This is a genomic window from Verrucosispora sp. FIM060022 (assembly GCF_003977705.1).
In the GTDB taxonomy this organism is placed as follows: Bacteria; Actinomycetota; Actinomycetes; order Mycobacteriales; family Micromonosporaceae; genus Micromonospora; species Micromonospora gifhornensis.
In genome coordinates this window covers 1-52,031 of the sequence record NZ_RQIV01000019.1, presented here as the reverse complement: position 1 = coordinate 52,031, position 52,031 = coordinate 1, and the positions used below count along the sequence as shown (strand labels likewise).

The following is a 52,031-nucleotide window of genomic DNA, read 5'->3' as shown; positions in this document are numbered from 1 at the left end:
ACCCGTTCGCCGCTCGAGTACCCCGAAGGGCCTTTCCGCTCGACTTGCATGTGTTAAGCACGCCGCCAGCGTTCGTCCTGAGCCAGGATCAAACTCTCCAACAAAAACCTGTTGAACAATCCATCCCAGCAACAAAAATGTTGCCAAAGGAATCCCAAACCAAACCAGAAACATCAAAGCCTCTAGCCGGCACGGGGCATAAACTACTTGGCACTGGCTTATCAAGCACCCTGTTGAGTTCTCAAAGAACAACCACACACCAAACTCCGGCCTCAATCAGAAACCGTGTCTGGGGCAACCGCTCCAAACTATCCGAATCACGCTCAGCAGATCAACCTGATGATCAGGAAGGATCCTTGAGGATCATTCGGGGCCCACGTTGGCGCACGCCTTTCGGCGGTCGCTTCTTCCGTGGAGAACCGCAGACCGGCCAGTCACTCTCAGAGGACTCGCCCGGCTCCTGCCGGCTCCAGAACTCTACCCGGTCGGCTTCGCGATCGCAACTCCAACTTTCGGAGCCAACTCGCACCGCCCAGTCTCGGCCTCGCGACCACCTTCATCGCAGGACCGGCGCCCGTTCTCGGCCGGTTTGCCCGGCCTCCCTCGTGCAGAGAGAAAGTTACGCGTACGCACCGCAGAAGGCAAATCAGCGACTGTCGATGATGCTCGTCCGAGCCGGAACTCCGTCATCGGGGTAGGGGCGAGGTGAGCGGTAGCGAGTGGCGGCGCACCACGTAACCGACAACTCGGGTCGGCATCTTGGCGGCTTCGTACTCGCGCCGACATCCGAGGAGGGCATCGGCGTGCCAGAGTGTCTGGCATGGATGACGTGTCCCGGCCAACCAGCCCGGTCCTCGCCGAGGACGCGCTGCTCGGCCTCTTACTCCCGTTCTGGCAACTGATCATCGGAGCGTTCGTGCTCTTCGCCGTAGTGGTGTCGATCGGACGGCTGGTCCGGCGCGGCCCCTCACGGATGAGCACCGCGCTCCTCGTGACCGCCGCTGCCATCGCCGGCTTCGCGGTAGTGGGCGTACTGCTTCAGGGGTAGTGGCGCTCAGAGTCGGCGGTTGGCCAGGCTGGGCAGTTCCGCACGGATACGGGTCAGCCGGTCCAGGTCGACGTCGGCGATCGCGAACCCGGGGCCGTCCGCCACCTGGGAAAGCACCGTCCCCCACGGGTCGACGACCATGCTGCGGCCGTAGCAGGTCCGGCCCGGTTCGTGGTCACCGGTCTGTCCGGCGGCCGCGACGAAGCACTGGTTCTCGATCGCCCGGGCGCGCAGCAGGACCTCCCAGTGGTCACGCCCGGTGTGCATCATGAACGCCGCAGGCACCACGAGCAGGTGGGCGCCGCCGTCGGTGGCAAGTCGGCGGTACAGCTCGGGGAAGCGCAGGTCGTAACAGATCGACAAGCCCACCCGCAGCACTTCGATCTCCACCACCACCGGCTGGTCGCCCGGGGCCACCGTGGCGGACTCCTGGTACGAGACCCGGCCCGGGATCTCCACGTCGTACAGATGGATCTTGCGGTAGCTGGCGGCGAGCGCGCCGGCGCGGTCGAAGACCAGCATGGTGTTCCAGGTGTGCTCGGGGTCGGGGCCGGCCTCGTGGAACGAACCGGCGATCACCCAGATCCCCCGTCGACGCGCGACCGCCGCGAAGAACTGCCCGACCTCACCATCGACCGGCTCCGGCGCGGGCATCCCGGCACCGGGCCCCAGATAGTCGACGTACTCGGGCAGGAGCACCAGGTCCGCGCCGGCGTCGGCCGCGCGGTCGATCAGGGCCTCCGCGGCGACGAGGTTCGCCTTCCGGTCGTCGCGGGAGTTCAGCTGGCAGACGGCGACGCGCATGATCTCAGGGTACGGGCGAACGACCGCAAGCGGCAGGGCCAGGCGCTCGCCCCCGGTGGATCAGGCGGACTTCTCCTCGCGCTCACGCCGGGCCCGGCGGCCGGTGAACTCGCGCGGAACGATTGTCGGGTTGACGTTCTCCAGGACCACCTCACGGGTGATGAGCACCCGGGCGGCGTCGGGGTTGCTGGGCACCTCGTACATCACGGAGAGCAGAACCTCTTCCATGATGGCGCGAAGACCACGGGCACCGGTGCCCCGCAGCATGGCCTGGTCGGCGATGGCCTCCAGGGCCGGCCGCTCGAACTCCAGCTCCACGCCGTCGAGTTCGAAGAGGCGCTGGTACTGCCGGACCAGGGCGTTGCGCGGCTCGGTGAGGATGCGCACCAGAGCCGACCGGTCGAGGCTGCGGACGCTGGTGATCACCGGCAGCCGGCCGATGAACTCCGGGATCAGCCCGAACTTGAGCATGTCCTCCGGCATCACCTGGCTGAAGATGTCGTCGGTGGAACGCTCGGAGACGGCCCGCAGCCGGGCACCGAAGCCGGTGCCGCCGTGGCCAGTACGCGCCTCGATGATCTGGTCCAGACCTGCGAAGGCACCACCGCAGATGAACAGCACGTTTGTGGTGTCGATCTGGATGAACTCCTGGTGCGGGTGTTTGCGGCCGCCCTGCGGTGGCACGTTCGCCACGGTGCCTTCGAGCATCTTCAGCAGGGCCTGCTGGACGCCCTCACCGGAGACGTCACGGGTGATCGACGGGTTCTCCGACTTGCGGGCGATCTTGTCGACCTCGTCGATGTAGATGATGCCGGTCTCGGCGCGCTTGATGTCGTAGTCAGCGGCCTGGATCAGCTTGAGGAGGATGTTCTCCACGTCCTCGCCGACGTAGCCGGCCTCCGTGAGGGCGGTGGCGTCGGCGATGGCGAACGGCACGTTGAGCATCCGCGCCAGGGTCTGCGCCAGGTGGGTCTTGCCACACCCGGTCGGGCCCAGCAGCAGGATGTTCGACTTGGCCAGCTCGACGCCGTCGTTACCGGCGCCCGGCGCGTTGGCCGCCTCGGCCTGGATCCGCTTGTAGTGGTTGTAGACCGCGACGGCGAGCGCCTTCTTGGCCTGCTCCTGCCCCACCACGTAGGTGTCGAGGAACTGGCAGATCTCCATCGGCTTGGGAAGCTCTTCCCACTTCACCTCGCCGGTCTCGGCCAGCTCCTCTTCGATGATCTCGTTACAGAGATCGATGCACTCGTCGCAGATGTAGACCCCGGGGCCCGCGATGAGCTTCTTGACCTGCTTCTGCGACTTGCCGCAGAAGGAGCATTTGAGTAGGTCGCCGCCGTCACCGATCCGTGCCACCTACGTTCTCCCTGCACTCATCGGCCGGAGCCCCGGCCACGACCTGCGGACGCTACGCTCCGCCCGTCTCTACCCCCACCGCGCCGGTCGCCCGACGAAGCGGTACGGACCCGACGTTACCCGCTGCGGGAGCATTCTCCGACCCCCAAAACGGGTGTGTCAGAGGCCGGCGGACAACAGGCCCGTCCGGCCTCTGACTCCGTGCCGGTCAGCTGGCCGCGTTGGCGGCCAGCAGTCCCTTCTTGCGGCTGCTGAGGATCGTGTCGACCAACCCGTACTCGCGGGACTCCTCGGCCGTCATGATCTTGTCCCGGTCGATGTCCTTGCGAACCTTCTCGATCGGCCGGTTGCAGTGCCGGGAGAGCATCTCCTCCAGCTGGGTCCGCATCCGCAGGATCTCCCGGGCCTGGATCTCGATGTCCGAGCCCTGCCCGTAACCGCCCTCGGTGGCCGGCTGGTGGATGATGATCCGCGAGTTCGGCAGCGCCATCCGCTTGCCCGGCGTGCCCGCCGCCAGCAGCACCGCCGCAGCGGAGGCCGCCTGGCCCAGGCAGACGGTCTGGATGTCCGGCCGGACGTACTGCATGGTGTCGTAGATCGCCGTCATGGCGGTGAACGAACCACCCGGCGAGTTGATGTACATGATGATGTCCCGGTCGGGGTCCGTCCCCTCCAGGGTGAGCAGCTGGGCCATCACGTCGTTGGCCGAGGCGTCGTCGACCTGGACACCGAGGAAGATGATCCGGTCCTCGAAGAGCTTGTTGTACGGGTTGGATTCCTTGACCCCGTACGACGTGCGCTCGACGAACGACGGCAGGACGTAGCGGTTGTGCACGGCCGCGAACTGGGGCGGCAGGCTGAGGTCGGTCATCGTCTGCTCCTCGATCAGCTCAGGGTCCCGGCGCCCTCGGGAACCTGAGCGGCCCCGATGATCACCTTGTCGATGAAGCCGTAGTCCATGGCCTCCTGGGCGGTGAACCAGCGGTCGCGGTCCGAGTCCGCCTCGATCTGCGCCTGGGACTGACCGGTGTGGTGCGCGACCCGCTCCTGGAACATCCGCTTGGTGTAGAGCATCTGCTCGGCCTGGATCGCGATGTCCGACGCGGTGCCGCCGAGGCCACCCGAGGGCTGGTGCATCATGATCCGCGCGTGCGGCAGGGCGTACCGCTTGCCCTTGGTGCCCGCGCAGAGCAGCAGCTGGCCCATCGAGGCCGCCATGCCCATCGCCACGGTCGACACGTCGTTGTCGATGTACTGCATGGTGTCGTAGATCGCCATGCCGGAGTAGACCGAGCCACCCGGCGAGTTGATCCAGAGGAAGATGTCCCGGTCCGGGTCCTCCGCCGCGAGCAGCAGCAGCTGCGCGCAGATGCGGTTGGCCACCTGGTCGTTGACCTCGCTGCCGAGGAAGATGATGCGTTCCTTGAGCAACCGGTTGTAGACCGAGTCGTCGAGGTTGCCAATTGAGTCGCCACCTCGGGCGTCGAGCGCCCGCGGCTTTGCTGGGATGTGCATGTCGGTCATGGCAGCCCTTCGCTCTCCGTACCGTCCTGTCCGACACTAACCGCTCAGCCGGGCGGCAGAGTCCCGCTCCGGGCACTGTTCGCTCTCAGCGCAGGGGCCCCGGGACTCGTACCCGGAAAGGGGTCGGGCCACCACCCACCGCAACCGGCGGACGGTGGCCCCACCCGACGATCAGTGCTCGTGCCCGTGCTCCGCCTCGCTGGCCTCGCGCAGCGCGTCCAGGCTGATCTCGTTGCCGGCGGTGTCCTTGATCGTGATGCGCTCCATGACCGAGGCGAGCGCCTTGCCCCGGCGGACGTCGCCGAAGACCGCGCCGGCCGCGCCGGAACGAACCAGCTGGTCGTAGTACTGCTGCGGGGCCATGCCGGCCCGCTGGGCGCGGTGGACGATCTCGTGGCCGAACTCGTCGTCGGAGACCTGCACGTCCTCGGCGTCGGCGAGGGTGTCGAGCAGCAGCTGGACCTTGACGCCCTGGGTGGCGGCCTCGGTCAGCTCGGCGTCGATCTGCTCCTCGGTCTTCTCCTCGGCGGCGAGGTAATCCTCCATCGAGGCGCCGATGCGCTCCAGCTGGTCGACCATCGCCTGCTTGCGGCTCTCCACCTCGTCGCGGATGACGCCCTCCGGCGCCGGCACCTCGGCGGCCTCGACGAGCTGCTCCAGGGCCTTGTCCCGGGCGGCGTAGATCTGCTCGACCCGCTTGCCCCGGGTGACCCGCTCACGCAGGTCGTTGCGCAGCTCCTCGATGGTGTCGAACTCGCTGGCCAGCTGCGCGAACTCGTCGTTCAGCTCGGGCAGCTCCTTCTCCTTGACCGTACGCACGGTCACCAGCACCTCGGCGTCGCGGCCGGCGAAGTCGCCGCCGACGAGCTGGGTGGTGAAGGTGACGTCCTCACCGGCGGCGAGGCCGACCACGGCCTCGTCCAGGCCCGGCAGCAGCTGCTTGCTGCCCACCTCGTGGGAGATGTTACTGGCCGAGCCGCCCGGCACCTCCTCGCCGTCGACGGTGGCCCGCAGGTCGATCTGGACGTAGTCGCCCTCGGCCGCGGCCCGCTCGACCGTCTTGAGGGTGGCGAACCGCTCGCGCAGGTTCTTCACCTGCTCGTCGATCTCGCTGTCGTCGACCTGCAGCTCGTCGACGACGACCTCGAGGGAGGCCAGGTCGGGCACGGTGATCTCCGGCCGGACGTCCACCTCGGCGGTGAAGCTCAGCGAGTCACCGTCGTTGAACTCGGTGATGTCGACCTCGGGACGACCGAGGGTCTTCAGATCGTGCTCGCGGACCGCAGCGAGGATGTTCTGCGGGATGGCCTCCTGCACCGCCTCGTTGAGCACGGTGCCGCGGCCCACCCGCTGGTCGATGATCGCCGGCGGGACCTTCCCCTTACGGAAGCCGGGGATCTGGATCTGCTGGCCGATCTCCCGGTACGCCTTCTTGAGGCTCGGCTCGAGCTCGACGAACGGCACCTCGATGGCGAGCCGCACGCGCGTCGGGCTCAGAGTCTCGACGGTGCTCTTCACAGGCGTACTCCTTGACGGATCTCGGTTGATTCTGGGCGCACTTCGGCCCATCGAGTGTAGGCGAACCGGCGTGGCCGACCGGCAGCGCCCAGGGACCCCGGCGGCGAAGCATCCCGCTCGCCCACCGTCCCGGGTGCACCGGCCCCACGCTGGAGGCAGTCGGGGTGGCGGGATTTGAACCCACGGCCCCTCGCTCCCAAAGCGAGTGCGCTACCAAGCTGCGCCACACCCCGTGGCGACGAGCAGTCTATGCCTTCCATACGACAACCGGATGCCGGGGCGTCCCCCAACGCGCCGAACATGCAGCTTCCCCAGCCGGGCCGCGCCGCAGTCGCAGCGATGTCGCAGCATCCGCCCGCTGGGGTGGCTGCGGTTTCGCGGATGTTGCGGCATCGGTGGAGGACGGATACCCCCAGATCCCCGAAACGGCGGGATACGGCCGCGCGCTCGCCGCGGGCATTGGGTAGGCTGTCGGGCGCATCCGGTTTTCCGGGCGTACGCGGGCGTAGCTCAATGGCAGAGCTTCAGTCTTCCAAACTGACGGTGCGGGTTCGATTCCCGTCGCCCGCTCCACCGCACTCCGGCCTGGGCCAGAGGCTTCATCCCCTGATCCTGGGCCGGCCGCACGCTCCCCTGACGCTGATCTTGCGGGTCGACCGCGGGCCACTACTCGCCGGGCAGGTGCCGATTCGGGTAGGTGTCCGGATGGATCCAGGCGCCGCGCACGCGCGGTGCAGGCCCGCCCACTCGGCTGCCAGCGGCCCGCGGCCGGCAGTGCGGGCGCTACGGCTTACCCGCGTTGCTCTGATGCTCGACGGCGATCCGCATCCTCAATGGCGTGGCGCACAGCCATCCGGATCACGATGTACAGGACAACCTGCCCCACCAGCCACATGACCAGCGCGAAGAACATCTGCGAAAGCGGGATCCCATCGAGCAGCATGGGCGGCACGATAGTTCGGAGCGGCCTTCCCTGCTGTCCTCCTGCTGCCGCTGTCCGGTGCTCACGTGCACCCCTTGAGCCGCCGAGGCTGTCAATGCCGGGCCAGGGACAACCGCCGCTGTGCCGACCGGTCGCTACCTAGCCCTGGAGGCGCTGCGCCCAGTACACCTGGCCGTCCTCACCCATGTAGACCAGGGCCAGCAGCAGGTCGGACATCGCCACCGGCGCGGTTGCCCTGGGAAGCTCCGGATCCGGCTCCTCGACGTACGGAAAGAGCGCGACGAAGGTGAGCGGTGCAGCCTTCTCGTCTGCCACATGGAGTCTGTTGCCGTTGCTCCGATACTCGTCCCCGAAGGTGGCATCACCCGCGCCGCGGAGCCAGGAGTAGCGCTCGGCAATCCGGTTCTCGATGCCCGCGCTCCCGATACCGACGGCGGACTGTGGCGCGGCCACGCCGAAAACCTCCGGCTTGTGGTTGGTCCGCTTGTCGATGAGGAAAACCGCGAAGTAGCCGCCGTCCAGAGGCTTGGGCGGGGTCTGCCAGGAGACCCGGCCGAGCACCAGTTGGTCGCGTCCGTAGGTGACCGGGGCATGCGCCGCCTCGCCGAGCGCAGCCTCAGCCTCGTCGTAGCTCACGAAACGGAGCGATGACGTGACGGCCAGCGCTTCCGGACCGTACGGCGGATGGTTGTGCCACCACCGCCAGCCGACCACGGAGACTGCTGCCAGGATGACGGCCGAGATGGTTGCCATCAGCCGGGTCCTCCGCGACGTCATGCTCCACAGTGAAGCACGCAAGCACCAGATCCCGGAGTGGCCGAACCGACAGTCGGAGGCTCGGCCCTGACTTACCGGGGCCGCTTGTCCTCGATGTGCACGACGTCGAGCTCATGGCCGTCCCGGTCCCGCTTGTGGCGTCCGTACAGACCGACGGCCAGGTCGCTGCCGTCCGAGATCTCGTCGGGTCCCACGTAGGTCAGCACGTCGTCGTGGTGGCCGTAGACCACCCATCCGGGACCGGGATCGAGGGTGACGGTGGGGGGATCATTCCGGAGTCGATGGATCGGCGCTACCCGCGACGGGGGCCCGGGGTGTGCGCCGGCGGACCGTGTCCCGGGCCTCCTCGGGCAGGGCGTCGGCGGCCAGCAGTTGCGGCAGCAGGTCCGGTTCGAGGGTCAGGGCACGGAAGGCGAGTTCGACGGTCACCTGGTGCTCGGGCCGGTGCACGATCTCGATCGGGTCGCCGCCGCGAAGCTCGCCCGGTTCGATCACCCGCAGGTACGCCCCGGGCACGGCGGCCTGGGTGAACCGCTTGATCCAGCCCTGCTGTTGCAGCCAGTGCTGGAACGTCGAGCAGGGGATCCGTGGGGACGACACCTCCAGTACGACGTCCGGACCGATCCGCCAGCGTTCCCCGATCAGGGCGGCGTTGACGTCGAGGCCGGCGGTGGTCAGGTTCTCCCCGAATCCGCCGTTGTCGAGCGGGACGTCCAACTCGGCCGCCCAGCGGTCCAGGTCCTCCCGGGCGTAGGCGTACACGGCCTGGTCGGTGCCGCCGTGGTGCTTGACGTCGTAGACGCGGTCGCCCGCCAGACCGACCTCGCCGGTGCCCTTGGGGCCGGGCGCTGCGACGGCGACCGGGCCCTCGATCGGCCGCTTGTCGATGCCGGTCAGCCCACCCTTGGCCGGGTTGGGTCGGGGCCGGCCCACGTTGACGGAAAGCACTCGCATCCGCTGACAGTACGACGGGTCAGCCGCGCGCGACGATTCGTTTCCACCTCGGTGAGGCCGGTGGGCATGTCGTGTCGACGCTGACCGCCGAGCGTCCGGTCCGCTGGCCTATCACCATGGCACGGCGCCAGGACAGCCACTCGGAGCCAAGTATATTCATCATGGTGAATCTGTCGGTACCATCCGGGCATCCATCGAGGTCCTGCCGAGGGCTACCGCCCAATCAGGGCCGCCAGGAGGAGGAACCGATGCCACTGCCCCGTCTGTACCGGCGAGGGCCGGCCGCCACCCGCGGGCCGCTCGCCGCACTGCTCACCGCCGCCGTCCTGGTCGCCCTGACCGGCGGCCCGGCCGCCGCCGCGCCGGCCACCGGCGAGATCCGGTATGCCGACGCACCGACCGCGCTCGCCGGCAGCTACGTCGTGGTGCTCCGCGACGACGCCACCGGCAGCCGGGCCACGGCCGACCGGCTCGCCACCCGGTACGGCGGCCACGTCGACCAGGTGTTCACCGACGCGCTGCGCGGATTCGAGGTACGCCTGACCGAGCGCGCCGCCCGACGGATGGCCGCCGACCCGGCGGTCGCCTACGTCGAGCAGAACCGGACCGTGACGCTGACGGTGCCCGGGGTGCAGTTCAACCCGCCGTCGTGGGGGCTGGACCGGATCGACCAGCGCCACCTGCCCCTCGACGGCCGGTACGCGTACCCGAACACCGCGCCGAACGTCAATGCGTACGTGATCGACACGGGTGTGCGGGGCAGCCACGGTGACTTCGGCGGCCGGGTCGGCACCGGTGTGGACCTGGTCGACGCCCTGCCGGCGGCCGACTGCAACGGGCACGGCACCCACCTGGCCGGCACCGTCGGCGGTGCCCTGCACGGGGTGGCCAAGCGGGTACGGCTGCACCCGGTACGGGTGCTCAACTGCGCCGGCAGCGGCAGCGTCGCCCAGGTGATCGCCGGAGTGGACTGGGTGCGGGCCAACGCGGTCCGCCCGGCGGTGGCGCTGATGGCCCTCGGCGGCACCGCGAGCGCCGCACTGGACGCGGCGGTGACCAACTCGATCAACGCGGGCGTCAGCTACGTGGTGGTCGCCGGCAGCTCGAACGGCGACGCCTGCAGCGGCTCCCCCGCCCGGGTTCCGGCCGCGCTCACCGTCGCCGGCACCACGCAGACCGACGCCCGGATGCCCTCCGGGAACTACGGATCCTGCCTGGACCTGTACGCGCCGGGTGCGAACATCACCTCGACCTGGCACACCACCGACACGGCGACAACGACCCTGAGCGGCGGCTCGATGGCCGCCGCGCACGTCGCCGGCTGTGTCGCGCTCGCCCTGCAGACCAACCCCAGCTGGACCCCGGCCCAGGTCGCCGCGTACCTGATCGGTCGGGCCACCGTCGGGGTGGTCTCCGGAGTGCCCAGCACCACCGCCAACCGTCTGCTCTACTGCGGCCCCTGACCGCCGGGTCAGGTCGCGGGTTGCGGATCCTGGTAGCCGGCGGCCTGACGGCGGAACAGTCGGGCGTACGTACCGTCCAGGTCGATCAGCTCCTGGTGGCGGCCGCGTTCGGTGATCGTGCCGTCGGAGAGGACGACGATCAGGTCGGCGTCGCGGACGGTGTTCATCCGGTGTGAGATCAGCAGGCTGGTCCGGCCGGCGCGGTGTGCGGCGAGGCGTCGGCTGATCTCGTATTCGGCCTCGGCGTCGAGGCCGGCGCTGGGTTCGTCGAGCACGAGCAGGTCGGCGTCCTCGCGCATCAGTGCCCGGGCCAGCGCGACCCGCTGCCACTGCCCGCCGGAGAGCACCACTCCGGTGGTGGGGTCGTCGCGGTCCTCGGCGTTCATGTAGACCCGGGTGAGCAGGGTGTCGTAGCCGCGGGGCAGCGTCGACAGGATGTCGTCGACGCCGGCCAGTTGGGCCGCCGCCCGGATCCGGGCCGGCTCGTCGAGGGCGGCCACCTCGCCGAGGCCGATGTTGTCGGCGGCACTGAGGTCGTACGCCATGAAGTCCTGGAACAGCACGCCGATCCGCGCCCGCAGCTCGGCCGGGGGCAGGTCACGCAGGTCGACGCCGTCCCAGCGGATGCTGCCGCGGGTCGGGTCGTAGAACCGGCACAGCAGTTTGACCAGGGAACTCTTGCCGGCGCCGTTGCGCCCGACCAGGGCGACCGACGAGCCGGCGGGGATGCGCAGGCTCACCCCGCGCAGCACCCACGGCAGGTCGTCGCCGTAGCGGAACCACACGTCGTCGAGCTCGATGCCGTGCCGCAGCGGTGGCACCGCCGGTAGCGCGGTGGCGCGGGCGGGCAGGTCGGGTGGGGCCTCCACGACGAAGCGGTAGTGCCCGAACAGCAGCATCGCCTCGTGCAGTCGGCCGGCGTTGACGAAGGCGGTGCTCAGCCCGCCCTGCACGCCGGCGACGGCGGCCACGAAGACGGACACGTCGCCGATGGTGAGCGCGCCGGACCGGGCGGCGGCGACCGCCCAGATCAGACCGAGCCCGGCCACCACCGCGCCGAGCAGACCCTGCACGGACTGCACGAGCAGCTCGCGCCGGTCCATCCGGCGTTGGCCGGCCTGGATGCCGCGCAGTTCGGTGAGCATCCGGGCGCCGAACAGCCCGCCCAGGCCGTACAGGCGGACCTCCTTCGCGGCGGTGACGCTTGTCATCAGCTGGGCGTAGAAGAACTCCCGCCGGGCGGCGTGCCCGTACTCCCAGAGCAGCGCGGCGCGCTGCCGGCCGAGCCGCAGCTCCGCCCGCAGGGTGGGTACGGCGGCCACCGCCACCACCAGCACCATCCACGGGTTGATCGCGGCCAGGGTGGTGAGGAAGGCGAGCATGGTGATGAGCCCCTGAGCGGCGCCGAGGAAGCCGCTGACCACCTCCGGCGGCCCGGCGGGGCCGGTCTCCGCGGCGATGCTGAGCCGGTCGTGGAAGGCCGGATCCTCGAACCGGCGCAGCCCGAGCATCCGGCCGACGGCAGCGAACAACCGATGCCGCGCGGCCAGCCCGACCGATCGTTGCAGCTCGGCGTCGACGTAGCGGCCCAGTTCGGGCAGGAGCACGGCGGCGGCGCCCGCGCCGGCCAGCAGCAGCACCGGCCCGGTGAGCCGGTCGTCGCCGGCGGCCAGCCGGTCCAGTACGACCTTCATCAGCCAGGCGACGGCGATGGGCACCATGCCCCCGACGACGGTGAGCAGCACCCGGGCGATGAGCCAGCGGCGGGACGCGGCCCACGCCATCCGGGTCGCCTCGATCAGCGACCCGCCTGCTTGTCTGATCACGGGGCGTTGGTGGCGGGCACCCGGTCGAGCACGAAGTGGCTGGCGACCACGGTGTCGCCGGATAGCAGACCGAAAGCGGGGTAGCCGTCCACTCCGAAGGCGCGGGCCACGGGACCGCGTTCGGGCTCGTTGACCACCCGGGCCACCGGCGTGAGCCGTTCGCAGAGTTGGGTGGCGGCTTCGCCGGCGCCCAGCACGACGGCCAGCGCCTGTTCCCGCCCGCCGGGGATCGCCTCGGCCCGGGCGACGAATCCGGGCAGGCTCTCCGCACACGCCGGGCAGCTCGGCGAGAGGAACGCCACAAGGGTTTCGCCCCGCAGCCCGGCCCGGGACACCGGCGTGCCGTCGACCGTGGTGGCGGTGAAGTCGCCGATCGTGGCACCGGCGGTCAGCATGATCGGCTCGGGGTTCTCCACCCCCTCGATGCTGACCTTCAGCAGGGTGGACTGCCGCCGCAACTGCGCGAGCACGACCAGCAGGACTGTGGTGTTGACCAGACACAGCACCGTGACCACCAGCAGCAGGACGGTCGTGAGGGCCATGTCACCTCCGGTCGGGTCAGCGGTGAGGGTGGGCGGCGACGGTGGCCGGACGCCGCCGAAGGCCAGCGCCGCCCCGCCGAGGGCGACCGCCGTCAGCAGCAGGTTACGGATGACGTGGGCGGGGCCGGGTGGGCGTTCGGTGACGCCGAAGCAGCGGCAGGGCTCGCGGACGCCCCGGCGGACCATCCCGGCCACGGCCACCGTGAAGGCGGCGAACAGGCCGGTGGCCAGCGCGAAGGCCGTAGGCGCGAGGGCCGGGACGGCGACGGCGGCGAGCAGCGTCGCGGCGGTCAGCGCCTCGGCCGCCAGCACCCCCACGGCGAGCGCGCCCGCCCGTGCCGCCGGCACCCCGACGGTACGGGGCAGCGAGGCGCGGAAGGTCGCGAAGGCGGCCCGGTTGCGCACCTTGCCGGCCAGCGCCCAGCCGAGCGTGCCGCCCAGGGCCAACTGGGCGGCAAGCAGCAGCGCCCCGGTCATCTCAGTAGCCGACCTGGGTGACCTCGCCCCGCCGGAAGGGGCCGCCGGCCAGCAGCAGGTCGGCGATGGTCTCGTCCATCGGCAGACCCAGATCGTGCTGCAGCCACATGAACTGCCCGCCCGGGTTCACCTCCAGGAAGACGTACTCCCCGTCGGGGGTGACGATGAAATCGATGGCCGCGTAGACGAGGCCGAGGTGGTCGAGCAGGCGTTGGGTCTTCGCCACCACCTCGTCGGGCAGCGGCTTGTACGGCCCGTACGGCAGGTGGTTCTCGCCACGCCAGTCCACCGAGGTGGTGGGCAACGCCTGCGAGTCGATGACCACCGGGAACCAGGTGTTCCCGACGACGGTCAGCCGGACCTCGTACGCCTTCTCGATGTACTCCTGGAACATGCAGATCGTGTGCTGGACCCGGTCGGCGTTGGTCAGCACCTCATCGCCCACGACTGTGGTGTAGAGGCCGCTCGGGAAGGCGCCCGGGTAGTGGATGACCCCACCGGTGAGTGCCTTGTAGACGACGGGCTTGTCGGCGGCGCTGACCAGGGCGCGTACCTCGTCGGGGTCGTTGGTGAGCAGGGTGCGGGGCACCCGCATGCCGACCTGCTTGGCCAACTGGAGTTGGTAGGGCTTGAGTTCGGCGACGGCGTCGACGTCGGGGCGGTTGACCCAGAGGCAGTCGGTGCTGCGCAGGATGCCGCCGATGCCGTGCAGCGCCTCGTTGCGGGCGAACTGCTGCTCGGCCTCGCTCATCTGTTCGTGGAAGCGGAAGGCTGTGGGGCGGCGGTACCACACCCCGGAGAGCCGATCGAGATCGACCTCCCGCCCGCGGTGCAGCAGCCGCCGCCGCTCGCCATCGAAATCCGAGGTGGTGAACGTCAGCGTCTGCGGGAAGTAGCTCAGGTCGACGCGGACGATGTCGGCGCCCCGCGCGGTGAGGGTCCGCACGACGGGGTCGACCGTGGGATCGAAGTCCTGGGTGAAGATCAGGATCCCGCGATCAGATGGCGAGGTGGTCATGCGTCGTCCTTACGCGCAGGCGTCGTCGGTCACGCAGTCTCCGCAGTTGGAGCCGGAGGTGCGGGTCTTGGTGTAGACACCGGCGGTGATGGCGCCGTCCGGGGTGACCCAGACCTGCTGGTCGGCGTCGTAGTAGCCGAGCTCGGTCTCGGTCTCCGCCGGAGTGCCCGGCTCCCAGTTGGCGAAGAGGTAGCCGAAGGGCTGGCGGTCGTGGTCGGCGGGCAGCGGCTGGCTGAAGTCGTGCCCACTGGTCATCGACAGCGAGGTGCGCAGGGGGTTGCGCGTCAGGGTGGCCGTCACGTCTGGTCTCCTTCTTTTCCGACTCTTTCGGCTGGCGGGTTGTCAGCCGACGACAGCGGCTCGGTAAGGCCGATAATCCCGGGCACCTCAGCGGAAAATGACCAGGTCTGGTCACCCGCGTCGTAGTGCCCGGCGTCAAGGATGAGATCGGATTCCAATTCGTCGTGGTCGGCGCGGTCGTAGAGGTATCCCAGTGGTGCAAGGTGGTGCCCGCGACGACGTTCACGCAGCTCGACATCGACGGCCCGCACGACGAGACGGGTGCCATCGAGCTCGGGACGGTCCAGCCGGAGGACGGTGACCGGGATGCTCGCGCCCCCCGGAAATCCGTCGCCCGTGACCTGTGCCCCGTTACTCACAGAGCCCATCCTATAGACGCATTCACGTTTAGGAAGACCTGCGTACATGGAAATTTCACGAGCCGGGGGAGCTTGCGGTTGCAATATTCCGTCCGCCAGCAGGCCCTTTTCCCCTTACCGGAAAATATGTCCGCGCACCCGAAATGCGGTGACGGTCATAAATTTGCCACCAATTCGGACAGGTGCCATCATGTCCGTAGTGTGGCGGGTCGCGCACGTACCGTACCCGACCCGGGGGATGAACCGGCTCCGTCCGGGTATGCAGCGGCCGTCCTGGTGGAGTGACGACCTTCCGGTCGCGATGCCCGCGACCGGTTCCGTCGGGCGGGTCGGCATGACGCGCCGACCCGCCCGACGACGCGACCTCAGGTGGTCAGCCAGTTCCAGGCGTCCATGACCCACTGGGTCTGTTGCAGGTAGGCGATGCCCAGTCCGGTCAGGAAGAGCGCGGTGACCAGGTGCGCGCCACGGGCGCTGCGCCGTACCCGACCCAACTGCCGTTCCAGCACCAACCGGCCCAGCAGCCGGGTCAGCGCGAAGAGCCCCGCCGCCACCAGCAGGCTCAGCACGAAGATCAGGAACGGTCCGGCGAGATCACCCCCGCCGGAGATCGCCCAGATTCCCCAGCACACGAAGGCGAACAGCGCGCCTGCGGCGCTCCACTCGCCACCCTTGCGCAACTGCGCCATGTGCCAACTCAACGGCCGGCGCGGCGCGGGCTCGCCCGGCCAGCCGGTGCCGGTCGGCACCTGGTCCACCGCCGTGAACGGCTCGGTACGCGCCGCGTTGGCCCCCACCGAGGCCACGCCACGCCGGTACGGATCACGCTGCGGCGGAATGCCGCCACCGGGCTGCGGCGGCACCTCCACGGTCCGCTCCGCCCACGGCTGCGTCTGGTCGGCCATGTCGTTCCCTCCCCCTCGGCTGGCGGTGAACTTGATCACCGCCGGGCCCTGCTTCGAGGGTAGCCAGCCGACAAATAGGTCGCCGCACCCGCACCGATCCGATACACACGACCAGTGACCAGCACTTCCCTGCCGATCAGCAGCGCCCGCGCCGAAGACTTCGACGAGATGGGCCGTTTCCTCAACTTCCTGTTCCACCACGGCCTCGAACCCGAAGCCCACGAGACCGAGCGTGTGATTTTCGAACCGCAACGCGCCCTGCTGGTACGCGACGGTCCCGAGGTGGTCGGCACCACGGCCGCGTTCACCCGCGCACTGGGGGTGCCCGGCGGTGAGGTGGCGGCCGCACACGTCAGCATGGTCGGGGTGGCGCCCACCCATCGGCGGCGAGGTCTGCTCACCGCGCTGATGCGCCGACAACTACGCGAGGTCCACGCGGCCCGCCGGGAACCGGTCACGGTGCTCTGGGCCAGCGAGGGGCGGATCTACCCCCGCTTCGGCTACGGGCTGGCGGCGCAGCGCCTGCAGCTGACCGGCGACACCAACGAGCTGCGGCTACCGCCGCCGACCGCCGACGAGGGCCGGCTACGCCTGGACCGTCCGGCCGATCGCCTGGCCGACCTCTCCCGGGTGTACGACACCGTACGCGCGGGCCGGCCGGGCTGGTCCGCCCGCGACGACCGGTGGTGGCGCTACGTCCTGCTCGATCCGGAGGCCCACCGGGGCGGTGCCACCGAACGACGGGTGGTGCTGCACGAAGGAGCTGACGGCGTCGACGGGTACGGCCTGTTCCGCACCAAGTCCGACTGGGACGGCACCGGCCCGAAGTGCCAGACCAGCGTCGACGAGGTGGTGGCGACAAGTGTCGCCGGATACCGGGCGATCTGGCGGATGCTGCTCTCGATCGACCTGACCCGCCAGGTGAGCTTCCTCCGGGCCGCCGTGGACGAGCCCCTGCTGCGGCTGGTCGACGAACCACGCCGGCTCAACCCGCGCCTGGTCGACGCCCTGTGGGTACGCGTGGTGGACGTACCGGCCGCGATGGCCGCCCGCCGCTACGCCACCGACGTCGACGTGGTCATCGAGGTGACCGACGACCTGCTGCCGGAGAACACCGGTCGGTGGCGGCTACAGGGTGGCCCGAAGACGGCCAGTTGCGTACCGGCGAATGGTCCGGCCGACCTGGCCTGCGACATCAGCTGCCTGGGCGAACTCTTCCTCGGGGGTAGCACCCTGACCGCGCTGGCCGACGCCGGCCGGGTACGCGAACTGCGGCCCGGTGCGCTGGCCGCTGCCGACCCCGCGTTCATCTGGCACCGCGCTCCCTCGGCCCTGGAAGTCTTCTGACCCCCTGTCCCCCGAGGTCCGCCGCCCCTTCTCACGAGGTCTTGCTGATCCTGATCAGCAAGACCCCGATCACACCGACCGCCGGTCGGGAGCAGGACCAGTTCCTGACCGGCGGCACAGTGCCGCGTCCGACCCCACGTCGCACCGCTGACAGCGACGATTGCCGTGCCCGTGTGTGCTTTCAGTGTCAAATATCGGGGGTGCGGAAGGCCCCGAGACCGTGATCGACAACCGTCAGCCCAGGTAGGGTCGGGGGGTGGCGGACGAGGCACGACGGCGACGACGACACCGGCACCAGGGCGGAGCACAGGGGACCGCTGATTCCAGCGCCGCAGCGACCACAGCGGGGGTGCACGACAGCGCGGAGCCGCCTCGCGGACGACGCGCCGGCGGGGGCGAGGAGAACGAGCGCGGGCTACGCGGCCTGGTCGGCTCGGGCTCGTCGCAGGTGAGCGTGACAGCGGCCATGCGGGCCCGAGACGCCGCCCGCCCCACCGACGAGGACCTCGCCGCAGCCGAAGCCGAGATCGTCATCGTGCGCCGGAACTGGACCCCCCGCGACGAACTCCCCCGCCGCTGACCCCGGCCGACGGCCTGACCGACCGGCCCCGCCTGTCCAGGCACCGGGCACCGGGCACCGGGCACCGGGCACCGGGCACCGGGCACCGGGCGGTTCTAGATCGTGCTCGATTCGGGATCGAGTGGTGTCCCGACGACGGGGAGACCACTCGATCCCAGATCGAGGCGCGATGCCGGCGCGCCCCCGAGCGGATCCCGACGGATGGGGTTGCCCAGGGCGGGTGCGGAGGGGTCAGGGCAGGTCGGGCAGTTTGCGGGTCTGCTCGTAGTCGGCGACCTGGGTGATGCGGCGGGCGTGCCGCTCGCTGCCGGAGAAGGCGGTGGTCAGGAACGCCTCGACGATGGCGGTCGCCTCGTCCAGGGTGTGCTGGCGAGCACCGACCGCGACCACGTTGGCGTCGTTGTGCTGCCGGCCGAGTTGGGCCGTCTCGACGCTCCAGGCCAGCGCCGCACGGACCCCGGCGACCTTGTTGGCGGCGATCTGCTCGCCGTTGCCGGAGCCACCGATGACCACACCCAGGCTGCCCGGGTCGGCCACCACGCGGGTGCCGGCGTGCAGGCAGAAGGCCGGGTAGTCGTCGTCCGGGTCGAAGACGTGCGGGCCGACGTCGACCACCTCGTACCCCTGCTTGGCGAGGTGGTTGGCCAGGTGCACCTTCAACTCGAAACCGGCGTGATCGGATCCCAGGTAGACGCGCATACCGGGCAGTCTGTCAGGCCCGCCGGACCGGGCACCGCCGGGGCGGGGCCGGGCGCGACGGACGCCACCTTTCGCAGGGTCGGCAGCATCACGTCACACCCGGCCCACCCGGCATCCGTACCGAGCGGGATCGGCGTCCCGACCGGGGTGGCTCGGGGTCCTACGCGGGGTCCGGCAACTCGGCGACCACCAGTCCGCCGCGTGCCTTCGGGGTGAACCAGGTGCTCTTGCGCGGCATCTTCTCCCGGGCCAGGTTCACCGCGACGAAGTCGTCCACGGTCACCGGCGCGATGAGGATGGCCAGCTCGGCCCGGCCGGCCTCGACCTCACCGGTCAGCCAGCTCGCCGGGTAGTCGCCACCGACGTAGGTGATCCGCTTGTCGCCCGGGTCCAGTCCGAGGGCCTCACGCAGCAGCAGCCGCTCGACCAGGGCGTGGTCGAGGTTCTCCAACCGGCCCGCGCCGGTGTGCGGCAGCGTCACGTCGTACGCCTGGCCGGGAAGCTGGAGCACGACGCTGCCGCCGGTCGCCGGGACCTGCACCGGGCCGTCGACGGCGGTGATCTGCGCGCCGGCGGCGCGCAGCCGGTCGAGCAGTTCGTCCGGCGTGGTCGGCAGCTCGCTGACCAGGCGGTTGTACGGCTGGATGGCCACCGAGGCGGGCGTGGTGACCACCGCGAGGAAGCGGCGGAACCCGCCGGTCTGGGCGGCGAGGCTGCGGTGGTTGCCGTCGGCGACGACCAGTTCGCCACCGGAGGCGAGCGCGGTCAGCTCGTCCTGCTCCGGGCCCGGCCCGAGCAGCCAGATGGCGTGCGTACGCCCGGCCTGGTCGGTGTCGGTGGCGGCGGGGGCGCCGGCCGCGTCGGTGGCCGTGGCGAGCGCGGCGTGCAGTTCGTCACCGCGCCCGGTCTGCAGCAGCAGTACGGGCGAGAGCAGGTGACCCAGCGCCTCGGCCAGGGCGACCCGCTCGCGCACCTTGGCGATGAAGACGTCCTCGTTGCGGATGACCAGGCCCGGCTCGTCGGCCCGGGTGGAGATCTGATCGGTGTCGACCATGGCGAAGATGCCGTACGCCGGCTCCTCGCCGGGTGCGGTGATCCGGTACAGCACCACCACCTGCTCGGCGGGGGTGTAGCTGCCGTCGGCCTTCGCCTCGGCGAGCCGGGTCGCGGCGTCCGGCAGGGCGTCGCCGAAGGTCTTGCCGAGGCTCTCCGGAGCCCGGTGCGGCATCTCGATGCCGAGGGCGCTGTGCGGATTCGCCTCGATGATCGCGGTGATCTCCGCGTCGTCGGCGAACTCGTCATAGTTCTGCGCTCCGGTGCCGCCAGTGGTGATCCAAGCCCGCGTGATCGGGTGCACGACCGTCATGACCCATGACGCTACCGTCGCCACTTCCCGCTCCGTCGCCGGACCCACACCCCGCCCACCAGGTGAAAGGAAGGGCCCCGGCTTAACGCCTCAGGTAGAGCAGGGGTCCCTTGTTAACACTCCGACTCGCCCGCGCGACGATGCCGGCCGACGGGGGCCGGCAGCACCGCCGGCCGCCGCACCGGCCGCGGGCCCTGGTTGCGGATCTCCCGACCGGGCGGCGTCAATCGTGAGGTGGCTGGAACGCGGGCAACGCCCACCACCGGGGTACGACCCAGCACTCCCGCGGCGTTCAGCGGGTGCTCCTGCTGCGGCACCGGCCAGCCGTCGGGACGGTGTGGAGGTGGACTCGGCCACATCTCGCCGCGCTCCTGCCGCAGCTTCGACCAGCCCTCCGCACGGTCCTGCCGAGGTGCCGACCGGTCCTCAGCGCACTCCTGCCGGGGCGCCGGCCAGCTCTCGACGACATCCTGCCGGGGCATCGGCCAGCGCAGGTTCGCCGTGGGAGAGGGCGCGGCGCTGCCAATCCCCTCCCTACGGCTCCGACGGTCATCGACCGGGGCACGGTGTTTGGCCATCTGACGCCTCCACGAGCGGCGGCCGACGGGCACAGGTACGGCCCGCCAGCACTCTGCGGACACCCGGTCAAACGAGTCCGCGAAGGCAGCGGTGACGCCGCACCCGGCACGCGAGGCGGCTTCGGAGGCGACGTAGGTGTGGTGTTAACAAGGGGCCCGGGCTATGCACGAGGCGTTAATAAGGTGCCCTTCCTTACACCTCAGTCGAAGGTGGGTTCGAGGTCGCGGCTGCGCTTGAGTTCGAAGAAGCCGGGCGTGCCGGAGACCAGCAGCACACCGTCCCAGAGCCGGCCGGCGGCCTCGCCCTTCGGCGCCGGGGTGACCACCGGGCCGAAGAAGGCGACCTGTCGTCCGTTCGGGCCGGGTGCGTGGATGACCGGGGTGCCCACCTCGGTGCCGACCGGCCGCATGCCCTGCTCGTGGCTCTCCCGCAGGGCCGTGTCGAGCCGGCTGTCCTCGGCGGCGGCGGCGAGTTGCGGGTCCAGGCCGGCGTCGGTGAGGGCGGCGGCGAACAACTCCGGACCGACGCGCTCCTTGCCCAGATGGATGCGGGTGCCCAGGGCGGTGTAGAGGGCACCGAGCACCGCCGGCCCGTACCGCTGCTGGGCGGCGATGCAGACCCGCACCGGCCCCCACCCGGTACGCATCGCCTCCTGGTACTGCTCGGGCAGTTCGCGGCCCTCGTTGAGCACCGACAGGCTCATCACGTGGAAGCGGACCTCGATGTCGCGGACCTGCTCCACCTCCAGCAGCCAGCGGGAAGTGATCCACGCCCAGGGGCAGATCGGATCGAACCACATGTCGACGCTGCTGCGCTCGTTCATGGTGAGGTCCCTTCGCATCGATGGCACCGTGCCTGCGGTGCACTTCCGATCCTTACTCCCTGCCCGCCCTGTCGGGCCGGAAACGGCTGCGTGACCTCGCCCACCACCGGGTGCCCGCGCATGGAAGACTCGGCATCGGACGGGCCGTCACGGGCGGTCCACGACGATGTGGCCGTGGCGTACGGCGAGAACGGGATGGAGACGAACGTGCCGGGAGTGCGCAACCTGACGCAGGTCGAGGCGACCGAGCGGGCTCGCCTGCTCGACGTGACGGGGTACGACATCAATCTGGACCTGTCCAGCGCCGTCCACGCGGCGGGGGGTCGTACCTTCCGGTCGATCACAGAGGTGCACTTCCGCTGCACCGAACCGGGTGCCAGCACCTTCATCGAGGTGGCGGCGGACTCGGTGCGTTCGGCGACGCTGAACGGCACGTCGATCGACCTGGCCGGCTTCTCCGCCGAGAAGGGACTGACGCTTACCGGGCTGGCCGGCGAGAACGTCCTGGTCGTCGACGCGGACTTCGCGTACTCGAACTCGGGGCAGGGGCTGCACCGCAGCGTCGACCCGGTGGACGGGGAGACCTATCTCTACAGCCAGTTCGAGACGGCCGACGCCCAGCGGGTCTTCGCCTGCTTCGACCAGCCGGATCTCAAGAGCGTCTACACCTGGCACGCCACCGTCCCGGAGCACTGGAAGGTGATCTCCAACGCACCGGTGGAGCGCGTCGAACCGGCCGGCGACGACCTCAAGACCGTCCACTTCGCCACCTCGGCGCGGATGAGCACCTACATCACCGCGCTGTGCGCCGGGCCGTACCACGAGGTGCGGGACAGCCACGACGGCATCGACCTGGGCCTGTTCTGCCGGACCTCGATGGCACAGTACCTGGACAGCGACGACCTGTTCCTGATCACCAAGCAGGGCTTCGACTTCTTCCACGAGCAGTTCGGCGTGCGCTACCCGCTGCCGAAGTACGACCAGTTGTGGGTACCGGACTTCAACGCCGGCGCGATGGAGAACTTCGGCTGTGTCACGCACGCCGAGTCGCACTACCTGTTCCGCTCGCAGGTCACCGACTTCGAGTACGAGCAGCGGGCCAACACGATCCTGCATGAGATGGCCCACATGTGGTTCGGTGACCTGGTCACCATGCGCTGGTGGAACGACCTGTGGCTCAACGAGTCCTTCGCCGAGTGGGCCAGCCACTGGTGCAACACGCACGCCACCCGGTTCACCGAGGCGTGGACGACGTTCCTGTCGATCCGGAAGAACTGGGGCTACCGGCAGGACCAGCTCTCCTCCACCCACCCGGTCTACTGTGAGATGCCCGACCTGGAGGCGGTCGAGGTCAACTTCGACGGCATCACGTACGCCAAGGGCGCCAGCGTGCTCAAGCAGCTGGTCGCGTACGTGGGCCTGGAGTCCTTCCTGGCCGGTCTGCGGGCCTACTTCGCCAAGTACGCCTGGGGTAACGCCACCTTCGACGACCTGCTCTCCGAACTGGAGGCCGCCTCCGGTCGCAAACTGCGCACCTTCGCCAGCCAGTGGCTGGAGACGGCGCAGGTGAACACGCTGCGGCCCGAGTTGACCATCGGCCCGGACGGCACGTACCAGCAGGTGGTGGTGCGGCAGGAGGCGTCGGAGGGGTACCCGACCCTGCGTACCCACCGCATCGGCGTCGGGCTCTACGACCTGACCGAGGGCCGGTTGGTCCGCCGGGAGCGTCTGGAGGTCGACATCGACGGTGAGCTGACTGAGCTGCCTCAGCTCGTCGGCGTGCCCGCGGCCGACGTGCTGCTGCTCAACGACGACGACCTCACCTACACCAAGCTGCGGTTGGACGAGCGGTCGATGGCCACTGTGGTGCAGCACATCGCCGGTTTCGACTCGTCGCTGGCGCGGGCGCTGTGCTGGACGGCGGCGTGGGACATGACCCGCGACGCCGAACTGGCCACCCGCGACTACATCGCGCTGGTGCTGGCCGGGCTGCCCGCCGAGACGGACATCAACCTGGTCACCGCCACTTTGCGCCAGGCGAGCAGCGCCCTGACCTTCTACGCCGACCCGGCCTGGGCGCCCACCGGCTGGGCCGACCTGGCCCGTACCGCGCGGACCGCCCTCGCCTCGGCCGAGCCGGGCAGCGGGTTCCAGCTTGCCTGGGCCCGGGCGTACGTCTCGGCGGCCCGCGACCCGGAGGACCTGGCCGTGCTGCGCGGCTGGCTGGACGGCACGCAGGTGACGCAAGGGCTGACCATCGACACCGAGCTGCGGTGGAGCGTGCTGCAGGCGTTGGTGGCCAACGGGGTGGCCGGTGCGCCGGAGATCGACGCCGAGCTGGCCCGGGACCGGACCTCCAGCGGTGAGCGGGAGGCCGCGTACGCGCACGCGCTGGTGCCGACCGCGGAGAACAAGGCTGCCGTCTGGGCGCAGCTGACCGGTGCCGAGGCGCTGCCGAACTGGCGCAACCGGGCGCTGTTGCAGGGCTTCAGCCACCCGGCGCAGGTCGAGCTGATCACGCCGTACCGGCCGCGGTACTTCGAGGTCGTGGGGCAGGTGTGGGCCAGCCGGGACAGCGAGCCGGCGCAGGAGTTCGCGATGCTGGCCTACCCGGCGTACCTGGTCGAGGAGGACACCGTCGAGGCGACCGACGCCTGGCTGGCGCAGCAGGGCAGCCCGGCGCCGCTGCGCCGGCTGGTGGCCGAGGGCCGCGATGGGGTGGTCCGGGCCGTGGCGGCGCGGGCCCGGGACGCGCGCAGCGCCTGAGACAGACCTGAGCCCGGCCTCCGCGTACGTCGCGGGGGCCGGGCTCAGTGGTGTCGGAAGCGGTCAGCCCTTGCCGGCGTAGCGGGAGAGCTGGTCGAGGCCCTGGATGATGCCGCCGGCCAGGTCGCCACCGCCGAACGAAGCCACCATCGACAGCGCAGCGATCTTGGCGTACGTGTCGGGGACCCGCTTGCGGGCGTACCGGCCGGTGACGATCTCCAGCTGCCGCTGGTTGGGCGAGACGGCGATCAGCACGGAGCGGTCCGGGTTGGCCAGCTGCCGGTGCAGCCGCTCGGCGTGCTCCCGGATCGGCTCGTCGAGACCGCCGACGAAGACCGAGAAGACCAGTCCGGTCGTCCGGTCGGCCAGCCGCAGCGCCTCGTCGATGCGCAGCAGCTGACGGGTCGAGAACGGCCCGTCGAGCACGTCGGGCCGGGGCTCCGTCCCGGTCTCGGGCTGCATCTCACCAACGGTCACTTGCGCCTCCGGTTCCACCGGCCGGCGTCTCGACGCCGGCCTGCTCCTGCTTGCGGCTGGTCAACGCCGGTGCCTGTGCACCGGCGGCCAGCACCGCGCCGGCCGAGTCGGCCAGCTCGCCCGGCTGACTGAGGAACCAGACCGGCGTGAAGTTGAACGGACGGCCCGGCCGGTAGCGCTTCGCGCCGCCACCGCCGTCGCGGCTGCTGCCCGCGTACACGAGGCCGGCGATCACCAGCACGACGGCTGCCGGGATGCCGACGAAGACCAGCAACGTGTCGGTTACAGACAATCCCAACGCCCCCAGGCGGAAAGAGAGACCTTCGACCGGATCGGGTGACGGATCACCGCGGTGACCTCCCGACTCCGCTGCCACTCACGTTAGCGGAGTCGACGCCCCGCCAGAGCACGGGGTGGCGATCCCAACCGCCACAGGAGCCCTCAAGCTGCGCAGCTGTGGCGATCAGTGTCGCGTCGGCACCGTACCGTCCGGTGAGGAGCACCCCCACCGGCAACCCTTCGGCGGTCGTTCCGACCGGCAACGAGACGGACGGATCACCCGTGACGTTGAACACCGCACAGTACGGCGAGAAGCGGCGTTGCCGGTCGAAGTCCTCTTCCGGGGTACGCCCCTGCGTGAACCAGCCGACCGGAGCCTGCGGCGCGGACAACGTCGGGCAGAGCAGCAGGTCACAGCCGGCGGTGCGGCGGACACCGGCGCGTACCTGCACCTGAAGTTCGCCCAGGGTGGTGGTCAGGGTGCCGGCGGAGACGTCGGCACCTCGGGACCGCATGAAGCGGGTCAACGGCAGCAGCAGGTGCTCCCCTTCGGGCGGCACCGGGGTGAGCGCGAGGACGTACCAGAGGGTCTCGAACAGCGGCCAGACCTGCGGCCCGAGCGGCGGTGGCACCTCGACCACCTCGTGGCCGGCGGCGGTGAGCAGCGCGGTCGCCCGGTCCACCGCGGCGACGCAGTCCGGGTGCACGGGCTCGTCGACGAGCATCGCGGCGGTGAACCGGCCGACCCGCAGCCGACCCGGCGCGGCGGCCCGGGCCGCACCCAGGTAGCCCTCGGCCGGCGGGGCCGGCGGCAGGTACGGCTCGCCCGGCACCGCGACGGCCATCACGTCGAGCAACGCGGCCACGTCGGCGACTGTCCGCCCGATCGGGCCGTTGCTCGGCAGGCCGTAGGCGCCGAAGCCGAGCGGACCGCTGGAGACCAGGCCACGGCTGGGTTTGTAGCCGATCAGGCCACACAGGGAGGCCGGGATGCGCAGCGAGCCGCCACCGTCGGAACCCTGCGCCACCGGCACCAGGCCCGCGGCCACCGCCGCCGCCGCACCCCCGCTGGACCCACCCGCGGTGTACGACAGGTCCCACGGGTTACGGGCCGGCGGAGCCACCAACCCCTCCGAGTAGAGCGAGCAGCCCAGCTCGGAGGTGGTGGTCTTGCCGAGGCTGACCAGTCCGGCCGCCTTGATGAACCGCACCACGTCAGCGTCGACCGGCGGGACGAAGTCGGCGAAGGCGGCCGAGCCGAAGGTGGTGCGTACCCCGGCGGTCAACGTCAGGTCCTTGATCGCGGTCGGTACGCCGTGCAACGGCCCGCGTTCACCGGGCGGTGTCGCGTCGGCGGCGCGGGCGGCCTCGCGGGCCCGGCCGGCGGTGACCGTGACGAACGCGCCGACGGTGTCGCCGAGCGCGTCGACGCGGCGCAGGTGGTGCTCGACCACCTCCAGGCTGGACAACTCACCACGGGCGATCGCCTCGGCCTGCTCCAACGCGGTCAGGTCGTGCGGCTCGGCCATACCGCCATCCTGCCCTGCCCGTCAGCACGATGCGGTTGCCACGCGCTGATCAAGATGACCGATTTCAGCCACTTCGCACCGCACGCGAGGGACCAGGCGGGCGGGCCCGGTCAGCCGTACAGGAAGCGTCGGGCGTTGCCGCCCAGCAACCGTGCGCGCTGGTCCTCGGTGAGGAAGTCGGCGTCGTGGATCACCTGTCCGACCGGGCGTTCCCCCAGCGGGTACGGGTAGTCGCTGCCGAGCAGCACCTGGTCGACGCCCATGGTGTCCACCAGCAGGCGCAGCGCCGGTGGCGCGAAGACCACCGAGTCGACGAAGAACCGGTCGACGTACGAGCTGGGCGGGGCGGCGGAGGCACCGCGTACCAGGTCGCCACGGCGGTGCCAGGCGTTGTCGGCCCGCCCCAGCCAGAACGGGAAGCTGCCGCCGCCGTGCGCGAAGCAGATCCGCAGGCTGGGCGGCACCTTGTCGAAGACCCCGCCGAGGATCATCGACAGCACCGACAGGTGGGTCTCGGCCGGCATCCCGGTGAGCCAGCGGGCCATCCAGCGGTCGAGGCGGGGGCCGCCCGGCATGTCCCAGGGGTGGACGAAGACCGGGGCGCCGACCTCGGCGCAGTGGGTCAGGAACGTCACGATCCCGGCGTCGTCCAGGTCCCGGTCGCCGACGTGGTTACCGATCTCCACGCCGACGTGGCCGGCCGCCAGGCAGCGGTCCACCTCGGCGCAGGCCGCGTCCGGGTCCTGCAACGGCACCTGGCAGAAGGGCAGCAGGCGGTCGCCACCGGCCGCGGTGACCTCCAGGGTCAGGTCGTTGAAGATGCGGGCCACCTTCACCGCCTGATCGGCCGGGCGCTCGTAGCTGAAGAAGACCGGGGTGGGCGAGACGACCTGCACGTCGACCCCGTCTTCGGTCATGTCGGCCAGCCGGGTCGGCGCGTCCCAGCACTGTGCACCGATCGGGCGGAACTCGGTCTCCCCGACCATGATCATGGCGGCGCGTTCCGAGTCGATCCGCAGCCAGGGCCAGCCGGACCCGCCGCAGGCCGCGGCGAGGTCCGGCCACCCCTTCGGTACGACGTGCGAGTGCACGTCCACCACCGGGTGGGTCAGCGACTGGGCCATCAGCCCTTGCCCGGGTGCAGGGTGCCGCAGTGGTCGCAGGTGCGCGCCGTCTCGTCGGCGTAGAACGCGCCGAACACCGGGGGCAGGTCGGCGGCGATGTCGCGGACCTGCAACTCGACCTCGTGCACCTTGTGCCCGCACTCGGGGCAGTACCACTGGAACTTCTCCAGCGTGCCCTCCGGGCGGACCCGCTCCACCACCACGCCGATCGAGCCGGGCTCCGGGCGCTGCGGCGAGTGCGGGACGTTGCGCGGCAGCATCCACATCTGACCCTCGCGCACGTGCACCGTACGCGGCCCCTGCGGGGTCATCAGGTTGATGTGCATGTTGCCCTTGACCTGGTAGAAGAACTCCTCGTACGGGTCGACGTGGAAGTCGGTGCGCTGGTTGGGCCCACCCACCACCATCACGATGAAGTCGTCGGACCCGGGGAACATCTCCTTGTTGCCCACCGGCGGCTTGAGCAGGTGCTGGTTCTCGGCGATCCAGCCCGGAAAGCTGAACGGCTCGGCGATCTCACTCACGACTGACCTCCCTGGGGCAGCACGGCCACGGCTTGCATCTCGATCAGCAGGTGCGGATGCGGCAACTGGTGCACGGCCACGGTCGTCCGGGTCGGTCCGGTGGCGTCGAAGAACTCCGCCCACACCTCGTTGTACCCGCCGAAATCGTTCATGTTGACCAGGTACGACGTCACCTGCACCAGGTCGGACAGCTCGGCGCCGACCGAGCGCAGCAGGTCACCGATGTTCTCGATGACCGCGCGGGTCTGCACCCGGATGTCCAGGTCCGTCGTACCGAACTCGTCGACCGACACTCCGGCGAAGCTGTTGTCCGGCCGCCGCGACGACGTACCCGACACGAAGACGAACCCGTTCGCCACCTTGACGTGCGGGAACGCACCACGGGGTACGGCCTTCCCGGCGACGACCCGCGCCCCGTCCGCGCTCATGACGCGGCCTTCAGGGTGGCGGTGCCGAGCTTCTCGACGACTGCCCGGACCTGAGCGCCGGGCCGCAGCGGGACAGCGGCGGTGGCCGCGCCGGCCAGGAACACCCAGCCCTCGCGCAGCCGCACCCCGTGCCGTCCGGCCAGGCGGACGCCCTCGTCGAGGGCCCGGCGCGGGTCGCCGAGGATCGCCGCGGTCGAGCCGACCTGCGTTACCCGGCCGTCGATCTCCAGCAGTACCCCGAGGTTGTCCAGCCCGTCCGGCACCGGCGACCAGGGACCGACCACGAAGGCGGCGGCCGAGGTGTTGTCGGCGATCACGTCCGGCAGGGAGAAGGTGAAGTTCGCGTACCGGGAGTCGATCAGCTCGATCGCCGGGGCGACCGCGCGGACGGCGTCGGTGAACGCGCCGAGCGGCTCGCCCGGCTCGGGCAGGCGGTCCAGCAGGAACGCCACCTCCGGCTCGACCCGGGGGTGGATGTAGGTCGACACGTCGACGCTGCCGCCGTCGGGCACCCACATCGCGTCGGTGAGCCGCCCCCAGATCACCTCGTCGACGCCGACCTGGGCCATCTTCGCCTTGCTGGTCAGCCCCATCTTCAGGCCGACCAGCCGCTCGCCCCGGTCGAGGCGGCGCTGCACGAGGGCGGTCTGCACCCCGTACGCGGCGTCGACGTCGAGGCCGACCTCGGCGGCCAGTTGCGGGATCGCGGTGGCGGTGGTGGCGGCCTTGTCCAACTGCTCGGCGATGCCGGCCGGGTCCAGCCCGCTCATGCCTGCTCCTCGGTTCGTGCTTGCGTGACCGCCGGATCCCCGGCGCCGTCGCGGGCCGGCTCAGCGGCACCGTCGCGGGCCAGGTCCAGCGCCACGTCGACGATCATGTCCTCCTGGCCGCCGACCATCCGACGCCGCCCCAACTCGACCAGGATCGAGCGGACGTCGACGCCGTACCGGTCGGAGGCGCGTTCGGCGTGCCGCAGGAAGCTGGAGTAGACCCCGGCGTACCCGAGGGAGAGGGTCTCGCGGTCGACCTGGACCGGGCGGTCCTGCAACGGACGGACGATGTCGTCGGCGGCGTCCATCAGCGCGAACACGTCACAACCGTGCTTCCAGCCGTGCAGTTCGGCGACCGCGACGAAGACCTCCAGCGGGGCGTTGCCCGCCCCGGCACCCATCCCGGCCAGTGAGGCGTCCACCCGGACGGTACGCCCGGACGGCGACCCGAGCGGCCCGTCACCGACGATGCGGCCGTGTTCCACGGCGACCACGCTGTTGGCCACACCGAGCGAGAGGTTGTGGTGGGCGTGGATGCCGATCTGCGTGGTCGGTTCCAACACCTGCCGGTACGCGTCGACCCGCTGCGCCACGTCGGACATCAGCAGCCTGCCACCTGAGTCGGTGACGTAGACGCAGTGCGCCCCGTACGACTCCATCAGTTTGGCCTGCGCGGCCAGTCCGGCCGGATCGTTCATGTGGGACATCATCAGGAACCCGGCGACGTCCATGCCGTTGTCCCGCGCCCAGGAGATGTGCTGCGCGGAGATGTCCGCCTCGGTGCAGTGCGTGGCGATCCGCACACTCGTCACCCCGAGGGCCTTGGCCGCCTTCAGATCGGCGATGGTGCCGATACCGGGCAGCAGCAGGGTGGTCAGCTTCGCGTTCGTCATCACCTCGGCCGCCGCCGCGATCCACTCGGCGTCACTTGCCGCACCGTGGCCGTAGTTGACACTCGACCCGGCCAACCCGTCACCGTGCGCCACCTCGATCGCGGCCACCCCGGCGGCGTCCAACGCCGCAGCGATGGTCCGCACCTGGTCCACGGTGTAGCGGTGCCCGATGGCGTGCATGCCATCGCGCAGCGTCACGTCCTGGATGTACAACTCGGTCATGCGGTCACCGTCCTGCCCAGTGCGACCAGCCGCTCGGCGGTACGCAGCGCGGCCGAGGTCATGATGTCCAGGTTCCCGGCGTACGCGGGCAGGTAGTGCCCGGCACCGGAGACCTCCAGGAAGACCGAGACCTGAAGGCCGGTCAGCTGCCGCCCGAGCGACGGCACGTAGGTGTCCACCCGGTCGAACTGCACGTCCTGCTTGAGCCGGTAACCGGGCACGTACTGCTGCACGCCGGCGACCATGTCGGCGACCGAGGCGGCGATGGCGGACCGGTCGGCGTCCGGATCCGGGCAGAGGCAGTAGACGGTGTCGCGCATCAGCAGCGGCGGCTCCGCCGGGTTGAGCACGATGATCGCCTTGCCCCGGTCGGCGCCGCCGACCACCTCGATGGCCCGCGCGGTGGTCTCGGTGAACTCGTCGATGTTGGCGCGGGTGCCCGGACCGGCCGAACGGGAGGAGATCGACGCGACGATCTCGCCGTACGCCACCGGCGTGACCCGGCGTACCGCGGCGACGATCGGCACGGTCGCCTGCCCGCCGCAGGTGACCATGTTGACGTTGCGCTCGCCCAGGTGCTCGTCCAAATTGACCGGCGGCACCACGTACGGGCCGATGGCGGCCGGGGTCAGGTCGACGACCCGGCGGCCGTGGGCGCGCAGCACCGCGTCGTTGTGCCGGTGCGCACCGGCGGAGGTGGCGTCGAAGACCAGTTCGACGTCGGCGAACTCGGGCATCTTCACCAGGCCGTCCACGCCTTCGGCGGTGGTCGCCACGCCGAGGCGGCGGGCCCGGGCCAGACCGTCGGAGTCCGGGTCGATGCCGACCATCGCCACCATCCGCAGGCTCTCACTGAGCCGCAGTACCTTGATCATCAGGTCGGTGCCGATGTTGCCCGACCCGATCACCGCCACACCGGCGCTCATGACGAGCCACCTTTCGCCTCCCGGGAGAAACAGGTCCGCACCGAGCCGAGGCCGGAGATCCGGGCCTCGTACGCCGCGCCGGGGGTGACCGCCACCATCGGGCCGAGGGCGCCGGAGAGCACCACGTCACCGGCGCGCAGCGGCTCACCGGCGCGGGCCATCGTGGTGGCCAACCAGGCCACCGCGTGCAGCGGGTTGCCGAGGCAGGCCGCGCCGGCACCGACCGACACCGGTTCCCCGGCGTGCTCCAGCACCATCCCGCACAGCCGCAGGTCCACGTCGGCGAGTCGGCGGGGCGCGGTGCCGAGCACGAACAGCCCACTGGAGGCGTTGTCCGCCACCGTGTCCACGATGGAGATGTCCCAGCCGGCCACCCGCGAGTCGACGATCTCGATGGCCGGCAGCAGGTGGTCGACGGCGCGGATCACGTCGACGCTTGTGACCCGTTCGTCGGGCAGGTCGGCGCCGAGCACGAAGGCGATCTCCGCCTCCACCCGGGGTTGGAGCAGCCGATCGATCGGCACCTCGGCGCCGTCCGGCACGGCCATGACGTCGGTGAGGACGCCGAAGTCCGGCTCGTACACGCCGAGGTTCTCCTGCACCGCCCGGGAGGTCAGACCGATCTTCGCGCCCACCCGACGCTGCCCGGCGGCCAGCCACTGGCGTACCTGGTGCTGCTGCACCTCGTACGCCGCGGCCACGTCGCCCTCGGGCAGCAGCCGCCCACGCAGGGGTGGGCAGGGCTTGCCACTGGTCCGGGCCTCGGTCAGTTCCTCGGCCACTCGCTGAAGGTCGCTCATGACAGGTCCACGCAGACGTTTGTGAGTTCGGAGTAGAAGTCGAGCGAGTGCACGCCGCCCTCGCGGCCGATGCCGGAGGCCTTCACCCCACCGAAGGGGGTGCGCAGGTCCCGCAGGAACCAGGTGTTGACCCAGACGATGCCGGCGTCCAGCCGCTGCCCGGCCCGGTGCGCCCGACCCACGTCCCGGGTCCAGACCGCCGCCGCCAGGCCGTACTCGGTGCCGTTGGCCAGCGCGTACGCCTCGTCCTCGTCGTCGAAGGGTGCCACGTGCACCACCGGGCCGAAGATCTCCTCGGTGTTGGTACGGGCCTGCGGGCCGAGCCCGGTCAGCACCGTCGGCTGCACGTACGCGCCGCCGTCGCGGGCGTCACCGAAGCGCGGCACTGCCCCACCGGCCAGCACCTGCGCGCCCTCGGACCGGGCCAGGTCGTAGTAGCCGAGCACCTTGTCGCGGTGTCCGTGCGAGATCAGCGGCATGTTCACCGTCGCCTCGTCGGCCGGCCAGCCGTACGCCAACTCCTCGGCGCGCTTGGCGAGTCGGGCGGTGAACTCCTCGAACACCGGCCGCTGCACGTAGATCCGTTCGGTGCACAGGCAGACCTGACCACCGTTGGTGAAGCTGGACCGCACCGAGCCTTCGACGGCCGCGTCCAGGTCGGCGTCGGCGAAGACCAGCCCGGCGTTCTTGCCGCCCAACTCGAAGCTGACCGCCTTCACCCCGTCGGCGGCGGCCCGCATGATGGCCCCGCCGGTGGACGATTCGCCGGTGAAGGTGATCGCGTCGACGCCGGGGTGCCGGGTGAGGAACTCACCTGCGGAATCCGGGCCGAAGCCGTGCACCAGGTTGAACACCCCGTCGGGTACGCCGGCGGTGGCCATCACCTCGGCCAGCAGGGTGGCGGAGGCGGGGGTCTCCTCGCTGGGCTTGACCACCACGGCGTTGCCGCAGGCCAGTGCGGGGGCGACCTTCCAGGTGAGCAGCAGCAGCGGCAGGTTCCACGGCACGATGACGGCCACCACGCCTACCGGTTTGCGGACCGCGTAGTTCAGCGCCCGGCCGCCGGTCGGGGTGACCGTGGTGAACGACTCCGTGGGCGCGGTCGCCACGATCTCGGCGAAGGCGCGGAAGTTGGCCGCACCGCGCGGGATGTCCAGCGTCCGGGCCTGGGAGATGGCCTTGCCGGTGTCGGCGACCTCGGCGGCGACCAGGTCGTCGAAGCGGCGCTCCAGCTCGTCGGCGACCCGGCGCAGCACCTCGGCGCGTTCGCGCTCCCCCATCCGGCCCCACGGTCCACGCAGCGCCGCCCGGGCCGCGGTGACCGCGTCGTCCACTGTGGAGCGGCTGGCCTCGACCACCTCGAAGACCGGCTCGCCGGTCACCGGGGAGCGCTTGGTGAACCGCTCACCGGCCGAGACGAACTCGCCGCCGACGAAGTTGCGCAGCAGCCCGGGGCCGTCCGGCGCGTGGCCGGTCATCCGCCGAGGATCCCAGAGCGTCATCCGCGCCTCCGGCGTCCGAGAGCGAGCACCGCACCGGCCAGCACCGCCGCCGCACCGGCCGCCACCGCGCCGAGCACCTGGTACTGCCGGCGGACCCGGCGACGCACCTGGGCGTACGGGACGGTGGTGAAGGAGACCAGTTCGTACTGGGAGACGTAGCGGCCCGGCAGCGCCCGCTCCAGGGCGTGCTCGACCTTCTTGCGGGTCTGGTACACCGGCGAGGCGACCTTGTCGCGCATCTCCACGAAGTTGGCAAGCGCCATCTGCGCGATCGCCTCGGCGTTGTCCTGCCGGCGTTGCTGGTACAGCGGCAGGGCCGCGGCCCAGTCGTCGCCGCACTCGTCGAGGCAGGTGTCGAGCTCCACCACGTCCTCGAAGGCGCAGTTCGCGCCCTGGCCGTAGAACGGCACGATGGCGTGCGCGGCGTCACCGAGCAGGCCCACCCGCCCGTCGAACTGCCACGGGTCGCACCGCACGGTGCCGAGCACGCCGACCGGGTTGTGCTGGTAGTCGTCGACCAGGTTCGGGGCCAGCGGCGGCAGGTCCGGGTAGTGCTGGGCGAAGTACCGCTCGATCGCCGCCTTGCTGCCCAACGAGGAGAAGCTGGCGGTGCCGTGGTTGGGCCAGAACAGGGTACAGGTGAAGGAGCGGTCCGGGTTCGGCAGGGCGATCATCATCGACGTGCCGCGCGGCCAGATGTGCAGCGCACCCGGGTCGAGGGCGAAGTCGCCACCCAGCGGCGGGATGGTGAGTTCCTTGTAGCCGTAGTCGAGGAAGTCGACGCTCTCGGTGAGCAGGCCGTGTTCGAGCAGCTGTCCGCGTACGGCCGAACCGGCGCCGTCGGCGCCGAGCACGACCGTGGCGTTCGCGGTGACCGTGCCCTGCGGGGTTTCGAAGGTCATCTGCGCGGTGGCCGGGTCGAGCCCGACCAGCCGGTGGTCGAAGGCGACCCGCACCTGCGGCAGCTTGGCGGCGGCGTCCAGCAGCGCGTTGTTCAACGCACCCCGGCTGATCGAGTTGATCGCCCGGTCACCCTCGGCGCTGTACGACTGGAAGTCGGGCTCGCCCACCACCGGGTGCACCATCCGGCCGCGCATCGGCAACGCGTCGGCCATCACCTGCTCGTCGAGGCCGATGCGGCGCAGCGCGTCCAGACCCCGCTCGGAGAGCGCCAGGTTGATCGAGCGGCCCCGCTCGGGCGTACCGACCCGGGGATCAGGTCGCCGCTCGTAGAGCGTGACCGAGTGACCTCGCCGGGCCAGGTAGCAGGCCAACAGGCAGCCGGCCAGACCGGCACCCACCACCGCGATCTCGTCCTGCCGGGTGTTCACGCGTTGGCCTCCACCGTCGCGGCCAGCGCGTCGGCGACCCGCCAGCAGTCGTGGTACGTCGAGTAGAGCGGCACCGGGGCGAACCGCACCACGTCCGGCTGCCGGGCGTCGGCGATCACCCCGTGCTCGTGGCGCAGCCGCTTGGTCAGTTCGTTTGCGGTGCCCACGCCGATACGGACCGACAGCTGGCAGCCGCGCCGGCTCGGGTCACGCGGGGTGACCACGGTCAACGGCCGGTCGGCGACCACCTCGTCGAGCAGCCGCTCCAGGTAGCCGGTGAGCCGCAGGCTGCGCTCGCGCAGCGCCGGCATGCCGACCGAGTCGAACAACTCCAACGAGGTACGCACCGGGCCCATCGCGAAGATCGGCGGGTTGGAGATCTGCCACGCCTCGACGGTGGCCGGTGGCCGGCTCACCGGGGTCATCTCGAACCGGGTCGCCGCCGCCGTGCTCCACCAGCCCTCGAACCGGTGCAGCGCGGGGTCGCCGTGGTGGCGCTCGTGCACGAAGACGCCGCCCAGCGCGCCCGGACCGGAGTTGAGGTACTTGTACGAACACCAGGCCGCGAAGTCGACGTCCCAGTCGTGCAGCGACAGCGGCACGTTGCCCGCCGCGTGCGCCAGGTCCCAGCCCACCACGGCACCGGCGGCCCGGCCGGCGGCGGTGATGGTGGGGATGTCCATCAGCTCGCCGGTGAGGTAGTTGACCCCGCCGAGCAGCACCAGTGCGACGGTGTGCCCCTCCGCCGCCAGGAACGCGGTCACGTCCTCGGTACGCAGGTTCTCCTCACCGGGGCGCGGGGTGAGCCGGACCACCGTGGTGTCCGGGTCCAGCCCGTGGAACCGGGCCTGGCTGCGCACCGCGTAGCTGTCCGAGGGGAAGGCGCTGTCCTCGATGACGATCCGGGTCCGCTCGCCGGCCGGCCGGTAGAAGCTGACCATCAGCAGGTGCAGGTTGACCGTCAGCGAGTTCATCACCACGGTCTCGCTGGGCAGCGCGCCGACCAGCCGGGCCGCCGGCGCGGTCAGCAACTCGTGGTACGGCAACCAGGGGCGCTCCGCCTCCAGGTGGCCCTCCACGCCGAGCCGGCTCCAGGCCTCCAGGTCGGCCAGCAACTCCGTACGGGTGGCCTTGGGTTGCAGGCCGAGCGAGTTGCCCGCCAGGTATGCGGTCTCCGGGTAGCGCCCGCCGTCGGCCGGGGGCACGTGGAACAGGTGCCGGTGGCCCGGCTCGGCGGCGTCCAGGCGCAGCGCCTCGGCCTCACCGGCACTCATTGTCTCGTTCTGGTTCATCCTCGCCTCACATCGCCGTCCGGGCCGACCACAGCTCGGGGAAGACCACCCGGGCCATGCTGCGTTGCAGCCACGCCAGCCCCGCCGAACCGCCGCTGCCGACCTTGGCACCCATGGTGCGCTGCACCGCCTTGACGTGGTGGTGCCGCCAGTCGCCGAACTGCTCGGCCACCTCGGTCAGCGCCTCGCCGAGCATCCGCAGGTGGTTGTCCGGACCGCTGTCGCCGTAGATGCGGACCCAGGCCGCCTCGACCGCGGCGTGCGGCTGGTGCTCGTCGCGGATGTCCCGGTCGAGCAGGTCGGCGGGGATGTCGTGGCCGTGCCGGGCGAGCAGGGCGACCACCTCGTCCCAGACGCTGGGGGTGGCCAGGGTGGCGTTCAGGTCGGCGTACACCTCGGTCTGCCGGCGGAACGGGCGGATCAGCGCCGCGTCCCGCAGCCCCAGCAGGAACTCCAGGTGGCGGTACATCGCCGACTGGAAGCCGGAGCCCTCGCCGAGCAGGTTGCGGAAGCGGTTGAAGTCGGCCGGGGTCATCCAGCGCAACCCGTGCCAGGCCGCGTTGAGGGCCTCCAGGTGCAGCGCGGCGCGGCGCAGCGGGGCCAACGCCTCCCAGACCCGGTCGGTGCGCAGCAGCCGGGAGGTCTCCCGCAGCTCGTGGCAGGTCAGCCCGAAGTACAGCTCCATGATCTGGCTGACCATCAGGAAGGACATCTCGCCGGGGTCGTCACTCAGCGGCTGCTGCAACGTGTGCAGCGTGCTGGCCTGCACATAGGCGTCGTACGGCACCCGCTCGGCGAACTCCAGGGTCGGCTCGCCGCCGTTGCGGGCGGCACGGGCCGCCCGCTGCTTGCCCGTCACCGGACGCACCGCCGTCCGGGTTCCCGGGCGCAGCTCGGTCTGCTCCATCCGTCCACTCCTTCCTGGCTGGCGATTCCAGTCATGATCTCGCGGCGTCACCCCCCGATGGAATGCCTGTTCAACGGCGCTACGCCCGGCGGACCTGTCAAACGTGAGGCGCTGGCCGCATTCGACTTGTCAGACGTAAGGTCGACGCGTGGACGAGATGGACTGGGCCCTGCTGCGCGAGTTGCAGGCCGACGCACGGTTGTCGTTCAGCGAGCTGTCCCGGCGGGTGCACCTGTCCCCACCTGCGGTGGCCGAGCGGGTACGCCGGTTGGAGGAGAGCGGGGTGATCACCGGGTACCACGCGCACGTCGACCTGACCCGAGCCGGCCGGACGGTGGTCGCGTTGATCCGGATGTCCTGCTACGGCGCTCGCTGCATCCTGCACGACCCGGACGTCGCCACCTGGCCGGAGATCCTGGAGATCCACCGGATCACCGGCGACGCGTGCAGTGTGCTGAAGGTCGCGGCCGGGTCGATCGGGGAGTTCGAGGGGGTCATCGACCGACTCGCCCCGTACGGGCAGCCGTCGAGCACCATGGTGCTCTCCTCCCCCCTCAACTGGCAGCCCCTGACCAGATGCAAGGAAGGGCCCCCTGTTAACGCCTCCGGTAGAGGAAGGGCCCCTGCTTAACACCCGCTGGTTCCGCGCGCCGGGTTAGCAGTTCCGCGCGCCGGGTTAGCAGCGGGAGCAGGGGGAAAGCACCGCGGGTCAGCCCAGCAGGACCGGTGCGCCGGTGCCGAGAGGGGGGATCATGCGGGGTCTGCGACCGTACGGAGGGGTGCTGCACGCCTCCTCGACCATCGTCCGACTTCTCGGAGTGTTCGCGCTGATCGGGGCGTTCGTCCTGGTCGGTGCCGGACCCGCCCGGGCGGGTGAGAACACCTTCATCGAGGTGACCCCGAACAGTGTGCAGGCCGGATCCCGGGTGCACCTGCGGGCCAGCTGCGACAACGCCAACAACCGGCAGGCCGAGGTCGACTCGGAGGCGTTCAACCGGGTCTTCCTCCGACCGGACAACGGCTTCCTCACCGGCGACGTCACGGTGCCGAGCAACAAGGCCGCCGGGGACTATCCGGTGAACCTGCGCTGCAACAACGGCCAGACGGCCAGCACCACGCTGACCGTACTGAACATGCAGCAGCCCACCAAGGGCCCGGCGACCGGTGGCGGTGGCACCGCCGGACCGGGCACCGGTTCGACGCTGCTGCTCGGCGGCGCCGCCGTGGTGGCCGCGGCGGTGGTCTTCGGGCTGATCAGCAGCCGACGCCGGACCGGTTCCTGACCACAGGCGGGTGCCATGATCGGCCACCGTGTTCCGGTGCCCGAACCGCGTCCCGCCCCGCCCCGGACCGTCACCCGCCGCAGCTACCGACTCTGGCGGACGGTGACGGCCGTGGCCGGTCGGCTCGGCCGGGTCACCGCCCAGATGGGTTCGGCCAGCATCGCCACACCTGACCCGTCGGCCGCACCCGTGCCACCACGGCCGCGTCGCGCCTGGCCGGCAGCGGCCCGACGCAGCCTCCGCGCCAGCCCCGGACTGCCCGTCATGGTGATCGGCAGCCTGATGTTGTTGATCATCACGATGCTCGGGGTCGAACGGCTTACCGGTACGAACCTGCTGCCGGACCGCTTCATCGCCGGGCTGGCGCCGCCGCCGAAGAAATTTCCACTGCTGCCGGCGAGCCAACCGGTCGGCATCGAGATCAACAAGATCGACCTGGCCGCGCCGGTGCACAACGTGGGCGTCGCCGCGGACGGCAGCATCGCCGCGCCGACCGCGGAACGCGCCCAGGAGGCCGGCTGGTACGACCAGGGCCCCACCCCGGGGCAGTACGGCCCCGCCGTCATCGTCGGACACGTCGACACCAGCACCGGGCCGGCGGTCTTCCAGGACCTGCGGCAACTGCGGGCCGGCGACCGGGTCGAGGTGGCCCGCACCGACGGTACGGTCGCGATCTTCGAGGTCGACCGGGTCGGCCGGTACGACAAGGAGGCGCTGCCCGCCGACGAGGTCTTCGGCGACTTCAGCCGGCCGCAGCTGCGGCTGATCACCTGCGGTGGACGCTGGGTCGGCGGCGAGACGGGCTACGCGGACAACGTGATCGTGTTCGCTTCGCTGGTGGAGGCGCGGTGAGTCGTCGACCGGAGGTCAGGCGGCTTCGGGTTCGCGGAGGTCGAGCCAGTCGGCCCAGCGGGGATCGGGTGCGCGGTGACCGAGCACCCGCCAGGCGATCCCCTTCGGTGCGGCGGGCAGCGAGTGCAGTCGCCAGCCCAGCTCGGCGGGGGTTTTGTCGCCCTTGGTGTGGTTGCACCGGGCGCAGGCGGCGACCACGTTCTCCCAGGCGTGCGGGCCACCCCGGCTGCGCGGGAAGACGTGGTCGATGGTCTCGGCGGGCCCTCGGCAGTAGGCGCAGCGCCAGCCGTCCCGGGCGAAGATCGCCCGGCGGGACAGGCCGACGTGGGTGCGGTAGGGCACCCGGACGAACCGGGTGAGTCGGACCACCGAGGGCACCGGTAACGCGCTGCGGGCGCTGTGCAGCACGCCCTCGCCGTCGGCGACACAGACCGCCTTGGCGGAGAGCACGAGGATCGCGGCGCGGCGCACCGACACGACACACAGCGGCTCATAGGTGGCGTTGAGGACCAGCGCGCCGGAGCCCACCGTGGGTCGTATGTCAGGCATCGCGTCACCCTCCCGGTCAAGCGGCTTTTCACTCGCCACCGCCGACCGGCGCAGGCCGCAGCCATACACCACGTCGACGCCGGCCGGTTCACCGACGTCCGTTGCGCCAATCGTCCCTGATCGGACCGGCGAATGCACGCACTAATCCTGGGTACCTGGCGGAGCTTTCACGACAGATCCGGCGGCGAGCGCGCCTCGGGTCACCCGGCGGTGGGTCGGTCATGGGGCGACCGGATGCTTACGGTACGAAAACAGGGTGACCGTCAGCATGCTCAGCCTCGTCCCCGGTACGCCCACCCCCGGCCCGGAGGACACCCCCAGTCCCGAGTGCCTGGACGAGGTCGTCTGCAAGTGGGTATGGAAATACTCCGACTCGGTGTGGTTCGCCGAGGGCAGCTACTGGATCCTGGTCAAACCGCTGCGGATCATCCTGATCCTGATGCTGGCGATCGCCGCCCGTTGGCTGGTGCACCGAACCATCCGCCGGCTGGTGCGCACCACCACCGATGCGGGCGTACCGACCATGCTCCGGCCGCTGCGCGAGCGCATCCCGAGCGCCGCGACCGAGCCCGGCGAATTCGTCCCGGAGCGACGCCGCCAGCGGGCCGAGGCGATCGGATCGGTGCTGCGGAGCCTGAGTACGGCGTTCATCTTCGGCATCGCCGTCCTGATGGTGCTCAAGGAGTTCAGCTTCGACCTGGCCCCGTTGCTGGCCAGCGCCGGCATCGCCGGTGTGGCGCTCGGCTTCGGTGCGCAGAGTCTGGTCAAGGACCTGATCGCCGGCCTGTTCATGTTGATCGAGGACCAGTACGGGGTCGGCGACAACGTCGACCTCGGCGAGGCGAGCGGCGTGGTCGAGGCGGTCGGTCTGCGAGTCACCACCGTTCGTGACGGGCGGGGGGTGCTCTGGTACATCCGCAACGGCGAGATCGTCCGGGTGGGCAACAAGAGTCAGGGTTGGGCGCTGGTGGTGGTCGACCTGCCGATCGGCTTCGCCGGCACCGAGGAGGCCACGGCGGTGCTGCGTACCGCAGCCGCTTCGGTCGCGGTGGACCCGGAGCTGGCGGCCTCCATCGTCGAGCCCCCCGAGGTGCTCGGGGTGGAACAGGTGACGGTGGACGGCACGGTCATCCGCACGGTGGTCAAGACCACCGCCGACGGGCAGGCCGCCGTGGGCCGCGAGTTGCGCCGCCGACTCGCGGAGGCACTGGAAAATTCCGGGATCACCGCCCGGATCGCCGCCGTCCGGGCCGTACCCGCCTACCTACGGGACGACAACGAGACTGGTCAGGGCGGGGCCACCTGAGCGGAACGGTAGGTACTCGCGGCCAAGCAGCCCCTCGGGTATCGTCCGTTCGTTCAGTCAGAGATGCGACGATCAAGCCGTTCGCCCTAGCCAGTTGTCAGACGATCGGGCAGAATCCGGTGCACGCGCTCCCCGAGCGTGGTCACGTCCTCGCTGATCCGTAGATCTGACGATGGCCTCGGGGCCGGCCATCACGAGTGGCCTGTCACCGGCCGATGGAGGCGATGGTGTCGGACGAGCGGCCTCCTCCGGAAGGTCCGGCCACTTTCCGTGAGGTCTTCGCCCAGGGTGAGTATCGAGCCATCTTCCTGGCCAACACCCTGACCTGGATCGGTGACTATGTCGCCAAGGCAGCGGTCACCCTGCTCGTCTACAAGGAGACCGACTCCGTCGCGCTCTCGGCGGCTGCCTTCGCGGTCAGTTATCTGCCCTGGCTGATCGGTGGCCCACTGCTGGCCACGATCGCCGAACGGCACCGCTATCGCCAGATCATGGTGATCTGCGACCTCATCCGGATGGCCTTGATGCTGCTCATCGCCATCCCCGGGATGCCGGTGCCGCTGATCCTGGCCCTCCTGTTCGCCACCACCCTGGCCAATCCACCGAGCCAGGCGGCACGTTCCGCGCTGATGCCGTTGATCCTGCCCGGCGACCGACTCGTGGTCGGGCTCTCGATCAACGCCAGCGTCGGGCAGGCCGCCCAGGTCGTCGGCTATCTGCTCGGTGCGGCGGTGGCCACCGTGAACACCACCGCCGCGTTGCTGATGAACGCGACAGCCTTCGCCGTCTCGGCGGTGCTGGTCCGCTTCGGGACGCGGGACCGGGCACCGGCTATTGCCAGCGAGCACCGCCGTCACCTGCTCCGGGAAACCGCCGAGGGGTTCCGGCTGGTGTTCCGTACGCCGGTGCTGCGGGCCATCGCGATCCTCGTCTTCGGCGCGATGCTCTGTTCGATCGTGCCCGAAGGGTTGGCCGCGGCCTGGGCCAACGAACGCGCGGACAGCGGGATGAACGCGGGAATGGCGCAGGCTCTGATCATGGCGTCGAGCCCGGTCGGGTTCATTCTCGGTGGGCTGTTGATGGGCCGGGCGGTCGCGCCGTCGCGGCGCATCGCCCTGCTCCGGCCACTGGCGGTCATCGCCCCGTTGATGTTGGTCCCCTCGTTGCTCGACCCGCCACCGGTGGTGGTGGCGTTGCTCGCCGCCGCCTGCGGGTTCGCGGTCGCCGGCATCCTGCCGGTGGCGAACGGCCTCTTCGTCCAGGCCCTGCCGCACGGCTACCGGGCCCGGGCGTTCGGCGTGATGGCCACCGGGGTCCAGGTCATCCAGGGTGCTGCGGTCCTGGCGACCGGCCTGCTCGCCGAGCACTACCCGATCCCGATCGTGGTCGGGCTGTGGAGTGCCGCCGGGGTGGTGCTGATGGCGTTCGTCGCCCGACGCTGGCCCGACGCGCAGACGGTGGAGGCCACGGTGGAGGCGGCACGGGCCTCCTCCGCCGGCTCGGCCACCCCGTCGCAGGAGCCGGGCCAGGGCAACGTCGACCGACCACGGCACGCGGTGACCTGAACCACGGCGTCGGCAGGTCCCGGTACGCTCACCGCCCGGCAACGCCTGGCAGGATGGAAGGGTGAATCCCGCAGGTGAGTCCGAGCCCCGCGGCGAGGCCGTGACGCTGTACGACGCCGTCGGCGGCGAGCCCACGTTCCGCAAGCTGGTCGATGAGTTCTACGCCGGCATCGCCAGCGACCCGTTGCTGCGCCCCATGTACCCGGAAGAGGACCTGGAGCCGGCCGCCGACCGGATGCGGCTGTTCCTCATGCAGTACTGGGGCGGCCCGAACACGTACTCCGCCCAACGCGGGCACCCCCGGCTGCGGATGCGGCACGCGCCCTTCCGGATCGGCGCGGCCGAACGCGACGCCTGGCTGCGCCACATGCGCCGCGCGGTCGACAGCCTCGACCTGCCGGAGGCGACCGCCACCGAGCTCTGGAACTACCTGGAGCGGGCGGCCTACTTCATGGTCAACGCGATGGAGGACCCGGCCGCCTCGGAGTGACCCCCGCGGCGGCACGTCCCCCGTCAGAGCAGGGCACCCTCGTCGTGCAGCCAGTCGACGAAACTCGTGGCCACGGCCGCCCCGCAGTCGAGCAACTCGACCAGGAGCGCGTCGTGGGCACCTGCGGCGAGCGGCACCTGCAGCTCGGCGTAGATCGGCAACTGCCCCCGTTCGGTGGCGTCGCCCACGTACGCCTTGCAGAAGCGGCGCGTGTGGTTCCACTCGTTGACCACCCGGTAGGCCCGGTCCGCCCAGTCTGGCGGCACGGTCGCGTGCGGGCGGGCCCGGAGCACCAGGATCTCGTCCTCGGGGCCCTCCAGGGTGACCAGCACGGCGTGCCGCTCCCACATGGCCAGCAGGTTGCCGTCGCCGTCGGCCAGGTAGCGCACGTCGAGCAGGTCCAACGCGTCGCAGATGCGGCGCAGGGTGACCGGTTCGACGGTGGCTGACATGTCGGCGATCAACGGATGTTCCCCGCCCGGGCAGTCGTCCCCGGGTTGACGGGGCGTCGGCGGGCCGACTCTGACGGCCTCCTCCACCGTGACACTGCTTCGAGTTTCCGGGTCGCCGCCACTGGCGGGACCGGGGCGCCATGACCACCACGGCATCGCTCGCGCACCTCACTCCCCAGCGGATCCAGTTGCATACGGTGGGTGGGATCCGAGGATGGACGGTACCCGGACAGTCGGAGCGAAGCATCCCCCCAACGCCAGCCCCAAACCAGAAGGTTGACCTGAGGTCATACTTTCGGACGAGGGTCAAGCGGCCGCACGGCAAGATCCGTAGCCTTCTGCGACCACACAGCTCCGTACGGTCCCACCAGGGCGACCCAACGGCCAGCCGCGCGTACCCGGACCTCGTCGATGCCCGACGATCCGCCGGTCGCCCCCAGGAAACCCATCCTGATCAGACCCTGCACCAGTCGCTGGGTCACCTCCACCGGACGGTCAGGTGCGTCGTCCGGCGTCACCACCACCGCGACATGGTCCAGCAGGGCGTCACGCAGCGTCCGCTGCCCCACCGCCCGGCCGGCTACGCCGTTCGTCGCCGCCTCGCGCAGGGTGCCGGCGGCGGCCTCGGCGAGTCGGCGTACGTCCTCGCCCGGCAGGTTCTCCACCGGCCGGCTGGCCGCCGGCGGCAGCGGCCAGCGCCACTGGGCGTCACGCCGGGCGGGCAGTCCCGCCCGGCCCGCCGCCAGCTCGGCGAGCAACTGCCCGGCCGCCACGGTGACGTCCCCAGCGCCGGGGCCGGACACCGTCCGCACGGCCAGCACCCCCCACGGCAGACGCCCCCAGAGGGCCGTACGCCCCGGTGTGCCGGTCGGGCGTAACCGCACCAGGGCCGCCGGCTCCAACCGGACCAGCCGGGCCAGGAAGGCCCCTGCGTCGGCGACCCCGTCGAGCCCGTGCCGCGACTCGGCGGTATCGGATCCCGGCCCGGGTGTGACGCCGCCCGCGCTCATGCCTCGCCACCGTCCGGGGCGTACCCGAGCAGGAAGGAGTGTTCCCGGTCGGTGAGCCGCCGGGGCACCTGCCGGGCCAGGTCGAACGGAACCAGCACCGACTGTGCCCGGCTGACCAGCAGTTCACCGTCGTACATCTCGTAGCTGACGGTGAAGGAGGCGGCGCGGATCCGCCCCACCCACATCTCGATCCGTACGGTCGGGGCCGCGTCGGCGGTGGCCCGACCCAGGGCGTAGTCGACCGGGCGCAGGTAGTCGACCTCGTGCCGACGGATGACCACTCCGTCGGCGAACGAGTCGATGCCCTGCGCCCGCGCGCCGACGAACATCAACGCCACCCGGGCCTCCTCGTAGAGGGTGAGGAAGCGGGCGTTGTTGACGTGGCCGTACGCGTCGAGGTCGGACCACCGCAGGGTGCAGTGGTAGACGAACCGATCAGCCACGACGTCGCTCGCCGGTCAGTCGCGGGTCAGCTTGCGGTAGGTCACCCGGTGCGGTCGGGCCGCCTCCGCGCCGAGCCGGTCGATCTTGTTCTTCTCGTACGCCTCGAAGTTGCCCTCGAACCAGAACCACTTGGCCGGGTTCTCGTCGTCGCCCTCCCAGGCCAGGATGTGCGTGGCGACCCGGTCCAGGAACATCCGGTCGTGGGAGATCACCACGGCGCAGCCGGGGAACTCCAGCAGCGCGTTCTCCAGGCTGGACAGGGTCTCCACGTCCAGGTCGTTCGTCGGCTCGTCGAGCAGGATCACGTTCCCGCCGATCTTCAGCGTCAGCGCCAGGTTGAGCCGGTTGCGCTCGCCGCCGGAGAGCACCTTCGTCGGCTTCTGCTGGTCCGGACCCTTGAACCCGAACGCCGCGATGTACGCCCGCGACGGCATCTCGACCTTGCCCACCATGAGGTGGTCCAGCCCGTCGGAGACGACCTCCCAGACGGTCTTGTCGCCGTCGAGGCCCTGCCGGTTCTGGTCGACGTACGACAGCGAGACCGTTTCGCCGACCTTGACCGAGCCGCTGGTCGGCTGCTCCAACCCGACGATGGTCTTGAACAGCGTGGTCTTGCCGACGCCGTTCGGGCCGATGATGCCGACGATGCCGTTGCGCGGCAGCGAGAACGACAGGTTCTCGATCAGCACCCGGTCCCCGAAGGCCTTGGTCAGGTTGTGCGCCTCGATGACTGTGTTGCCCAGACGCGGGCCCGGCGGGATCTGGATCTCCTCGAAGTCCAGCTTGCGGGTCTTCTCCGCCTCGGCGGCCATCTCGTCGTACCGGTCGAGCCGGGCCTTGGACTTGGTCTGCCGGGCCTTGGCGTTCGAGCGGACCCACTCCAGTTCCTCGGAGAGGCGCTTCTTCATCTTGGCGTCGCGGCGCCCCTCGACGGAGAGCCGGGCGGCCTTCTTCTCCAGGTAGGTGGAGTAGTTGCCCTCGTACCCGATGGCCCGGCCACGGTCCAGCTCCAGGATCCAGCCGGCCACGTTGTCCAGGAAGTACCGGTCGTGGGTGATCGCCAGGACGGTGCCGGCGTACTTGGCCAGGTGCTGCTCCAGCCACTGCACGCTCTCCGCGTCCAGGTGGTTGGTGGGCTCGTCGAGCAGCAGCAGGTCCGGCGCCTCCAGCAGCAGCTTGCACAGCGCCACCCGGCGGCGCTCACCACCGGAGAGGGTGGTCACGTCGGCGTCCGGCGGCGGGCAGCGCAGCGCGTCCATGGCCAGTTCGAGCTTCGAGTCGATGTCCCACGCGTCGGCGTTGTCCAGCTCCTCCTGCAGCCGGCCCATCTCCTCCATCAGCTCGTCGGAGTAGTCCGTGGCCATCTGCTCGGCGATCGCGTTGAACCGCTCCAGCTTGGCCTTGGTCTCGGCGACCGCCTCCTCCACGTTGCCGAGGACGGTCTTCTCCTCGTTGAGCGGCGGCTCCTGGGCGAGCAGCCCCACGGTGTAGCCGGGCATGAGCCGGGCCTCGCCGTTGCTGGGCCGGTCGAGCCCTGCCATGATCTTGAGAAGGCTGGACTTACCAGCACCGTTCGGGCCGACCACACCGATCTTGGCCCCAGGCAGGAAGTTCAGCGTCACGTTGTCGAGCACGACCTTGTCGCCGTGCGCCTTGCGCGCCTTCTCCAGGACGTAGATGAACTGGGCCACGGTGCGGGCTACCTCCGTCAGGACTGAATCGTCGATTTGCGTGGTGCGGGGCAGGCGCGGGACGTGGGACGCGCCGTCACCCGCCGCCACGACCGTTGCCCGGCCGCGCGCACGCCATCGTCAATCCTGACAGGTCCGCCGGGCTCCGCCCACATCGCCCCGCCCGTCGGACCCGGTTGCGCGGAGGGCGGCCGACGGCCTGTCAACATGATCACGTGCAAGGTTCGGCCGGTCTGGGACGGGTACGTCACTCCGGCACTGAGCAACAGACGCCGCAGATACGCTCAGTACGCTCATCGCGGTGGACCCGTCAGCACCCGGAGGTGGCCGATCGTGACCGTCCGTAGCTCCTTTGTCGTAGTGGCAAACCGCCTACCGGTCGACGAGGTGAGCACACCCGAGGGCCGGCAGTGGCGACGCAGCCCTGGCGGCCTGGTCACCGCCCTGCACCCCGTCCTCGCCGAGCATCAGGGCACCTGGGTCGGGTGGGCCGGTGGCACCGGCGCCGCTCCCGAGCCGTTCGACCTGGAGGGCATCCGACTGCACCCGGTGCCGTTGAGTGCCGAGGAACTCGAGCGCTACTACGAGGGCCAGTCCAACGCCACGATCTGGCCGCTCTATCACGACGCCGTGGAGACGCCCGCCTACAAGCGTCGCTGGCGGGAGGCGTACCGGCTGGTCAACGCCCGGTTCGCGGAGGCCGCCGCCGAGGTCGCGGCCGACGGGGCCACGGTGTGGGTCCAGGACTACCAGCTTCAGCTGGTGCCGGCGATGCTCCGGGAACTGCGTCCCGACCTGCGGATCGGCTTCTTCCTGCACATCCCGTTCCCGCCGATCGAGTTGTTCATGCAGATGCCGTTCCGCACCGAGATCCTGCGCGGGCTGCTCGGCGCCGACCTGGTCGGGTTCCAGCAGCGGCTGGCCGCACAGAACTTCGTCCGGCTCGCCCGTCACCTGCTCGGCCTGCGCTACGAAGGGCAGATGATCCAGGTCGACGGGCGGCAGGTGAAGGCCGGCGCCTTCCCCATCTCGATCGACACCAAGGAGATGGAACGGCTGGCCGCGGACCCGGCGATCCAGGCGCGGGCCAAGGAGATCCGCGAGGAGCTGGGCAACCCACGCACCATCATCCTCGGCGTCGACCGCCTCGACTACACCAAGGGCATCGAGTTGCGACTCAAGGCCTTCCGGGAGTTGTTGGCTGACGGAAAGTTGACAGTCCCCGACGCTGTTATGGTGCAGGTAGCCACGCCGAGTCGCGAACGCGTCGAGCACTACCAGGCACTTCGTGTCAAGGTCGAACGCGAGGTCGGTCGGATTAATGGCGAATTCGGCCGGGTCGGTGTGCCCGCCGTGCATTATCTGCATCAGTCGTACAGTCGGACCGAACTTGCTGCGATGTACGCCGCCGCCGACGTGATGATGGTGACCCCGCTGCGAGACGGTATGAACCTGGTGGCCAAGGAGTACGTCGCATCAAGGGCGGACCACGGGGGCGCACTCGTACTCAGTGAGTTCGCCGGCGCGGCCACCGAGCTGCGTCAGGCGTTCCTGTGCAACCCGCACGACCCGGACGCAGTCAAGGATGCCCTGCTCCGAGCCGTGCACGTGGAGAAGCCGGAGGCTCGTCGCCGTATGCGGACTATGCAACGCCATTTGCGCACCCATGACGTGGGGCACTGGGCGAAGTCCTTCCTCACCGAACTCGGTGTGCCTGACATGGAGGCGGCGTGAGCGCCCCCTCCAGTGAAATCATCATGCCCACGGCGGGCACGATGGACCGGGAGCTGGCCTCCGCCATCGGGCGGATCGCCCGGGTGCCCCAGCTGCTGATCGCCTGCGATTACGACGGCACGCTCGCGCCGATCGTCGAGGACCCGAGCAAGGCCGTACCCCTGCCGGAGTCCGTTGCCGCGGTGCGCGCCCTGGCCGCGCTACCGCAGACCACCGTCGCGGTCGTCTCCGGCCGGGCGCTTCGTGACCTGGCCGCGCTCTCCCGGCTGCCCAGCGAGGTGCACCTGGTCGGCAGCCACGGCTCCGAATTCGACATCGGCTTCGTCGAACGGCTCTCCCCCGAGCTGATCGAGGTGCGCAAGCGACTGCGGGACGCGCTGCGCGAGATCGCCGCGGCCCACCCGGGCGTACGGCTGGAACGCAAGCCGGCGAGCGTCGCCGTACACACCCGGGGGGTCGAACCGCAGGTCGCCGCCGCCGCCATCGAGGCGGTCCGCAGCGGCCCCGCCACCTGGCCGGACGTCACCGTCACCCAGGGCAAGGAAGTCATCGAGCTGTCCGTGGTGGCCACCCACAAGGGCACCGCGGTCGACCAGTTGCGCACGCAACTCTCGGCCAGCGCGGTCCTGTTCATCGGCGACGACGTCACCGACGAGAACGCCTTCGGCAACCTCAGCGGCCCGGACGTCGGCATCAAGATCGGCCCCGGCGAGACCAAGGCCGGCTACCGGGTGGCCGAGCCGATCGAGGCCGCCCGGGTGCTCGGGCTGCTGCTGGAGACCCGCCGGCACTGGCTGTTCGGCGAGCGCGCGGTACCGATCGAGCGGCACTCGATGCTGGCCAACGGGCGTACGGTCGCACTGCTCACGCCCGACGCCAAGGTGACCTGGCTGTGCAACCCCAAGCCCGACTCGGCGGCGATCTTCGCCGACCTGGTCGGTGGCAGCCCGGCCGGGCACTTCAGCGTCGCCCCGGAACGCGGCGGCATCCCGCTGGGCCAGCGCTACCGCTCGGGCACCATGACCGTGGAGACCCGCTGGTCGGGGCTGACCGTCACCGACTGGCTCGACAAGCCCGACCCGCGGACCACCCCCGACGGGCCGGCGATCATCTCCGGCGACTCCACCCTGATCCGGGTGCTCACCGGCACCGGACGGGCCCGGCTGGAGTTCGCGCCCCGACCGGAGTTCGCGCAGGTCGCCGTGCAGCTCCAGCCGCTCGCCGACGGCCTGCTGGTGCTCGGCTCCAACGAGCCGATCGCGCTCTACTCCCCCGGTGTGCAGTGGGAGGTCGGCAACGACGGCGGCTACGAGAGCGCCAAGGCGGTGGTGGACCTGTCCGCCCTCGGCGGGCAGGTGGTGCTGGAGCTGCGCTTCGGCACGCACAGCCTGGAACACCACCGGCTGCCCATCCACGAGCGGCAGGCCGCGGCGGAACGCCCCTGGAAGGACTGGGTGGCCTCACTGCGGCTGCCCACCACCGCCCGGGACCTGGTCGCCCGCAGCGCGTTGACGCTGCGCGGCCTCTGCCACGAGGCGACCGGCTCGATCCTGGCCGCCGCGACCACCTCGCTGCCGGAGGAACTCGGCGGTGTCCGCAACTGGGACTACCGCTACTGCTGGCTGCGCGACGCCGCGATGACCGCCCGCGCCCTGGTCGACCTGGGGTCGATCGCCGAGGCCGAGGCGTTCCTGCGCTGGGTCGACGGCTGTGTGGAGCGCACCGGCGGGCACCCCGAACGGCTGCACCCGCTCTACACCGTGGACGGCTACGAGCTGGGTGCCGAGGCGGTCATCGACACCCTGCCCGGCTACGCCGGCTCCCGCCCCGTACGCGTCGGCAACCTCGCCAACCACCAGCTCCAACTGGACGTCTTCGGCCCGATCGCCGACCTCATCGCCGCCACCGCCGACGTACGCGGCTCGGTGCGCGCCGAGGAGTGGCGGGTCCTGGAGAACATGGTTGAGGCGGTCCGCCGCCGCTGGCACGAGCCCGACCACGGCATCTGGGAGGCCCGCCTGCCACCCCGGCACCACATCTTCTCCAAGGTGATGTGCTGGATGACCGTGGATCGCGCCTTGCACGTGGTCCGCCAGCACGGTGGCGAGGACCGCCCCGAGTGGGTGGAACTGCGCGACCGGATCGGCGCCAACGTGCTGGAGTACGGCTGGCACGAGGAGGCCGCGGCGTACAGCGTCGCGTACGGCGACGAGGACATGGACGCCTCCTCGCTGTGGATCGGCCTGTCCGGTCTGCTGGCCGGGGACGACCCACGGTTCCTGTCCACCGTGCTGAAGATCGAGGCGGATCTACGCAGCGGGCCGGTCGTCTACCGCTACCACTGGGACGACGGACTGCCCGGCCGGGAAGGCGGCTTCCACATCTGCACGGCGTGGCTGATCGAGGCGTACCTGCGCACCGGTCGGCGTACCGACGCCGAGGAACTGTTCCTCCAGATGATCGACACCGCCGGCCCGACCGGCCTGCTGCCCGAGCAGTACGACCCGCTGGCCGAGCGCGGCCTGGGCAACCACCCGCAGGCGTACAGCCACCTCGGGGTGATCCGCTGCGCCCTGCTGCTGGACAACATGCTCAAGCAGTAACCCACCCCTCGTTTTCCAAGCGGCCGGAGACAAGGTGTCTCCGGCCGCTCACCATCTCCCCTCCGCCGCTCGACCTCGCCATCCACCCCTCGCCCCGGTCTGCGAGGCCCAGCGAGTCCCCTGCCAGATCGCCACATCGTCGACCCGGACGGGATGCCTGGGCGACTGCTCCGCCCAGTGCGCCGGCGTTGGGTGTGGAGGCCTCACCGTTACGCCGGAGTGGCGGGGTCCGGGGCGGCGGGATACCGCCGTTACGGCGCAACGGAGTCGATCACCCGGCCGGCCAGCCCAGCCCGGTCAGCGCGGCGTCGGGCCCGGTCAGCGCCAGCGGGGCCAGGGAGCGCGCCGGGCCAGCGGGACCAGTCAGCAGATCCGCACCTGATCCTTCCGCTCAGCAAGGCCGGCGGGTTATGCCAAGATCGCCAGGCAGCCCAGAACGGACTTTCAGGCATCTACCGGGCATAAGCTCGGGACTTTTCGCTGGGATGGCGGTGTGGCCGGGTCGCCCTCACCGTTACGCCGTAACGGCGGGGTCCGGGGCAGCGGGATACCGCCATTACGGCGTAACGGAGTCGATCGGCCCTGGCCGAGCCGGTCCCATCCCGGACAGCTGGGTCATCCCGGGCGCTTGCGTCACGGGGGGCCACCGCGATTCGTGGTCGGCGGGAATCATGGATGCCTGCGGGTCGTTGAACACATCTGAACGACCGAGGAAGGCGCCGGGCTTGAGCCTGGCGGGTGCAGGCCGGAATGTGGGCCCGCCGGTTGGCGTTATATCGGGTGGCTGACCAAGCAGGGCCCGCCCGTGACCGCCTGTGGTCGGGTGTGATCAGCCCTCCGGGAATCACCACCCTCGGTCAGTGGTTGTACATGGTCCCGGCGCCGCGAAGGTGTCCCCCCGGGGCCCCGCGATGGGTCCCCGCCCCGCGTGTGAGCCGGTGAACCTTCCCCCTTGTTCTTTCAGCGCCTGACGGCGTTTGCATGCACCCGTCCCCCGTGGTGTGTGTCTACCCCCGAATGGAGCTTTCCTCATGAACTCGATCTTCCGTAAGAGCATGCTGGGTGTTGCTGGTC

50 protein-coding genes, 2 tRNA genes and 1 rRNA gene are annotated in these 52,031 nt (G+C 70.5%); 14 read left to right on the top strand and 39 right to left on the bottom strand.

Annotated features, from left to right (window positions below; genetic code table 11):
- Positions 1–104 (bottom strand): 16S ribosomal RNA (locus EG812_RS28375); the annotation flags it as partial.
- Between the two features lie 716 nt (positions 105–820).
- Here EG812_RS28375 and EG812_RS28370 point away from each other — a divergent pair.
- Entirely contained in the window at positions 821–1,048 is a 228-nt protein-coding gene (locus tag EG812_RS28370; protein WP_043721719.1) for a hypothetical protein, read from the top strand.
- A gap of 6 nt (positions 1,049–1,054) precedes the next feature.
- On the opposite strand, the gene EG812_RS28365 is transcribed toward EG812_RS28370, so the two are convergent.
- From EG812_RS28365 to EG812_RS28340, 6 genes are all read right to left on the bottom strand, one after another.
- Positions 1,055–1,852 (bottom strand): carbon-nitrogen hydrolase family protein, encoded by a 798-nt coding sequence (locus tag EG812_RS28365; RefSeq protein ID WP_126713399.1) that lies wholly within the window; start codon positions 1,850–1,852, stop codon positions 1,055–1,057.
- 60 nt (positions 1,853–1,912) lie between these two features.
- Positions 1,913–3,208, bottom strand: coding sequence for an ATP-dependent Clp protease ATP-binding subunit ClpX (gene clpX / locus EG812_RS28360; protein WP_102660822.1), 1,296 nt, complete (start codon positions 3,206–3,208; stop codon positions 1,913–1,915).
- A gap of 208 nt (positions 3,209–3,416) precedes the next feature.
- The gene (locus tag EG812_RS28355) at positions 3,417–4,079 is read right to left on the bottom strand and encodes an ATP-dependent Clp protease proteolytic subunit (protein ID WP_013735441.1); all 663 of its coding nucleotides are present in this window, start codon (positions 4,077–4,079) and stop codon (positions 3,417–3,419) included.
- A gap of 14 nt (positions 4,080–4,093) precedes the next feature.
- A complete protein-coding gene (locus EG812_RS28350; RefSeq protein ID WP_013735442.1) occupies positions 4,094–4,732 on the bottom strand; it encodes an ATP-dependent Clp protease proteolytic subunit in 639 nt (212 codons plus the stop codon).
- A 171-nt stretch (positions 4,733–4,903) separates the two neighbouring features.
- The gene (gene tig, locus EG812_RS28345) at positions 4,904–6,250 is read right to left on the bottom strand and encodes a trigger factor (protein ID WP_013735443.1); all 1,347 of its coding nucleotides are present in this window, start codon (positions 6,248–6,250) and stop codon (positions 4,904–4,906) included.
- A gap of 159 nt (positions 6,251–6,409) precedes the next feature.
- A tRNA-Pro gene (locus EG812_RS28340) sits at positions 6,410–6,483 on the bottom strand.
- Positions 6,484–6,749: 266 nt separating this feature from the next.
- Between EG812_RS28340 and EG812_RS28335 the strand changes: the two genes are divergently transcribed.
- Positions 6,750–6,823: transfer RNA gene (locus EG812_RS28335), tRNA-Gly, on the top strand.
- Between the two features lie 217 nt (positions 6,824–7,040).
- On the opposite strand, the gene EG812_RS29175 is transcribed toward EG812_RS28335, so the two are convergent.
- The 4 genes from EG812_RS29175 to EG812_RS28325 all read right to left on the bottom strand — a co-directional run bounded on the left by EG812_RS29175 (position 7,041) and on the right by EG812_RS28325 (position 8,924).
- Complete coding sequence (locus tag EG812_RS29175) at positions 7,041–7,193, bottom strand: hypothetical protein (RefSeq protein WP_157626876.1); 153 nt, start codon at positions 7,191–7,193, stop codon at positions 7,041–7,043.
- A 138-nt stretch (positions 7,194–7,331) separates the two neighbouring features.
- Complete coding sequence (locus tag EG812_RS28330; protein ID WP_126713398.1) at positions 7,332–7,946, bottom strand: hypothetical protein; 615 nt, start codon at positions 7,944–7,946, stop codon at positions 7,332–7,334.
- Between the two features lie 95 nt (positions 7,947–8,041).
- A complete protein-coding gene (locus tag EG812_RS30005; RefSeq protein WP_269764262.1) occupies positions 8,042–8,176 on the bottom strand; it encodes a hypothetical protein in 135 nt (44 codons plus the stop codon).
- 61 nt (positions 8,177–8,237) lie between these two features.
- The gene (locus EG812_RS28325; RefSeq protein WP_126713397.1) at positions 8,238–8,924 is read right to left on the bottom strand and encodes an MOSC domain-containing protein; all 687 of its coding nucleotides are present in this window, start codon (positions 8,922–8,924) and stop codon (positions 8,238–8,240) included.
- Positions 8,925–9,172: 248 nt separating this feature from the next.
- Between EG812_RS28325 and EG812_RS28320 the strand changes: the two genes are divergently transcribed.
- Positions 9,173–10,387 (top strand): S8 family peptidase, encoded by a 1,215-nt coding sequence (locus tag EG812_RS28320; RefSeq protein ID WP_126713396.1) that lies wholly within the window; start codon positions 9,173–9,175, stop codon positions 10,385–10,387.
- Between the two features lie 8 nt (positions 10,388–10,395).
- Here the strand turns inward: EG812_RS28320 and EG812_RS28315 are convergent, their stop codons facing one another.
- From EG812_RS28315 to EG812_RS28290, 6 genes are all read right to left on the bottom strand, one after another.
- Positions 10,396–12,213, bottom strand: a complete 1,818-nt coding sequence (locus EG812_RS28315; protein WP_013735449.1) for an ABC transporter ATP-binding protein — start codon at positions 12,211–12,213, stop codon at positions 10,396–10,398.
- Complete coding sequence (locus tag EG812_RS28310; protein ID WP_126713395.1) at positions 12,210–13,232, bottom strand: TlpA family protein disulfide reductase; 1,023 nt, start codon at positions 13,230–13,232, stop codon at positions 12,210–12,212. The genes EG812_RS28315 and EG812_RS28310 overlap by 4 nt, the downstream gene beginning before the upstream one ends.
- Position 13,233: 1 nt before the next feature.
- The gene (locus tag EG812_RS28305) at positions 13,234–14,250 is read right to left on the bottom strand and encodes an MvdC/MvdD family ATP grasp protein (RefSeq protein WP_013735451.1); all 1,017 of its coding nucleotides are present in this window, start codon (positions 14,248–14,250) and stop codon (positions 13,234–13,236) included.
- A gap of 9 nt (positions 14,251–14,259) precedes the next feature.
- Complete coding sequence (locus tag EG812_RS28300) at positions 14,260–14,550, bottom strand: hypothetical protein (RefSeq protein WP_013735452.1); 291 nt, start codon at positions 14,548–14,550, stop codon at positions 14,260–14,262.
- Positions 14,547–14,909, bottom strand: a complete 363-nt coding sequence (locus EG812_RS28295) for a hypothetical protein (protein WP_126713394.1) — start codon at positions 14,907–14,909, stop codon at positions 14,547–14,549. The genes EG812_RS28300 and EG812_RS28295 overlap by 4 nt, the downstream gene beginning before the upstream one ends.
- Before the next feature lie 365 nt (positions 14,910–15,274).
- Positions 15,275–15,814: a hypothetical protein gene (locus tag EG812_RS28290; protein WP_013735455.1), complete on the bottom strand. Its 540-nt coding sequence runs from the start codon at positions 15,812–15,814 to the stop codon at positions 15,275–15,277.
- Between the two features lie 114 nt (positions 15,815–15,928).
- On the opposite strand from EG812_RS28290, the gene EG812_RS28285 reads away from it, so the two are divergent.
- Both EG812_RS28285 and EG812_RS28280 read left to right on the top strand, forming a co-directional pair.
- A complete protein-coding gene (locus EG812_RS28285) occupies positions 15,929–17,161 on the top strand; it encodes a GNAT family N-acetyltransferase (protein ID WP_126713393.1) in 1,233 nt (410 codons plus the stop codon).
- A 256-nt stretch (positions 17,162–17,417) separates the two neighbouring features.
- A complete protein-coding gene (locus EG812_RS28280) occupies positions 17,418–17,741 on the top strand; it encodes a hypothetical protein (protein ID WP_043721728.1) in 324 nt (107 codons plus the stop codon).
- Between the two features lie 231 nt (positions 17,742–17,972).
- On the opposite strand, the gene EG812_RS28275 is transcribed toward EG812_RS28280, so the two are convergent.
- From EG812_RS28275 to EG812_RS28265, 3 genes are all read right to left on the bottom strand, one after another.
- Complete coding sequence (locus EG812_RS28275; protein ID WP_013735458.1) at positions 17,973–18,440, bottom strand: ribose-5-phosphate isomerase; 468 nt, start codon at positions 18,438–18,440, stop codon at positions 17,973–17,975.
- A gap of 160 nt (positions 18,441–18,600) precedes the next feature.
- Positions 18,601–19,806, bottom strand: a complete 1,206-nt coding sequence (locus EG812_RS28270) for a DUF1015 family protein (RefSeq protein ID WP_126713392.1) — start codon at positions 19,804–19,806, stop codon at positions 18,601–18,603.
- 778 nt (positions 19,807–20,584) lie between these two features.
- Entirely contained in the window at positions 20,585–21,208 is a 624-nt protein-coding gene (locus EG812_RS28265; RefSeq protein WP_126713403.1) for a mycothiol-dependent nitroreductase Rv2466c family protein, read from the bottom strand.
- 216 nt (positions 21,209–21,424) lie between these two features.
- Between EG812_RS28265 and pepN the strand changes: the two genes are divergently transcribed.
- Positions 21,425–23,974 carry an aminopeptidase N gene (gene pepN / locus EG812_RS28260; protein ID WP_043725528.1) on the top strand — a complete coding sequence of 850 codons (2,550 nt, stop codon included), beginning with the start codon at positions 21,425–21,427 and terminating at the stop codon, positions 23,972–23,974.
- A gap of 63 nt (positions 23,975–24,037) precedes the next feature.
- On the opposite strand, the gene EG812_RS28255 is transcribed toward pepN, so the two are convergent.
- The 14 genes from EG812_RS28255 to EG812_RS28190 all read right to left on the bottom strand — a co-directional run bounded on the left by EG812_RS28255 (position 24,038) and on the right by EG812_RS28190 (position 36,978).
- Positions 24,038–24,451 carry a DUF5130 family protein gene (locus EG812_RS28255; protein ID WP_013735462.1) on the bottom strand — a complete coding sequence of 138 codons (414 nt, stop codon included), beginning with the start codon at positions 24,449–24,451 and terminating at the stop codon, positions 24,038–24,040.
- On the bottom strand, positions 24,438–24,749 hold the full coding sequence (gene ctaJ, locus EG812_RS28250) for an aa3-type cytochrome oxidase subunit CtaJ (RefSeq protein ID WP_436278357.1): 312 nt from the start codon (positions 24,747–24,749) through the stop codon (positions 24,438–24,440). Before ctaJ ends, EG812_RS28255 begins: the two co-directional genes overlap by 14 nt.
- Before the next feature lie 46 nt (positions 24,750–24,795).
- On the bottom strand, positions 24,796–26,259 hold the full coding sequence (locus tag EG812_RS28245; protein WP_126713391.1) for an amidase: 1,464 nt from the start codon (positions 26,257–26,259) through the stop codon (positions 24,796–24,798).
- A 110-nt stretch (positions 26,260–26,369) separates the two neighbouring features.
- Positions 26,370–27,371 carry an amidohydrolase family protein gene (locus EG812_RS28240; protein ID WP_199743978.1) on the bottom strand — a complete coding sequence of 334 codons (1,002 nt, stop codon included), beginning with the start codon at positions 27,369–27,371 and terminating at the stop codon, positions 26,370–26,372.
- 11 nt (positions 27,372–27,382) lie between these two features.
- The gene (locus tag EG812_RS28235) at positions 27,383–27,907 is read right to left on the bottom strand and encodes a 3-hydroxyanthranilate 3,4-dioxygenase (protein WP_126713389.1); all 525 of its coding nucleotides are present in this window, start codon (positions 27,905–27,907) and stop codon (positions 27,383–27,385) included.
- Positions 27,904–28,335, bottom strand: coding sequence for a RidA family protein (locus tag EG812_RS28230; protein ID WP_013735467.1), 432 nt, complete (start codon positions 28,333–28,335; stop codon positions 27,904–27,906). Before EG812_RS28230 ends, EG812_RS28235 begins: the two co-directional genes overlap by 4 nt.
- Entirely contained in the window at positions 28,332–29,105 is a 774-nt protein-coding gene (locus tag EG812_RS28225) for a 2-keto-4-pentenoate hydratase (RefSeq protein WP_013735468.1), read from the bottom strand. Before EG812_RS28225 ends, EG812_RS28230 begins: the two co-directional genes overlap by 4 nt.
- Positions 29,102–30,220 carry a 4-hydroxy-2-oxovalerate aldolase gene (gene dmpG, locus EG812_RS28220; protein ID WP_126713388.1) on the bottom strand — a complete coding sequence of 373 codons (1,119 nt, stop codon included), beginning with the start codon at positions 30,218–30,220 and terminating at the stop codon, positions 29,102–29,104. Before dmpG ends, EG812_RS28225 begins: the two co-directional genes overlap by 4 nt.
- A complete protein-coding gene (locus tag EG812_RS28215; protein WP_126713387.1) occupies positions 30,217–31,146 on the bottom strand; it encodes an acetaldehyde dehydrogenase (acetylating) in 930 nt (309 codons plus the stop codon). The genes dmpG and EG812_RS28215 overlap by 4 nt, the downstream gene beginning before the upstream one ends.
- Positions 31,143–31,946 carry a 2-keto-4-pentenoate hydratase gene (locus tag EG812_RS28210; protein ID WP_126713386.1) on the bottom strand — a complete coding sequence of 268 codons (804 nt, stop codon included), beginning with the start codon at positions 31,944–31,946 and terminating at the stop codon, positions 31,143–31,145. Before EG812_RS28210 ends, EG812_RS28215 begins: the two co-directional genes overlap by 4 nt.
- On the bottom strand, positions 31,943–33,424 hold the full coding sequence (locus EG812_RS28205; protein ID WP_126713401.1) for a 2-hydroxymuconic semialdehyde dehydrogenase: 1,482 nt from the start codon (positions 33,422–33,424) through the stop codon (positions 31,943–31,945). The genes EG812_RS28210 and EG812_RS28205 overlap by 4 nt, the downstream gene beginning before the upstream one ends.
- 20 nt (positions 33,425–33,444) lie before the next feature.
- A complete protein-coding gene (locus tag EG812_RS28200; protein ID WP_013735473.1) occupies positions 33,445–34,779 on the bottom strand; it encodes an FAD-dependent oxidoreductase in 1,335 nt (444 codons plus the stop codon).
- A complete protein-coding gene (kynU, locus tag EG812_RS28195; protein WP_502697220.1) occupies positions 34,776–36,053 on the bottom strand; it encodes a kynureninase in 1,278 nt (425 codons plus the stop codon). Before kynU ends, EG812_RS28200 begins: the two co-directional genes overlap by 4 nt.
- A 25-nt stretch (positions 36,054–36,078) precedes the next feature.
- A complete protein-coding gene (locus tag EG812_RS28190; RefSeq protein ID WP_013735475.1) occupies positions 36,079–36,978 on the bottom strand; it encodes a tryptophan 2,3-dioxygenase in 900 nt (299 codons plus the stop codon).
- Positions 36,979–37,126: 148 nt separating this feature from the next.
- Between EG812_RS28190 and EG812_RS28185 the strand changes: the two genes are divergently transcribed.
- From EG812_RS28185 to EG812_RS28175, 3 genes are all read left to right on the top strand, one after another.
- On the top strand, positions 37,127–37,609 hold the full coding sequence (locus EG812_RS28185) for an Lrp/AsnC family transcriptional regulator (RefSeq protein ID WP_102660506.1): 483 nt from the start codon (positions 37,127–37,129) through the stop codon (positions 37,607–37,609).
- 187 nt (positions 37,610–37,796) lie between these two features.
- Positions 37,797–38,261: a hypothetical protein gene (locus EG812_RS28180; protein ID WP_043725536.1), complete on the top strand. Its 465-nt coding sequence runs from the start codon at positions 37,797–37,799 to the stop codon at positions 38,259–38,261.
- A 15-nt stretch (positions 38,262–38,276) separates the two neighbouring features.
- Positions 38,277–39,113 (top strand): class F sortase, encoded by an 837-nt coding sequence (locus EG812_RS28175; protein ID WP_126713384.1) that lies wholly within the window; start codon positions 38,277–38,279, stop codon positions 39,111–39,113.
- 15 nt (positions 39,114–39,128) lie between these two features.
- Here EG812_RS28175 and EG812_RS28170 read toward each other — a convergent pair whose 3' ends face one another.
- A complete protein-coding gene (locus EG812_RS28170; protein ID WP_043725542.1) occupies positions 39,129–39,662 on the bottom strand; it encodes an HNH endonuclease in 534 nt (177 codons plus the stop codon).
- Positions 39,663–39,930: 268 nt separating this feature from the next.
- Here EG812_RS28170 and EG812_RS28165 point away from each other — a divergent pair, with 268 nt between their 5' ends.
- The 3 genes from EG812_RS28165 (at position 39,931) to EG812_RS28155 (ending at position 43,023) form a co-directional block, all read left to right on the top strand.
- Positions 39,931–40,968 carry a mechanosensitive ion channel family protein gene (locus EG812_RS28165; RefSeq protein ID WP_043725544.1) on the top strand — a complete coding sequence of 346 codons (1,038 nt, stop codon included), beginning with the start codon at positions 39,931–39,933 and terminating at the stop codon, positions 40,966–40,968.
- A gap of 224 nt (positions 40,969–41,192) precedes the next feature.
- On the top strand, positions 41,193–42,533 hold the full coding sequence (locus EG812_RS28160; RefSeq protein WP_050814789.1) for an MFS transporter: 1,341 nt from the start codon (positions 41,193–41,195) through the stop codon (positions 42,531–42,533).
- Positions 42,534–42,594: 61 nt separating this feature from the next.
- A complete protein-coding gene (locus EG812_RS28155; RefSeq protein WP_126713383.1) occupies positions 42,595–43,023 on the top strand; it encodes a globin in 429 nt (142 codons plus the stop codon).
- A gap of 23 nt (positions 43,024–43,046) precedes the next feature.
- Here EG812_RS28155 and EG812_RS28150 read toward each other — a convergent pair whose 3' ends face one another.
- The 4 genes from EG812_RS28150 to ettA all read right to left on the bottom strand — a co-directional run bounded on the left by EG812_RS28150 (position 43,047) and on the right by ettA (position 46,620).
- Complete coding sequence (locus EG812_RS28150; protein WP_043721735.1) at positions 43,047–43,631, bottom strand: type III secretion system chaperone family protein; 585 nt, start codon at positions 43,629–43,631, stop codon at positions 43,047–43,049.
- Positions 43,632–43,762: 131 nt separating this feature from the next.
- Positions 43,763–44,485 carry a DUF8185 domain-containing protein gene (locus EG812_RS28145; protein WP_013735484.1) on the bottom strand — a complete coding sequence of 241 codons (723 nt, stop codon included), beginning with the start codon at positions 44,483–44,485 and terminating at the stop codon, positions 43,763–43,765.
- Entirely contained in the window at positions 44,482–44,928 is a 447-nt protein-coding gene (locus EG812_RS28140) for an acyl-CoA thioesterase (RefSeq protein WP_013735485.1), read from the bottom strand. The genes EG812_RS28145 and EG812_RS28140 overlap by 4 nt, the downstream gene beginning before the upstream one ends.
- A gap of 15 nt (positions 44,929–44,943) precedes the next feature.
- Entirely contained in the window at positions 44,944–46,620 is a 1,677-nt protein-coding gene (gene ettA / locus EG812_RS28135) for an energy-dependent translational throttle protein EttA (RefSeq protein ID WP_013735486.1), read from the bottom strand.
- A 333-nt stretch (positions 46,621–46,953) separates the two neighbouring features.
- On the opposite strand from ettA, the gene EG812_RS28130 reads away from it, so the two are divergent.
- Positions 46,954–48,354, top strand: coding sequence for an alpha,alpha-trehalose-phosphate synthase (UDP-forming) (locus EG812_RS28130; protein WP_013735487.1), 1,401 nt, complete (start codon positions 46,954–46,956; stop codon positions 48,352–48,354).
- Positions 48,355–48,377: 23 nt separating this feature from the next.
- Complete coding sequence (gene otsB, locus EG812_RS28125) at positions 48,378–50,957, top strand: trehalose-phosphatase (protein WP_126713400.1); 2,580 nt, start codon at positions 48,378–48,380, stop codon at positions 50,955–50,957.
- Positions 50,958–52,031: the final 1,074 nt, after the last annotated feature.

Coding starts and splice junctions, on each gene's coding strand:
- EG812_RS28370 (WP_043721719.1), top strand. CDS start 821: ATGGATGACGTGTCCCGGCCAACCAGCCCGGTCCTCGCCGAGGACGCG.
- EG812_RS28365 (WP_126713399.1), bottom strand. CDS start 1,852: ATGCGCGTCGCCGTCTGCCAGCTGAACTCCCGCGACGACCGGAAGGCG.
- EG812_RS28355 (WP_013735441.1), bottom strand. CDS start 4,079: ATGACCGACCTCAGCCTGCCGCCCCAGTTCGCGGCCGTGCACAACCGC.
- EG812_RS28350 (WP_013735442.1), bottom strand. CDS start 4,732: ATGACCGACATGCACATCCCAGCAAAGCCGCGGGCGCTCGACGCCCGA.
- EG812_RS29175 (WP_157626876.1), bottom strand. CDS start 7,193: ATGCTGCTCGATGGGATCCCGCTTTCGCAGATGTTCTTCGCGCTGGTC.
- EG812_RS28330 (WP_126713398.1), bottom strand. CDS start 7,946: ATGGCAACCATCTCGGCCGTCATCCTGGCAGCAGTCTCCGTGGTCGGC.
- EG812_RS28325 (WP_126713397.1), bottom strand. CDS start 8,924: ATGCGAGTGCTTTCCGTCAACGTGGGCCGGCCCCGACCCAACCCGGCC.
- EG812_RS28320 (WP_126713396.1), top strand. CDS start 9,173: ATGCCACTGCCCCGTCTGTACCGGCGAGGGCCGGCCGCCACCCGCGGG.
- EG812_RS28310 (WP_126713395.1), bottom strand. CDS start 13,232: ATGACCGGGGCGCTGCTGCTTGCCGCCCAGTTGGCCCTGGGCGGCACG.
- EG812_RS28305 (WP_013735451.1), bottom strand. CDS start 14,250: ATGACCACCTCGCCATCTGATCGCGGGATCCTGATCTTCACCCAGGAC.
- EG812_RS28290 (WP_013735455.1), bottom strand. CDS start 15,814: ATGGCCGACCAGACGCAGCCGTGGGCGGAGCGGACCGTGGAGGTGCCG.
- EG812_RS28275 (WP_013735458.1), bottom strand. CDS start 18,440: ATGCGCGTCTACCTGGGATCCGATCACGCCGGTTTCGAGTTGAAGGTG.
- EG812_RS28270 (WP_126713392.1), bottom strand. CDS start 19,806: ATGACGGTCGTGCACCCGATCACGCGGGCTTGGATCACCACTGGCGGC.
- EG812_RS28265 (WP_126713403.1), bottom strand. CDS start 21,208: ATGAACGAGCGCAGCAGCGTCGACATGTGGTTCGATCCGATCTGCCCC.
- EG812_RS28245 (WP_126713391.1), bottom strand. CDS start 26,259: ATGGCCGAGCCGCACGACCTGACCGCGTTGGAGCAGGCCGAGGCGATC.
- EG812_RS28230 (WP_013735467.1), bottom strand. CDS start 28,335: ATGAGCGCGGACGGGGCGCGGGTCGTCGCCGGGAAGGCCGTACCCCGT.
- EG812_RS28225 (WP_013735468.1), bottom strand. CDS start 29,105: ATGAGCGGGCTGGACCCGGCCGGCATCGCCGAGCAGTTGGACAAGGCC.
- dmpG (WP_126713388.1), bottom strand. CDS start 30,220: ATGACCGAGTTGTACATCCAGGACGTGACGCTGCGCGATGGCATGCAC.
- EG812_RS28215 (WP_126713387.1), bottom strand. CDS start 31,146: ATGAGCGCCGGTGTGGCGGTGATCGGGTCGGGCAACATCGGCACCGAC.
- EG812_RS28210 (WP_126713386.1), bottom strand. CDS start 31,946: ATGAGCGACCTTCAGCGAGTGGCCGAGGAACTGACCGAGGCCCGGACC.
- EG812_RS28205 (WP_126713401.1), bottom strand. CDS start 33,424: ATGACCGGCCACGCGCCGGACGGCCCCGGGCTGCTGCGCAACTTCGTC.
- kynU (WP_502697220.1), bottom strand. CDS start 36,053: ATGAGTGCCGGTGAGGCCGAGGCGCTGCGCCTGGACGCCGCCGAGCCG.
- EG812_RS28190 (WP_013735475.1), bottom strand. CDS start 36,978: ATGGAGCAGACCGAGCTGCGCCCGGGAACCCGGACGGCGGTGCGTCCG.
- EG812_RS28175 (WP_126713384.1), top strand. CDS start 38,277: ATGATCGGCCACCGTGTTCCGGTGCCCGAACCGCGTCCCGCCCCGCCC.
- EG812_RS28170 (WP_043725542.1), bottom strand. CDS start 39,662: ATGCCTGACATACGACCCACGGTGGGCTCCGGCGCGCTGGTCCTCAAC.
- EG812_RS28165 (WP_043725544.1), top strand. CDS start 39,931: ATGCTCAGCCTCGTCCCCGGTACGCCCACCCCCGGCCCGGAGGACACC.
- EG812_RS28160 (WP_050814789.1), top strand. CDS start 41,193: ATGGTGTCGGACGAGCGGCCTCCTCCGGAAGGTCCGGCCACTTTCCGT.
- EG812_RS28150 (WP_043721735.1), bottom strand. CDS start 43,631: ATGCCGTGGTGGTCATGGCGCCCCGGTCCCGCCAGTGGCGGCGACCCG.
- EG812_RS28145 (WP_013735484.1), bottom strand. CDS start 44,485: ATGAGCGCGGGCGGCGTCACACCCGGGCCGGGATCCGATACCGCCGAG.
- otsB (WP_126713400.1), top strand. CDS start 48,378: ATGCCCACGGCGGGCACGATGGACCGGGAGCTGGCCTCCGCCATCGGG.